The sequence below is a fragment of the Bartonella sp. CL436QHHD genome (genome assembly GCF_042195105.1).
Lineage (GTDB): Bacteria > Pseudomonadota > Alphaproteobacteria > Rhizobiales > Rhizobiaceae > Bartonella.
In genome coordinates this window covers 1-57,671 of the sequence record NZ_JBHINR010000032.1, presented here as the reverse complement: position 1 = coordinate 57,671, position 57,671 = coordinate 1, and the positions used below count along the sequence as shown (strand labels likewise).

Annotated in this window: 32 protein-coding genes, 3 tRNA genes and 2 pseudogenes (1 of these 37 running past the window's edge); 20 read left to right on the top strand and 17 right to left on the bottom strand. The window is 36.6% G+C overall.

Features of this window, described 5'->3' with window-relative positions:
• Both cyoD and gpsA read left to right on the top strand, forming a co-directional pair.
• A protein-coding gene (cyoD, locus tag ACFIKN_RS04150; protein ID WP_375657959.1) for a cytochrome o ubiquinol oxidase subunit IV crosses the window boundary here: on the top strand, positions 1 to 159 show its final stretch. 1,230 nt of this gene lie to the left of the window's left edge; only the last 159 of its 1,389 coding nucleotides appear in the window; the start codon falls outside the window, past its left edge; the stop codon is at positions 157 to 159.
• A gap of 398 nt (positions 160 to 557) precedes the next feature.
• Positions 558 to 1,565, top strand: coding sequence for an NAD(P)H-dependent glycerol-3-phosphate dehydrogenase (gpsA, locus tag ACFIKN_RS04145; protein WP_375657958.1), 1,008 nt, complete (start codon positions 558 to 560; stop codon positions 1,563 to 1,565).
• A 1,938-nt stretch (positions 1,566 to 3,503) separates the two neighbouring features.
• Here the strand turns inward: gpsA and fabI are convergent.
• The 3 genes from fabI to fabA are packed head-to-tail and all read right to left on the bottom strand — an operon-like array spanning position 3,504 to position 6,158.
• Positions 3,504 to 4,322, bottom strand: a complete 819-nt coding sequence (gene fabI, locus ACFIKN_RS04140) for an enoyl-ACP reductase FabI (protein WP_273790282.1) — start codon at positions 4,320 to 4,322, stop codon at positions 3,504 to 3,506.
• 48 nt (positions 4,323 to 4,370) lie between these two features.
• The gene (gene fabB, locus ACFIKN_RS04135) at positions 4,371 to 5,591 is read right to left on the bottom strand and encodes a beta-ketoacyl-ACP synthase I (protein ID WP_273790283.1); all 1,221 of its coding nucleotides are present in this window, start codon (positions 5,589 to 5,591) and stop codon (positions 4,371 to 4,373) included.
• Between the two features lie 57 nt (positions 5,592 to 5,648).
• Positions 5,649 to 6,158, bottom strand: coding sequence for a 3-hydroxyacyl-[acyl-carrier-protein] dehydratase FabA (fabA, locus tag ACFIKN_RS04130; protein ID WP_273722474.1), 510 nt, complete (start codon positions 6,156 to 6,158; stop codon positions 5,649 to 5,651).
• 232 nt (positions 6,159 to 6,390) lie between these two features.
• Here fabA and irrA point away from each other — a divergent pair, with 232 nt between their 5' ends.
• A complete protein-coding gene (gene irrA / locus ACFIKN_RS04125) occupies positions 6,391 to 6,903 on the top strand; it encodes an iron response transcriptional regulator IrrA (RefSeq protein ID WP_375621953.1) in 513 nt (170 codons plus the stop codon).
• Between the two features lie 45 nt (positions 6,904 to 6,948).
• On the opposite strand, the gene ACFIKN_RS04120 is transcribed toward irrA, so the two are convergent.
• The 4 genes from ACFIKN_RS04120 to ACFIKN_RS04105 all read right to left on the bottom strand — a co-directional run bounded on the left by ACFIKN_RS04120 (position 6,949) and on the right by ACFIKN_RS04105 (position 12,045).
• The gene (locus ACFIKN_RS04120) at positions 6,949 to 7,509 is read right to left on the bottom strand and encodes an SH3 domain-containing protein (RefSeq protein ID WP_375657957.1); all 561 of its coding nucleotides are present in this window, start codon (positions 7,507 to 7,509) and stop codon (positions 6,949 to 6,951) included.
• A 1,619-nt stretch (positions 7,510 to 9,128) separates the two neighbouring features.
• On the bottom strand, positions 9,129 to 9,362 hold the full coding sequence (rpsU, locus tag ACFIKN_RS04115) for a 30S ribosomal protein S21 (protein WP_012754552.1): 234 nt from the start codon (positions 9,360 to 9,362) through the stop codon (positions 9,129 to 9,131).
• A gap of 186 nt (positions 9,363 to 9,548) precedes the next feature.
• The gene (locus tag ACFIKN_RS04110) at positions 9,549 to 11,222 is read right to left on the bottom strand and encodes a formate--tetrahydrofolate ligase (protein ID WP_375657956.1); all 1,674 of its coding nucleotides are present in this window, start codon (positions 11,220 to 11,222) and stop codon (positions 9,549 to 9,551) included.
• Positions 11,223 to 11,968: 746 nt separating this feature from the next.
• Positions 11,969 to 12,045: transfer RNA gene (locus ACFIKN_RS04105), tRNA-Arg, on the bottom strand.
• A gap of 356 nt (positions 12,046 to 12,401) precedes the next feature.
• On the opposite strand from ACFIKN_RS04105, the gene ACFIKN_RS04100 reads away from it, so the two are divergent.
• The 3 genes from ACFIKN_RS04100 (at position 12,402) to pgi (ending at position 18,527) form a co-directional block, all read left to right on the top strand.
• Positions 12,402 to 13,541, top strand: coding sequence for an efflux RND transporter periplasmic adaptor subunit (locus ACFIKN_RS04100; protein ID WP_375630490.1), 1,140 nt, complete (start codon positions 12,402 to 12,404; stop codon positions 13,539 to 13,541).
• Entirely contained in the window at positions 13,538 to 16,672 is a 3,135-nt protein-coding gene (locus ACFIKN_RS04095; RefSeq protein ID WP_273790287.1) for an efflux RND transporter permease subunit, read from the top strand. The genes ACFIKN_RS04100 and ACFIKN_RS04095 overlap by 4 nt, the downstream gene beginning before the upstream one ends.
• Before the next feature lie 190 nt (positions 16,673 to 16,862).
• Positions 16,863 to 18,527: a glucose-6-phosphate isomerase gene (gene pgi / locus ACFIKN_RS04090; RefSeq protein WP_273790288.1), complete on the top strand. Its 1,665-nt coding sequence runs from the start codon at positions 16,863 to 16,865 to the stop codon at positions 18,525 to 18,527.
• A 340-nt stretch (positions 18,528 to 18,867) separates the two neighbouring features.
• Here the strand turns inward: pgi and ACFIKN_RS04085 are convergent.
• A tRNA-Ser gene (locus tag ACFIKN_RS04085) sits at positions 18,868 to 18,957 on the bottom strand.
• 285 nt (positions 18,958 to 19,242) lie between these two features.
• Between ACFIKN_RS04085 and rplU the strand changes: the two genes are divergently transcribed.
• From rplU to ACFIKN_RS04060, 5 genes and pseudogenes are all read left to right on the top strand, one after another.
• Positions 19,243 to 19,722 (top strand): 50S ribosomal protein L21, encoded by a 480-nt coding sequence (rplU, locus tag ACFIKN_RS04080; RefSeq protein ID WP_375657955.1) that lies wholly within the window; start codon positions 19,243 to 19,245, stop codon positions 19,720 to 19,722.
• A 12-nt stretch (positions 19,723 to 19,734) separates the two neighbouring features.
• The gene (gene rpmA, locus ACFIKN_RS04075; RefSeq protein WP_100130483.1) at positions 19,735 to 20,004 is read left to right on the top strand and encodes a 50S ribosomal protein L27; all 270 of its coding nucleotides are present in this window, start codon (positions 19,735 to 19,737) and stop codon (positions 20,002 to 20,004) included.
• Positions 20,005 to 21,410: 1,406 nt separating this feature from the next.
• Positions 21,411 to 23,942: a phosphoenolpyruvate--protein phosphotransferase gene (ptsP, locus tag ACFIKN_RS04070; protein WP_375657954.1), complete on the top strand. Its 2,532-nt coding sequence runs from the start codon at positions 21,411 to 21,413 to the stop codon at positions 23,940 to 23,942.
• 1,619 nt (positions 23,943 to 25,561) lie between these two features.
• Positions 25,562 to 25,717 (top strand): annotated as a pseudogene (locus ACFIKN_RS04065) (integrase); the annotation flags it as partial.
• Positions 25,718 to 25,848: 131 nt separating this feature from the next.
• Positions 25,849 to 25,938, top strand: a tRNA-Ser gene (locus ACFIKN_RS04060).
• 750 nt (positions 25,939 to 26,688) lie between these two features.
• Here the strand turns inward: ACFIKN_RS04060 and ACFIKN_RS04055 are convergent.
• From ACFIKN_RS04055 to ACFIKN_RS04030, 6 genes are all read right to left on the bottom strand, one after another.
• Complete coding sequence (locus ACFIKN_RS04055; RefSeq protein ID WP_375637179.1) at positions 26,689 to 27,909, bottom strand: MFS transporter; 1,221 nt, start codon at positions 27,907 to 27,909, stop codon at positions 26,689 to 26,691.
• Positions 27,902 to 28,171 carry a hypothetical protein gene (locus ACFIKN_RS04050; RefSeq protein ID WP_375657953.1) on the bottom strand — a complete coding sequence of 90 codons (270 nt, stop codon included), beginning with the start codon at positions 28,169 to 28,171 and terminating at the stop codon, positions 27,902 to 27,904. The genes ACFIKN_RS04055 and ACFIKN_RS04050 overlap by 8 nt, the downstream gene beginning before the upstream one ends.
• Positions 28,172 to 28,274: 103 nt before the next feature.
• Positions 28,275 to 28,445: a hypothetical protein gene (locus ACFIKN_RS04045; protein ID WP_375632536.1), complete on the bottom strand. Its 171-nt coding sequence runs from the start codon at positions 28,443 to 28,445 to the stop codon at positions 28,275 to 28,277.
• A 1,333-nt stretch (positions 28,446 to 29,778) separates the two neighbouring features.
• Positions 29,779 to 30,555 carry an ATP-grasp domain-containing protein gene (locus ACFIKN_RS04040; RefSeq protein ID WP_375657952.1) on the bottom strand — a complete coding sequence of 259 codons (777 nt, stop codon included), beginning with the start codon at positions 30,553 to 30,555 and terminating at the stop codon, positions 29,779 to 29,781.
• Positions 30,549 to 30,983, bottom strand: a complete 435-nt coding sequence (locus ACFIKN_RS04035; RefSeq protein WP_375657951.1) for a hypothetical protein — start codon at positions 30,981 to 30,983, stop codon at positions 30,549 to 30,551. The genes ACFIKN_RS04040 and ACFIKN_RS04035 overlap by 7 nt, the downstream gene beginning before the upstream one ends.
• Positions 30,980 to 32,200 carry a hypothetical protein gene (locus ACFIKN_RS04030; RefSeq protein ID WP_375657950.1) on the bottom strand — a complete coding sequence of 407 codons (1,221 nt, stop codon included), beginning with the start codon at positions 32,198 to 32,200 and terminating at the stop codon, positions 30,980 to 30,982. Before ACFIKN_RS04030 ends, ACFIKN_RS04035 begins: the two co-directional genes overlap by 4 nt.
• A 1,065-nt stretch (positions 32,201 to 33,265) precedes the next feature.
• Here ACFIKN_RS04030 and ACFIKN_RS04025 point away from each other — a divergent pair.
• From ACFIKN_RS04025 to ACFIKN_RS04015, 3 genes are all read left to right on the top strand, one after another.
• Positions 33,266 to 33,655, top strand: coding sequence for a dTMP kinase (locus ACFIKN_RS04025; RefSeq protein WP_375657949.1), 390 nt, complete (start codon positions 33,266 to 33,268; stop codon positions 33,653 to 33,655).
• Between the two features lie 17 nt (positions 33,656 to 33,672).
• Positions 33,673 to 33,921, top strand: a complete 249-nt coding sequence (locus ACFIKN_RS04020) for a hypothetical protein (RefSeq protein WP_375658046.1) — start codon at positions 33,673 to 33,675, stop codon at positions 33,919 to 33,921.
• Positions 33,922 to 34,515: 594 nt separating this feature from the next.
• Positions 34,516 to 35,727: an MFS transporter gene (locus ACFIKN_RS04015; protein WP_273790295.1), complete on the top strand. Its 1,212-nt coding sequence runs from the start codon at positions 34,516 to 34,518 to the stop codon at positions 35,725 to 35,727.
• A gap of 319 nt (positions 35,728 to 36,046) precedes the next feature.
• On the opposite strand, the gene ACFIKN_RS04010 is transcribed toward ACFIKN_RS04015, so the two are convergent.
• The 3 genes from ACFIKN_RS04010 to ACFIKN_RS04000 form a co-directional block, all read right to left on the bottom strand.
• Positions 36,047 to 36,316 carry a hypothetical protein gene (locus ACFIKN_RS04010; RefSeq protein WP_012754562.1) on the bottom strand — a complete coding sequence of 90 codons (270 nt, stop codon included), beginning with the start codon at positions 36,314 to 36,316 and terminating at the stop codon, positions 36,047 to 36,049.
• 2 nt (positions 36,317 to 36,318) lie between these two features.
• Entirely contained in the window at positions 36,319 to 36,765 is a 447-nt protein-coding gene (locus ACFIKN_RS04005) for a hypothetical protein (protein ID WP_375642970.1), read from the bottom strand.
• Between the two features lie 104 nt (positions 36,766 to 36,869).
• The gene (locus ACFIKN_RS04000; protein WP_375654266.1) at positions 36,870 to 37,112 is read right to left on the bottom strand and encodes a hypothetical protein; all 243 of its coding nucleotides are present in this window, start codon (positions 37,110 to 37,112) and stop codon (positions 36,870 to 36,872) included.
• A 147-nt stretch (positions 37,113 to 37,259) separates the two neighbouring features.
• Here ACFIKN_RS04000 and ACFIKN_RS03995 point away from each other — a divergent pair, with 147 nt between their 5' ends.
• From ACFIKN_RS03995 to ACFIKN_RS03970, 6 genes and pseudogenes are all read left to right on the top strand, one after another.
• A complete protein-coding gene (locus tag ACFIKN_RS03995) occupies positions 37,260 to 37,766 on the top strand; it encodes a helix-turn-helix domain-containing protein (protein WP_273790298.1) in 507 nt (168 codons plus the stop codon).
• Positions 37,767 to 38,744: 978 nt separating this feature from the next.
• Positions 38,745 to 44,492 carry a Vomp family autotransporter gene (locus ACFIKN_RS03990; protein ID WP_375657948.1) on the top strand — a complete coding sequence of 1,916 codons (5,748 nt, stop codon included), beginning with the start codon at positions 38,745 to 38,747 and terminating at the stop codon, positions 44,490 to 44,492.
• Between the two features lie 636 nt (positions 44,493 to 45,128).
• Positions 45,129 to 50,846, top strand: coding sequence for a YadA-like family protein (locus ACFIKN_RS03985; protein WP_375657946.1), 5,718 nt, complete (start codon positions 45,129 to 45,131; stop codon positions 50,844 to 50,846).
• Between the two features lie 401 nt (positions 50,847 to 51,247).
• Positions 51,248 to 51,505 (top strand): annotated as a pseudogene (locus tag ACFIKN_RS03980) (hypothetical protein); the annotation flags it as partial.
• Positions 51,506 to 51,661: 156 nt separating this feature from the next.
• Complete coding sequence (locus ACFIKN_RS03975; protein WP_375654307.1) at positions 51,662 to 51,967, top strand: hypothetical protein; 306 nt, start codon at positions 51,662 to 51,664, stop codon at positions 51,965 to 51,967.
• Positions 51,968 to 52,352: 385 nt separating this feature from the next.
• A partial coding sequence (locus ACFIKN_RS03970) for a Vomp family autotransporter (protein WP_375657945.1) occupies positions 52,353 to 57,671 on the top strand: 5,319 nt, incomplete at its 3' end.

Here is a 57,671-nt window from a genome sequence, read left to right as displayed (position 1 = left end):
ATGGGGCAAGGTCTAAGTACGCAAACTCCTGTAGATCAAGCGCCTGGTTCAGAAATACCCATGGGGCAAGGTCTAAGTACGCAAACTCCTGTAGATCAAGCGCCTGGTTCAGAAATACCCATGGATCAAGATCCAAATACACAGTTTCCTGTGGAGTAGTTGTTAGAAATATCTATGGAGCTGATGCGGCATGTATCAGCTCGTAGAAGAAATTCGTAGGATATAAAGAAGGGAAGAAATACAAGATATCAGTGGATATGAGTATCATTATTTTGAATATACTTTTAATTTAAAAGAGAAAGTCCGTGGGGTATTTAGTCAAGCTTTAATTTTTGAGACAAATAGCTATTTGTAGAATATACAAAAAGTGATGTTTGTAAAATTTACTACAAAGAAAGAGAATGTGAGAAACAAGTTTTTATGTTGTGTGAGATAAAAAAACACGAAGCAGTAATGTTTTTAGATTTACAGAATTTATATTAAAGATAGCATTAAAGTTATTTGTAATAATAATATGCAATTGAAATCAAAAATTTAGAGAATAATCAGAAAACTTAATGAAAACCGTTGCAATGACAGTTATTGGTGCTGGTTCTTTTGGTACTGCATTAGCGATAGCTCTTGCCCGTAATGGTCATAATGTTTTACTTTGGGGATATAGTCCTCAACATATCAAAGAATTACAGGAACAACGTTGTAATCAAGTATATTTACCCGATATTCGATTTCCTGACAATTTATTACTTGAAGCTTCGCTTGAAACTGCAATAACGGCGAGTCACAATATATTAATCGCAGTTCCAAGCCATGTATTTCATCAAGTTTTGTGTAATATTCAGCCTTATTTAGGTCAGCATTCACGTGTTATTTGGGCTACAAAAGGTTTAGAACATGGTACTGGACGTTTTTTACAAGAGGTTGCTCGTGAGATTTTAGGTGAAAAAATTCCTTTAGCTGTTTTTTCTGGACCAACTTTTGCTCAAGAACTAGCTATTGGTTGGCCTACTGCAATGACGATAGCAGCTTCTGATGTTGAGTTTGGTAAAGAATTGCAGCAACTTTTTTATTGTGACAAAAGTTTTAGAGTTTATAAAAGTTCAGATATGATTGGTGTTCAATTAGGGGGAGCAGTCAAAAATGTTATTGCTATTGGTGCAGGAATATCAGATGGCATAGGTTTTGGGGCAAATGCACGAATAGCTCTTATCACACGAGGATTAGCTGAAATCAGTCGTTTAGGGGGGGCTATGGGTGCTGAGCTTTCCACATTTATGGGAATGACAGGCTTAGGTGATCTGGTTTTGACATGTACTGATAATCAGTCACGTAATCGTCGTTTTGGAATACTTCTTGGTAAAGGAATAGATATAAAAGAAGCGGAAAAACAAATTGGTCAGGTTGTGGAAGGATACTTAAATACCAAGGAAGTACATACGTTGGCGCAGCGTATTGGGGTAGAAATGCCCATTGTAGAACAAATTTATCAAATTCTCTATTGTGGTAAAAACATAACTGAAGCGGCAAATACATTACTAAGCCGCGCCCTCAAGGACGAAATACAATGATATCCTATTTTTTAATAATTCAAATCGTAAAAAATAGAAACATGCTATGATAGACATATAAAATAGATTTTATTGATGGTTGTATAAGGTAGTCATATTCCAGCAAATTATAGATTCATATCATTCGATTCTTTATGAAACATGGCTGAAATATAAAAGTTTTTGCTTTTATCTAAGAGCTATCTCTTTGAAGATAAATTATCGTTTCCACTTACACATGTTTATGTAATGTAATGAACAAGATATTTTTATTGTCTCTTAAATTCATCTCACAATGATGTTTGCAAACAGAATAATACAAGACTCATTAGGTAGAAGCATCTTATTTATGTAACGTATAAGTTAAGAATATCGGGGCAGGGATATTATGTATCTCTGTTTTTGTAATTCTTTAAAACAAGAAGACAATCTGTTTTGGGAAGAAGATGAAATTTTAAAGATGAAAACCAGTTCCCATTTCTACAATCATTTTTAAATTCAGTTTTACGCTATCTAAAGCAATATCTTTTAAATAATGGAGATTATCTCACACCTTTATTTTTTCATTTTTTAATGAAAGCATTTCTCTGATGTGTCAGGTAAAATAGAACGCCCAAAAAAACACGATAGCTGTTGTATATTCACGCGCTTGTTTTAAAGAGACCTCTCTTAAAACTTCCAAGTCCACTTCGCGACGGTAACCGTGAATAGTGTAACGATAAAGCCATTGTGCACATCCCCATCTTTACGTTTATGAAGGAGGAAGCCGAGCATCATTACACCCCCCAATGTTGAGACAGCTCTAAGCACTTGAAGCTGTTCAGTAGAAATATTTAAGTCTTTTATTTTCTCACATGTCAATTCTGTTTTTTATATGCAAGAAATGATTTTTGGAATTATAACTTTGAAAGTCTAAGATTGAAAAAAATGTTATTGTACTTGTTTGTGGCTGTCATTTACACTGAAAAATAATGTGATTATAAAGATAAAAAATTGATTTATATAAATAATTCATTTTATTTTTGTATTGAGTTAATTAAAAATATGTGTTTGCTTGTCACAAGCGGGTTAGTATGTGGATAAAAATTATTAAAGATACTTCTAATGAATCATCTCAAGTGTCAAGGGTTGTTTCAATATTAGAACATGGCAAGTAAAATGACGGTGTCGGTTTGTCATCTGTATAAACATTAAAATGGTGGTAAAAAAAGGATTTTATGTACTTCACAGGGATTTTTTATACGTTCTACAGGTACCATTGTGAAATGGAATGGCGTGCATTGAGAGATATCTTTAAAAAATGCATGAAGGAGAAACAGCTATAGTGTTTTTGGGTGTTCTATTTTACCTGACACATCAGAGAAATGCTTTCATTAAAGAACAAGAAAAATAAAGGTGTGAGGTAAAGCGTAACCTCCATTATTAAAAAAACATTGATGTACATGCTTTTAAAATCGTAAAGCCTCATTAAAGAATAATAGTAAGATTAATGATTGATTTCTTTACGCCTTCATATTCGTCCTAAATTAGATTGTATTTGCGTTTCAAGAATAAATCAAACGGTAGGAATATTTTTTTCAATTTGCTACACAAAAGCTGAAACTAAGGATTTTAATAATTCTCTAATCTCTGTTTCAAACTACGGTAGCATGAGGGCTGGATATTGCTTTATAAGCAACGACAAAAGCGTATGCTTTAGTAAGGTAAATAACGTCATAAAATACACACTTTATCAACCATGGATTGAAGAAATACTCCGGCTTTTTATAAAATATTTTGCGAAACAAGGCATCGTACATCTGGTTTTGTATTGACTTATTCTTACAAACATTTGCACATATGCCTTACGTCATATTATTATAAGTCAATACACTATTATATAGCTGAGAAAGTACTCAATACCCGATTAAAGCACTATGTACATGATTTATTTTCTTTTTTAGTGCAATGAAATAAATTTTATTCTTCTTGGGAATCGTCACTTTTTTTCAGTTCTTCAAGTATTGGCATAGACATGATGTTATAGCCTGAATCAACATAATGGATTTCACCTGTAACACCTGATGATAAGTCAGAGAGTAGATAAAGAGCAGATTTTCCAATTTCATGAATATTTACGGTACGCCGTAATGGGGCATTACGACGTTGATGCGAAAATATTGCCCGTGCAGCTGCAATACCATTACCTGCTAAAGTTCTAACAGGACCAGCGGAAATCGCATTGACACGGATATTTTGAGGACCAAAGTCCGCTGCTAAATAACGTACCATAGCTTCTAAAGCTGCTTTAGCAACACCCATGATGTTATAATTAGGCACAACTTGCTGTGAAGCACCGTAGGTAAGAGTTAAAAGTGTTCCTCCATTGGGCATAAGCTTACCCGCGCGCTGGGCAATTTCAGTAAAGGAATAAGCTGAAATAACCATCGTGCGTTGAAAGTTTTCACGTGTTGTAACATCAACGTAACGCCCTTTTAGCTGAGTTTTATCTGAAAAACCAATGGCATGGACAATAAAATCAATTGTTTTCCATTCTTTTTCAAGTTGCTCAAAGACGTAATCAATATTTTCACTTTTTTCAACGTCACACTCTAGCACTAATTTGCACCCAAGTTTATCTGCTAGGGGATGAACACGTTTTCCAAAAGCATTTCCTTGATAAGTCAACGCTAATTCCGCTCCTGCTTGTGCGAGCTGACAGGCAATGCCCCAAGCAATTGAATGGTCATTCGCAATTCCCATAATAAGGCCGCGTTTGCCCTCCATCAAACCTTTCATATTATTCTCCGTAAGACCGTACTTTTTTCAATTACTAAGAGCTTTTGTTTATACATAACGTTGGAAAACAAGCGTTGCATTGGTACCGCCAAAGCCAAAAGTATTCGACAATACGGTATTCAGTTGTTGATGATCACGTCGTTCACGAACGATTGGCATATCAGCAAAAGCTGGATCAAGTTCTTCAATATGGGCACTTTCACAAATAAAATTATGATTCATCATTAACAATGTATAGATTGCTTCGTGAACACCTGCTGCTCCCAAGGAATGTCCTGTTAGAGACTTGGTAGCAGAAATGGGGGGACATTGATCACCTGCTCCAAAGACACGACGGATAGCTTCTATCTCAGGAGGATCACCAACAGGAGTTGCTGTCGCATGGGGATTGATATAATCAATTTTATTATTGACTGTTGCAAGAGCCATGCGCATGCACCGCTCCGCTCCCTCTCCTGATGGGGCAACCATATCATGTCCATCGGATGTCGCACCGTATCCAACGATTTCTCCGTAGATTTTTGCACCACGTGCTTTAGCAAGTTCTAAATCTTCAAGGACTAAAACGCCAGCCCCTCCAGCAATGACAAAACCATCACGATTAACATCATAAGCACGTGAAGCTTTGTGAGGAATGTCATTATATCTGCTGGACATAGCGCCCATGGCATCGAATAAAACAGATAGTGTCCAATCCAAATCTTCGCAGCCACCGGCAAAGATGCGCTTTTGTTTACCATATTGAATCATTTCGTAAGCATTACCAATACAATGATTGGAGGTAGCACAAGCTGAAGAGATTGAATAATTGATTCCCTTTATTTTAAAGAAAGTTGCTAATGTTGCAGATGCTGTAGAACTCATCGCTTTAGGGACAACAAAAGGTCCAACACGTTTTGGACCTTTTTGGCGTGTAATGTCAGCAGCTTCTACGATTGAATGTGTTGAAGCACCTCCAGAACCCATAATAATACCCGTGTGTTCGTTCGATACTTCATGCGGTTCTAGACCCGCATCAGCAATCGCCTGATCCATGGCGATGTGATTCCATGCTGTTCCACGCCCATGAAAACGTAGAGCACGTCGATCTACGAGTTCTTCTATATTAATATCGGGTTTGCCATAAACTCTACTACGAAAGCCTAATTCGGCATATTGAGGTGCGTAAGAAATTCCGGATTTTGCTTCACGTAAACTGGTTAAAACAGCTCTAGGGTTATTTCCAATCGCGGAGACAATTCCCATTCCGGTTACAACAACTCGACGCATTCATACCTCCTCGTTCCATACAGAATAGTGAAAAGTTCTTTCTGACGGAAATAACGTTCAATCTTCTTTGAATAAAGCAACGCGTAAATCATTCGCCTTATAAATAGTCTCTCCATCTGCTTTTAGCCACCCATCAGCTATTCCTAAGACTAAATTTCCACGTCGAATACGCTTAAAATCTATTTCATATTCAAGAATTTTGGTTTGTGGAGTTACCATCCCTGATAACTTTACTTCACCTGTTGATATTGCTCTTCCTTTTCCTGGTTCGCCTAGCCAACCAAGAAAAAAACCTGTTAATTGCCACATACCATCCAGTCCGAGACATCCTGGCATGACGGGATCGCCTATAAAGTGACAATTAAAGAACCACATGTCTGGTGTAATGTCAAATTCGGCGCGAACCATTCCTTTATCGTATTTACCATCAGTTTCACTAATTTGAGTGATTCGATGAATCATCAACATTGGCGGTGCTGGCAATTGCGCATTACCTCTACCAAACATTTCGCCGCGAGCGCAGCTTAGAAGCTCTTCATATGTGTAGCGAGACTTTTGTTCAGCCATTGTTACTCCATTTATTTGCATATATCTTTAATTTCTGCGCTTTTCCCAACCTACTTTTAGAGCAAATTTTAAAGAGAGGGAAATGATTTTATATCATTTTTAATGACAAAAGCCTTTTTTTATGTATTCTACATAGGTAATTATTTAAAAATGGAATACAAGATTACACCATACTATTCCCATTTTTTTGTATTTTGATCTTATTTAGCAGGAATGTATTTGGGTTTGTAATATGTCAGTGAGTGCAGACAATTTAGATATGAATGAAGAGCAACAGTGCACAAAAGAGTGTGGAAAAATTGTGCAATATTATTCCATTTCTATGTTAGAAAAACGTTTGCGTCAAAATGGTCTGCGTCCAACACGTCAGCGGTTGGAACTTGCACATATGATTTTTTCTCAAGGAAATCGCCATATTACTGCTGAAGAGCTCTATGAGGAAGCGGTGAGGGCAGGTGTACCTGTATCTTTAGCAACGGTTTATAATACGCTTCATCAATTTACGGAAGCGGGATTATTACGGATTATTGCCGTAGAAGGCTCAAAAACTTGGTTTGATACCAATACCTCTGATCACTACCATTTTTATATAGAAGGTGAAAATCGTATTCTTGATATTCCTTACAATTTGGAAGAATCTCCCATTATTAGAAATTTGCCTAAGCCACCAGAAGGTATGGAAATTTCACATGTTGATTTAATCGTGCGATTGAAACCAAAAAATCGATCTTGTGATAGGCAGTGAGGATATTCAATAAGGAATAAAATTAAACTTATTGAGTTTGAGTATTCACCAGCCTTTTACTTTTTCATCAGGATAGATTCCCCATAACTGTGGTTGATGAAGCCATCCGCGCGTATTATTAATATTTAGTTCGCACCATTGTCCATCACATTGGCGGATATTACCAATGACATTAGGTTCTACTTCTGCCACAAGTTCTGCGTTGTCGGTGGGGTTTTTTCGTAGCATCAGTCTTTTAGTTTTATCTTTTTGCCATGGAATAGTTATAGCAGTTCGCTTTCCCGATAAAAGCGATTGATACACCCACCCCTCATCGCCTTCGGCATCACGAATTTTGCGCCATTGATCATATTCTTGAATGATTTCAATAGGTAATCCCTTCTTTTTGTAAGTAAAAATGATAGAATAGTTGCTTCCTGGTCCGACGCGTACATTAACGCTGGTGGGTTTAATCGAAGCAAATCGCGGAAGTGGTAAACCACTGGGCCCTAAATTTTGATTAAATGTTTGTGCATGCAACAAATGAGGTGAACCTAATACAATGACTGTTGCTATTAAGATACATGATGCGAGTATTGAAACGCGAAACCAACGAGAATTTTGCACACCGAACTCCTTTATTTCATCATATATTGGAAATTTAAAATCTGAAAGATAAGACTGGAAACTGATAAAAAGTATGACACACTGCTCGTTAAAGAGATCTAAACGATGAGAAAATTGCTACAAAAATATCAAAATAAGGAAAACAAAAGCTTATATTTCTTAGTGCGTATCTTGTTTATGAGGGGATAGATATAAATAAACATTGGATTTTTATGTAGCTGTACGCGTGATAAAACAGTAAAGTATTACTGGAGCCTTAGCAGTTTTTGTACAGGAAATTAGGGCTAAAGTATTGCATCTCTTTTCTGAGTTTGTTTCTCGAAGTAAAAGTGCATGTATGCATACTATGAACAAAGAGCTGTTCAGAAAGGGATTATTGTGTGGCTTGAAAAGAAGTTTTGAATGAACAAAATAATACGATAAATAAAACATTTAAGCGTAAAAATATGAGCGACATTATAGGGTAGATTGATATATGAAGGGCTAATTTTAACAGGACACTTTTTCGTGATAATTCATTTATAAAATTTGCTACACTCTAATCTTATGCCATGATAATGCTTATCCGTATGGTAGATAAGCTGGCTCCATCGTTCTATTTACCAGCTTTCAATGTTATGCAGTTCCTATTATTTATGGTGTTCATAAGAAGCATTTTTGTTTTTTCTTAAATAGCTTTTATTCTATTTGCATACGGATCCCGCTTATGATGTACAAGAAGATAATCTTGATTGATTCAATATGAGAAGGCATTGAGAAACTTTACGTTATTCAGAATTATTAATTAATATGAAAAACAATTACTTATAATAACAAATCACTGCGTTAAAAACTTTAACTCGTTATTTAAATTGTAAAAATATTTCCATCAACAATGGTAATAAAAGGCACATTCATCCATATTAAAATACAGTGTTTTCTCTGTTTATTGTCAAATTTCTTTTTCTCTAACTCAGTATAGAAGAAAGTTGAAAGAAATAGAAGGGCTTATTCGATACAATTATGAGGGTAATTACATAAGTGATGAATAGAAGAAATTTATCAAGAAAAAAGAATCTGTAGTGCAGTGGTTGAAATTCGTCATCCTTTAGAGAGACAGAATCAAGAGATATAAAAAGTTATGGAATTATATCGTTTCGTTACATAACTGAAGGGAAAGAGGATTATGAATTTGATATTATATTTTACACACAATCGCATATTGCGATAGTTATTTTTGTTTTGTAATCAGACCTAGGATGATCGAAAGATGTAGAATATTTAATGACAAAAAAGAAGTTCATCATGAAATTTGTACATAAGAAGCAGTGATGTAAGAGATATCCAGAAGGAGAAAATTATAGTGAAAAGTGATAATAAAACACCTCACACTCAATTCACATAGGAAAAAGTCGCTTAAATATCTAAAGTGTAGTTTGTTATCTATTTTTAAAATATAAGAGTGAAATAAAAACCACCTTTATGATAGAAATCTTATTATTTTCAAATAACTAACATATTAGATAACATTGTACACAAAAACCTACACACAAGCAATTTATTGCAATCGCCTATGAAGAAAAATTTTCTAGTAGCTTATTACCTATTGGTTATGCAGCTATATAATATCATAAAGTATATTACTTTACCGCAACAGTTCGTCCGTTACTAACAAAACCTTCTCTTTGTGCACGCTTACGAGCAAGCTTACGTGTACGACGAATAGCTTCAGCTTTTTCACGAGCACGCTTCTCAGATGGCTTCTCATAATAACTACGCATTTTCATTTCACGGAAGATACCTTCACGCTGCATCTTTTTTTTCAACGCACGGAGCGCTTGGTCAACATTATTATCACGAACGAGTACTTGCACTATCTATCCTGCTTTTTTCAGTGTCATAAATGATAGGAAAAAACCTACGTCCTTTTAAAGGCATATCCAAAAGGACAAGCACTTATATCATATAAATAAGACATTTGTCTATATCGCTTTTTAAAATTCTATTTTTTTACAATAAAACGCTTTTTATAATGAATGATAGAATTTACGGTTATAAATTTATGAAAGTCCTTGTATTTGATCATTTTCGTCAAGATGAATTTTTTCAGCCGCGGGATAATGGGGTAGTCCCGGCATGGTCATAACATCTCCACAAATGACAACAATAAAACCGGCTCCCGCACAGAGACGAACTTCTCGTATGGGAATCTCAAAATCAACAGGAGCGCCGTATTGCTTGGGATCAGAAGAAAAAGAATAAGGTGTTTTTGCCATACAAATAGGGTAGACGCCAAACCCCTCTTTTTCCCAAGATTCAAGTTGTTTGAGAATAGGGGCTGAGATGATGGCGCCACGTCCACCGTATAGCTTTGTTATAATACAATTAATTTTTTGAACGAGTGGAATATCATCTTGATAGAGAACTTTAAAATCAGAATCGTGCTTTTCAATCAAGGTAACGAGTTCTTGTGCAAGTTCTATAGCGCCTTTTCCACCTTGTTCCCAATGCTTACAGATAATAGCTTTGTGTCCAGTTGTTGCAACTATTTTTTGTAATGTTTTTATTTCAGCATCGCTATCGCTGTCAAAATGATTGATAGCCACAACACAAGGAATACCGTAGTGCTTCATATTTTTTATGTGTCGTAAAAGATTGGCAGCTCCTTTTTCTAAAGCGGTAATATTTTCTTCTGTCAGGTTATTTTTATCCAGACCACCGTTCATTTTTAATGCACGAATAGTTGCGACGATCACTGTAGCATTTGGTACAATACCTGCTTGCCTACATTTGATATTGAAGAACTTTTCTGCTCCAAGATCTGCTCCAAACCCTGCTTCTGTGACAACATAATCCGCAAGTTTTAAAGCAGTTTTTGTTGCTATAACTGAATTGCAACCATGAGCAATGTTGGCAAAAGGTCCTCCATGAACGAGAACAGGATTATTTTCAATTGTCTGTACGAGATTGGGTTGTATAGCATCTTTGAGAAGAACTGCCATTGCACCTTCCGCATTGAGATCAGCAACGGTGATGGGCGTTTTATCATAACGATAAGCAACAATAATTTTTTTGAGTCTTTGTGTAAGGTTTTCTAAATTTTCAGAGAGACAAAGAAGCGCCATAATTTCTGATGCAACAGTAATATCAAAACCTGTTTGACGTGGAAAACCATTTGTTATGCCCCCCAATGAAGTGACAATATCGCGCAATGCACGGTCATTCATATCAAGAACGCGTTTCCAAACAATGCGACGTGGATCAATGTTTAGAGTATTTCCCCAATAAAGATGATTATCTATCATTGCGGCAAGAAGATTATGAGCAGCTGTAATAGCATGAAAATCACCGGTAAAATGTAAATTAAGGTCATCCATTGGAATGACTTGCGCATAACCACCACCAGCAGCACCACCTTTTACACCAAAACAGGGACCTAAAGACGGTTCTCTCAAGGTAGCTATTGTTTTTTTACCAATAAGATTAAGAGCATCACTTAGTCCAACTGTTGTTGTTGTTTTGCCTTCTCCGGCAGGTGTGGGATTGATAGCTGTGACAAGGATAAGTTTACCGTCTGGATTTTTATTAAGCGATTTTATGTATTCAGAAGAAATTTTAGCTTTATCATGGCCATAGGGAATGAGATTTTCATGTGAGATACCAATTTTTTGTGCAATTTCAACAATATGTTGCTTTTTAGCAGTGCGAGCAATTTCAATATCAGTTTTAGGCATGGAAAAATTCTTTAAACTTATCTTTTATTAATATTCGAGATCTGTACCCCATAGGTTAATTAGAAAAATTCATAGAGAACAGAAAATATTAAGATATCATAGAAGTCGATGATATGCCATGCAAGAGATAATGCTAAAGAAGCACAAGAAGAGTTTTATTGTTTTTTAGGAAAAAGAATCACTTTGCTTTTAAGCAGTAAAAATACGTTTAATTCAATTAAAAATATTGCAGAAAGAAGCTGTGGTTTGCAACAAAATGCTGATGATATTAATGGATACCATAAGTGTTTTATAGTGGTACGTTTGAGAAGTAGTTTATTTATTCTTTCCAATAACACACTGAAAAAGTTTTACATGGTGGTAACTCGGAATTTATGGCGGCACATTTGAAGTCCCTCTTAAGATGGGACTGCTAGGAATAAAATATCCAGCAACATCCAGTTATGGAACAGTTAGAAATAAGAACGTAAAAAATTACCTAACTGATTAGAGAGTATAATCCGGAAGAGACCAAAAACAAGCGCATAGATTGAAAAAAGAAAACAACAATACACGCTACTCATGCAATCGCTACGATTATTAGCTAATAAAAGCCCTTAGGGCTGAATTGAAGGACTCATAACATCTTATTCTAGCAAAATGGCTAAAGAAACGACTCACAACAGAATGAAATAACAAAATACAAAGATAGATAAAAACAAATCACAAAATAAAGAATTTAAAAAGTCTGCTTTATAAATTGATGATGGCGCACCCGAAGAGATTCGAACTCCTGACCCCCAGATTCGTAGTCTGGTGCTCTATCCAGCTGAGCTACGGGTGCATATATTCCAATTTTTTACATTGTCTAAGACAAAGGGTTCCTAATCGTTTCATTAAAGAAATGCAAGTGAAACTTGGATAGTAATAAAAAAAATCTCTCTTTTTTATGAGATATTTTAAAAATATTATGGCTTCAGTTGGTTTTGATATGAACATTTTTTTGTTGTGACCATACAAAGCAATATGAACGATAGTTAACTTGACGTTTTTATAGATGAAAGATAATCAAGCAGAGATGAGATCTGTTTTTTGCGGTGGGGGTAAGACACACACACCCGCTGTTGGGTTTTTGTGTAAAACGCCGATATTACTGTTGAAAACTATTTCAGATAAACATGACACAGCAAGGGCGGATGTATGGCGTTATTAAAAAAGAGCTTTCCATTAGTGTTTTTAATCGTTGTTTTAACGGTTACTTATTGGGCTGGAAAAAAGAGTGCAGAACAACCCATTTCTATGGTGGATAAAACAAAAGTATCAGATAAAACTTCAAATGGAAAAATGGGAAGGCCACCGGTAAATGTTGTCGTTGATCTTGTAAAAATTCAAGATTTTTATGAACAACTTAACGTTTTAGGGAGTGGAAAAGCTCTTGCAGAAGTTGAGCTTACCCCTTTATCTTCAGGTGTTATTGATAAGCTTTTTGTATCAGCAGGTACAAAAGTACAAGCCGATGATGTGATTGCAAAGCTTGATTCTAAAAAAGAAGAAATAGCGGCTGCAAAAGCAAAAGTGCAACGTGATAACAATGCGTTAACGCTTTCGCGCATTCTTAAATTACGCGCCAGCAATACAGCAACGGAAGTTCAAGAAATTATGGCACGCTTAGAGTTGGATAACGCAAATTTAGTTTTGCGTAATGCTGAATTAGATCTCGATCGGCGAACAATTCGAGCACCGATTCCTGGAGTTGTTGGTATTTTGCCCGTTGATGCGGGGAATAACGTGACCCTTAATACTGTAATAGGCCGTATTGAGAATAGAGAACGTATTTTGGTCGATATATGGGCCCCTGAACGATATGTGTCGCGCATCCATAAAGGAGATGAGGTAACGGCAACGTTAGTCGCGCAGCCAGATATGTCTTTTGTTGGTCATATTTATGCGATTGATAATATTGTTGATCCAGAAAGTCGCACACTTCATGTTCAGGTTGAAATCAATAATGAAAAAGATACGCTCATGTCTGGTATGTCCTTTTCTGTTGCCTTGCAATTTCATGGTGGTTCTTTTCCTGTCGTTAATCCTCTTGCAGTTCAATGGAATAGTAAAGGGTCATTCGTTTGGCGTGTGAGAGAAGGGAAAGTAGAGGCTATACCCGTATCAATTATTCAGCATAAAGCAGATCAAGTTTTCGTAAAAGCACCCCTAGAAAATGGTGATCAAGTTGTCATTCAAGGGGTGCAAATGCTTTATCCAGGAAGTAAAGTAACGATTGATGATCCAAAGTCTCATCAACAGCAATTACCAGCAGTTTACGGAACGGATATACAATGAGCCAAGAATTGAGCACAAAACAGCCTACGTCAAAGGTGGAGCAAGGTGGTCTCATTACCTTATTTATTCGCAGACCGGTTTTTACTTTTGTTTTAAATGCTATGATCATCATTGCAGGATTTGCAGCATGGTTAAATGTTGATGTAAGAGAATTACCCGATGTTGATACTCCCGTAACGACGGTTGTGACGGTGTTTTCTGGTGCGTCGGCAGAAACAATTGATCGTGAAGTTACAAAAGTTATAGAAGATGCCGTTTCTCGTGTTTCAGGTGTTAAGACGATTTCTTCAACGTCTTCTTTTGGGCGCTCCCGTGTACAGATTAATTTTAATGTTGGTGTTGATTTGAATGTTGCGGCATCTGATATTCGTGATGCTCTCTCCCGTATTACCTATTCTTTACCGAAAGATGCGGATTCGCCTTTGATTATTAAAGCAGATTCGAATGCAGCTGCCATGATGTATTTGGTTGTGACGTCACCAACAATGAGTGTTGATGATTTAACCACGATTGTAAACGATCAGATTGTTGATGCAATTTCTGCTGTTGATGGTGTTGGTGATGTACAGGTCGATAGTGCTCGCACAAAGATTTTTCAGATTGATATAGATCAAGCAAAACTTGCAAGTTATGGATTAACTGTAGCAGATATTTCACGTGTTCTTGCTGATATGACAACAGATGTGCCAGTAGGGTCATTACGCAATTCTAAGCAAACTTTAGTTGTACGTGCTACTGCACGTTTAACAACACCAGAATCTTTTGAACAAGTTGTTTTAAAGCCTCATGTGCATCTTGGTGATGTTGCGCATGTTACTTTATCGCCGGATATAGAAACAGTTATTCTTCGTATCAATGGAAAGACAGGTATTGGATTAGGTATCGTGCGTAAAGCACAATCCAACACTCTTAATATTTCTGAAGGTGTGAGAGCCGTTGTTGATAATCTCAAAAGTATTGTTCCTTCTTCTGTACATATAGACGTTATTAATGACGATGCAATTTTTATTAAAAGCGCTCTTCATGAGGTTGAAGTTGCGTTGGTCATTGCTATTTTGAGCGTTATCTTGGTCATTTTTCTTTTTCTCAGAGACATTCGTGTAACGCTGATACCTGCTGTATCTCTTCCTGTCGCTTTGATTGGTACCATTGCGGCTATTTATCTTGTAGGGTTTTCATTGAATATTCTCACATTTTTAGGACTTGTTTTAGCAACAGGGCTTGTTGTGGATGATGCCATTGTTGTTCTTGAGAATATTGTTCGGTGGCGCAACATGGGATTAGGTTCCAGAGCAGCAGCGGTGATAGGAACACGTGAAGTATTTTTTGCTGTTTTAGCAACAACACTGACATTAGTGGCTGTGTTTGTTCCTATTTCCTTTCTTCCTGGGCAAGTTGGAGGGCTTTTTAGAGAATTCGGTTTTGTTTTGGCAATTTCTATTTTGCTTTCTTCAGTTGTTGCCTTAACGCTTTGTCCCATGTTGGCTTCACGTTTTCTCAAAGAACATATTGAGGATAAAGAGGAAGAGTCCCATCATTTTGCTTTTTTATATAAATTAGGTACTTTTTTTCATAAGGCATATACTTACAGTTTGCATAAGTGTTTAGAAAAGCCTTGGGCTGTTGTTTTTGCTTCACTTATTTTTGGGGGTCTTTGTGTTGGAGGCTATACGAAGCTACAACAGGAATTAACGCCAGCAGAAGACAGAGCTGTGATCTTTTTGGTTATTAATGGACCACAAGGTATTTCAACACAATATTTGAACGAGCAAATAGAGCAAATTGAAGCAAGTCTACAGCCATTACGTGATGCAGGGGAGATTGCTAACAGTTACTCTATCGCGGGTGCTGGCGGTTCACCCAATACTGCTTTTTTGATTTTATTGCTTTCATCTTGGGATAAACGTTTACGTAGTCAGCAAGAAATCGTGAAAGATATTAATGCAAAGGTTAAACAGTTTCCCGCAGTTTTTGTATTTGCTGCGCAGGGAAATTCTTTGGGTGTGAGAGGAACTGGGCAAGGGTTGCAATTTGCAATTCTTGGCAATGATTATGCAACATTACAACCCATTGCTGATAAGCTGGTGAGTGCTTTACAAGATGATCCGCGTTTTATTCGCCCACGCCTTACTGTTGATGCAACACAACCGCAATTTTTTATTGAAATCAATCGAAAAAAAGCCTCCGATTTAGGGATTGATATCGCCAATTTGGGCGATACATTACAAACAATGTTGGATGGTAAAAAGATTGGTTCCATTAACGTGGATGATCATTCTTACGATGTTAAATTGATATCGCGTACAAATTCTATGAAGAGTCCTAGCGATTTAGAAAATATTTTTTTAAAAACCAAAGACAATCGATATGTTCCTTTATCGGTTATTGCGCGTTTACATGAAAAAGCTATTGCTCCTCAATTAAAACGGGAAAAACGCATGAATGCTGTTGTTTTAAGCGCAAATCTTGCTCCAGATATCGCTTTAGGGGAAGCTTACCAAACTGTACAGAAAATTGCTTCTCCTTTGTTATCAAAAGGAACCTACTTGGTTCCCTTAGGGGAAGCCGAAACGCTTAATGAAACATCTTCCAATTTTATGATTGTTTTTGGCATTGCCTTTTTGATTATTTTATTGATTTTGGCTGCTCAGTTTGAAAGTTTTATTTCAGGATTCATTATCATGGCCACTGTCCCATTAGGGATTGGTTGTGCTGTAATTGCTATGCTATTAAGTGGTGTGAGTCTTAATATTTACAGCCAAATTGGATTAATTTTGTTAATTGGTGTTATGGCAAAAAATGGTATTCTCATTGTTGAATTTGCAGATCAATTACGTGATCAGGGAAGAAGCGTGCGTGAAGCCGTAGAAGAAGCAGCAAACATTCGCCTTCGTCCAGTTTGTATGACAATGATTTGTGCCATTTTAGGAGGTATTCCTTTGGTTTTAGCCAAAGGTGCTGGCGCAGAAGCTCGTATAGCTTTAGGTTGGGTTATCGTTGGTGGCTTAGGTTTAGCAACTATTTTTACGCTTTATGTTACACCGGTTGTTTATCTTTTTTTAGGGCGTTTTATAAGACCAAAAGCAGAAGAAGATTTACGTTTAACAAAAGAACTCAATCAAGTTAAATGATGTATATGATAGAAAAGATTTGAAAGTTTATTCTTGTAAAAATATCATTTTCGGATCTTATCCTTTATATTTTGTATATTCCTTCATTTTTATGTGAGCAGTGAAAATAGCGAGTAATAAAAGAGATGCTTTCTGCTTTGTTATTGTTTGGGCATAGATTTCATTATCAATAACCATATAGGATAAGCTTATGGGAGATAGCTTTTCGATTCGAAATGAAATGGCTTTTGAAGCCACATTAAAAGCTTTAAGAAACCATGCCGCAAAGGATGGGGTCTATGATATTCGTCGGCATTTTGTAGAAGATGAACAGCGTTTTTCCCATTTTTCCCTCAGACTTGATGATCTTCTTTTCGATTTTTCAAAATGTGGTGTGACATTTAAAACATTGCAACTTCTAGATGATTTAGCGGTTGCAGCAGATGTGTTAGGCCGGCGTGATGCAATGTTTTCTGGTAAGGCGATTAATACAACTGAAAAACGCTCAGTTCTTCATATTGCATTACGTTTACCTGCTGATGAAATTTTCATGTTGGATGGTCATAATCTTATTCGCGATATTCAAGACGTCCTTGAAGATATGGAAAGATTTTCTGAAAAGGTGCGTGATGGAAGCTATAAGGGAAGCAGTGGCGAGAGAATAAGTGATATTGTCAATATTGGTATTGGTGGTTCTGATCTTGGTCCTGCAATGGTCACATACGCTTTAAAACCTTATCATGATGGTCCACAGTGTCATTTTGTTTCGAATGCTGACAGTGCCCATATTTCTGATACTCTCTCTATTTTGAATCCAGCAACAACGCTGTTTGTCATTGCTTCTAAAACTTTTACAACGGCTGAAACAATGGTAAATGCTCAAGTTGCACGTCAGTGGATTTGTTCACATTTAGGAGAAAAAGCCGTTTGTACGCATTTTGTTGCTGTTTCAAGTGCGCTTGATAAAGTGGCAGAATTTGGCATAGATTCCACAAGCGTTTTTAAATTTTGGAATTGGGTTGGAGGACGTTATTCAATTTGGTCAGCCATTGGACTTGTTGTTATGTTTGCAATAGGTGGTGGAAATTTTCGCAAATTTCTCAACGGTGCTTTGCAAATGGACCAACATTTTAAAACTATGCCTTTGCATAAAAATATTCCTATTCGTTTTGCTCTTTTAGGATTTTGGCATCGTGTTATTTGTGGTTATTCATCACGTTCGATCATTCCTTATGCACAGCGTTTAATACATTTTCCAGCTTATTTACAACAGCTTGATATGGAATCAAATGGTAAGCAAGTTTCGCTGGATGGAAAACCATTAAGTTTTTCAAGTGGTCCAATTGTTTGGGGGGATTCAGGAACAAATAGTCAACATGCTTTTTTTCAGCTTCTGCATCAAGGAACAGATATTATTCCTGTAGAATTTATTTTATTTATAAAAGGGCATGAGAAAAATTTACATTCTATGTATGAGATGTTGCTAGCAAACGGTTTAGCACAATCAAAAGCATTGATGAAGGGGCGTAGTATTGAAGATGCTCGGCATATCTTGATAAAAAATGGAGTTGGTGAGGGTGAGGCAGATCATCTAGCACTTCATAGAAGTTTTAAAGGAAACCGTCCTAGCATTACGTTGGTTCAAGATTTATTAACACCTTTTGCACTCGGTCGTCTTATTGCACTTTATGAACATCGTACTTTTGTTGAAGGGATTTTAATGAATATTAATTCATTTGATCAATGGGGGGTTGAACTTGGTAAAGAATTAGCAAACGAGTTACTACCAATTCTTCGTGGAGAAAGTAAAGCGGATAATCGCGATAGTTCAACATTAGGGTTGCTAGCACATATTCAAGCAAGACGTGCAAAATAAATATAATTTGACAGTAGGTTTTGCACTAACTAAGCAAAAGTAGAATGAGAGAGAAATATGAGATAATTCTTTAATTTTACTATGCGTTCTCTTATTATCTGAACTAGATTTATGTAACAGAAAATAAAAAAAGTGCAAAAATTGTAAAAAGGAGAATTTATTCGCAAAAACGATAAAGACCTTCGAGAGGTCTTTGAAGACCCTTTGAGCCCCCCTTAAAATCCTTCGAAAAAAATAAATTGGTACAAAATCTAGTGTCAAATTATACAAAACCCGCTGGCAAGCTACAACCGGCAAACTACGATTAAAGACATTTTAATAATATCGTTTTATAAATTAATGGCGGAGAGAGAGGGATTTGAACCCCCGATAGAGTTGCCCCTATGCCGCATTTCGAGTGCGGTGCTTTCAACCACTCAGCCATCTCTCCATAATAAAGTGAAACAAAAATCGGCACTATTTGAGTGTATAAGGGGTAGATAACCTTCAATTGTTTTTGGTACAACCTTTTTTTCTTTTTTATGGGACTTTATTGACAGAGAATAGAAATTCCTTCATATATACAAAATATAAGCGTGGGGAAATCTGCGCATATTTGTGTTGAAGAAGGTTTTATCCTTCTTTGAGATTTATTACGACTGATAAAAAGCAGCCTATTTTCCCTTATTTCAAGGCAGAAATTAAATAAGAGCTGGAGTGAACGGAAGGATAAAAAATGTTCGCAGTCATTAAAACTGGTGGTAAGCAATACCGCATTGTTGCTAATCAAGTGGTAAAAGTTGAAAAAGTTAGTGGAAATGCGGGTGATGTTGTTGAATTCAATGACATATTAATGGTTGGGCAAGAAGGTAATGCGGTTATTGGTACCCCTGTCGTTGCTGATGCATTGGTGACAGCTGAGATTTTAGAACAGGCACGTGGGCGCAAGGTTATCGCATTTAAGAAGCGCCGTCGTCAAAATTCTAAACGCACGCGTGGCCATCGTCAAGAATTTACGAGGCTTCGTGTTTTAGAAATTTTAATGGGTGGTTCAAAACCTAAAAAAGTTGCTGCAAAACCGATAAAAGAAGAAGCAACTACACCACAAGAAACAAAAGCTGCTGCTTCTATTGAGAAGACGGCTAAAAAAACGGTTGAAAAAAAGACTGCGCCGCAGAAGAAAGCGTCTGTAGCAACAAAGAGTAAGAAAGATTAAAGGAGAGCGTCTATGGCACATAAAAAAGCTGGTGGTTCCTCGCGTAATGGTCGTGATTCAGAATCGAAACGTCTAGGCGTTAAAAAATTTGGTGGTGAAACCGTTATTGCCGGAAATATTATTATTCGCCAGCGTGGTACACGTTGGCATCCTGGTAACAATGTTGGTATTGGAAAAGATCATACGCTTTTTGCATTATCAAATGGAAAGGTTTCTTTTCAACGCAAAGCGGGTAATCGTTCCTATGTTTCAGTCATTCCTATGCTGGAGGCAGCAGAGTAATCTGTAACACTCTCTAGCAATCAACAGGATTTCATTGAATTATAGTTGTGGTTTTATAAGTATTAAAAGGGAAAGATAGAGTCTTATCTTTCCCTTTTTGCGTTGGTACTATAATAAATGTAGAAGATATACGAAAAAGGTAGAATTGAGGAAATGGCTTTTCTCAATGAGGGAAAAAGTTTGTGCGATGTTATGTTAGTATTTAGTACTGAACATATTGATATTATGATAGAATTTGTTGATAAATTTCTGTATAATAATAGTGAGAGAGACTTTCTTTTTATGCATGAAGAAGTGTCTAGTGATTTCTTATAAGAGAAGCAGTTTGTTTTCAGAAAATTATGAGAAATTTAATGAGAGCATTCTTTATGTAATCATTTTGATAAAGATGGGTCTTTTTATCGGCATTGTGGTATTGATGAGTTGTCATACTGTTTTTAGGTGGTAGTGTGGATAGGTGTGGCTATTCATTTAAAAAGACATAGGGATAAAAAATCCATAAGAAGGCAGCCAAAACTACTTTGAAAGTGACATGCATTAAGGAATTTTCGGTAAATCAAGAGTGAAATTATATTTTTAAGGAGGACGGTGTTTAAAGATATAAAAATAACCAACGCGCAATCAGCGCCCTTCAAGAATATTTTTTCTGATTTCACTATTATTGTGTATTGTTGAAAATAAATAAGCATAAGAGCTAGGGTTAAGGCAATCATTGCGTTTCATTTTTTACTTTATTTATCTTATTTGTAGAGTTTTTCTTTATTTTAGTAATTGATGATGGTGCTTGGGGGGATGTTCGTACTTTGCAAATGTGCGACAGAGAGTATTGTGTATTTGCGATATTGATTGAAGTAAAGGTGTAGCTTAAAATATATAAATATTATATATCGAGGGTTTGATATCATAAGATGGGCAGCACGGAATTTTAAAGATGATAAGTTGCATGGAGCAATTTGTAATTATGTAATGAATTTATAAAGAGGGATAATAGGTTAAATAAACTTTGAGGAATCAATCAAAATATTAGCTGAAGTTACGGATGATTGGGAAGGATGCTTTCTTGTAGGAAAAATAATGAAAAGTTATGTTGAATAACTTAGGATAATGAGAGCGTTTCAAAAACATAGTTTTTCAGGTGATTGGTTCTGTAGAAAATGGGGTTTTGTCTTTGTAAAGTAAAAGAGTAAGAGGCAGATTTGCTTATAATGGTTTTAAGCACTTCGCTAGATAATAATATCCAATTGTTTTATCGGTTATATTGAGGTATTTAAGCACCTCACTTAGCTATATTCCGTAAAATATAAATAAAGCTGTGGTGGTATTTATAGCTTGTATTTTGGGAAATGCAGCTTTGAAAAGGAATGTGTCAGAGATATTGGTGTTCAAATGTGAGGCAGTTTGAATTCATGATGAGATATGAGAAAGCAGAAGCAATGAATGTAGATTTTGCTGATGGTGAAATCTTGTCTATAAGATCTGTACAACTTGCAGCTGCTTTTGATCATAAAAATGATGCAATTTATGCTGCTGCTGAATTGCTTGTGCAGGTTGGTGCAGTTGATAAGTGTTATCTGGCAAGCATGCTTGCACGTGAAGAAACAACCAATACTTGGCTTGGAAATGGTATAGCCATTCCTCATGGTATGGCTGAAAATCGTGATTTAATTATCAAGGATGCTGTTGCTGTTATACAGGTTCCTGCTGGTGTTGAGTGGCAGGATGGCAAGAAAGCATATTTGGTTATTGCCATTGCAGCGTGTCCAGATCGCTATAGAGAAATTTGTAAAAAATTGACGTCTCTTTTATTTGATAAAAAACAGCTTGAAGTACTTGCAACAACTATGGACAAACAACAAATTGTTACAACTTTGTTTGACCAAAATATGAAGATAGAAAAAACTTTTATTGGTGACCTTTCTGTGTGTCAGGAATGGACTTTAGATTATCCAAGTGGTCTTCATGCACGACCAGCTTCTCTTTGGGTTGATTTTGCGAAAAAGGCTCAAAGTTCCATCAGAGTTCGCCATGGTCAATATACCGTTGAAATGAAAAATTTGGTTGGTTTATTGCAATTAGGAGCAAAAAACGGTGATGTTCTGATTTTTTCTACAGATGCTTCAGAAGGAACACAACTTCTCAATGATGCCATTGCTATTGCAAAAAAAGTGAGTATTAGTGAAAAATGCCTGATGAGAGCAATGGAATCTCAAACAAAGGCTTTTCATGGTTGGTATCCACGCTCTATGCAAAAAGGCATTTCTGGTGTTGGAGCGAGTTCAGGATTAGCATTTGGTAAGATTTTTGTTTTAAGGCAAAATGATATTTCCATAATAGACCAGCCAATTGATTTTGCAGCTGGTGCAGCATGTCTTGAAAATGCTCTTACAAAAACAAAACATAAAATGGCATCTGTAATTTCTGATATTACAGTGCGTATGGGAGCAGATTCTGCTGCAATTTTTTCTGCGCAAATGGTTTTGCTTGACGATGAAAATTTAATAGCTCAAGCTTGTCGTTTTATAGCGGAAGGTCATGGTGTCGCTTGGTCTTGGGATAGAGCGGTTCGTCAATTTTCAGATATGTTTTTTAAGGTAGATAATCCTTTGTTAGCAGCACGTGCTGTTAATTTAGTTGATGTTGGTCGACGTGTTTTAGGTGAAATCAATCCATCCTATAGATCGTTCTTTTTAAATGATATTCCACATGGTGTAATTCTGGTTACAAATGACCTTTCTCCTTCTGATGTAGCACAACTTGATTGTACAAGGGTAAAAGGATTAGCAACAGCATGGGGAGGTCCATTATCTCATACAGCTATTTTGGCGCGTACTCTTGGTATTCCAATGGTTGTTGCTACAGGTGATGATATTTTAGCGATTCAGTCTGATATTCAGGCTATTATTGATGGCGATAACGGGTTTATTTACCTTGATCCTACGCTTGAAGACGTTAAAGATGCTCAAAGGCATATTGATACTGTTGCGCAAAAACGTGTCAGTGAAATAAGTGCGTGTAGATTACCAGCGCAAACGATAGATGGTCAAAGAATTCGTATCATGGCCAATGTCAACTACGCAAATCAGGTTCCTGTTGCGCTTGATTTGGGGGCTGAAGGTGTTGGACTCATGCGCACGGAATTTTTGTTTTTAGAGAATCCACATATTCCGGATGAAGAGCTACAATTTAATATATATCGGACGATGATTACAGCTGTAGGAGATAAGCCATTAATTATTCGTGCACTTGATATTGGTGGGGATAAACAGGTTACGCATTTACATTTATCTAAAGAGGACAATCCTTTTTTAGGTGTTCGAGGAACGCGGCTTTTGTTACGTCGACGTGATCTTTTGGTGCCTCAATTACGTGCTTTATATCGAGCAGCAAAAGAGGGCGGAGATCTATGGATTGTGTTTCCGATGGTCATGTCTGTTTCAGAGATTGTCGCTATAAAAAAGATTGCAGAGGAAATCCGCAACGATATTGATGCACCAAAATTAAAACTTGGTATTATGATCGAAGTTCCAGCAGCGGCCATTATGGCAGATGTATTGAGCGCCCATGTTGATTTTTTTTCAATTGGAACCAATGACCTAACACAGTATACAATGGCTGTTGATCGGCAAAATCCGTACCTTGTGTCTGAAGCTGATAGCCTTGATCCAGCAGTTTTGCGTATGATTTATCAGACTATTCAGGGAGCTGCACAAAATAAGTGTTGGGTTAGTGTATGTGGTGGTATGGCTGGAGATCCTTTTGGTGCAATGATTTTGACTGGATTGGGAATTAATGAGCTTTCTATGATATCTTGCGATATTTCTCCAGTAAAGGCGTGTTTACAGACTCATAGTTTTGAAGATATGAAAATTTTAGCACAAAAAGCATTACAATGTGAAACTGCACGAGCTGTACGTGCTCTAAGCAAGGATATAAGGTGATAGAGAACATTAAGGGGAAAAAACGAGCTCATTTTTCAGACTAATCAGATCTTTAGTGTTGTAAAACATTATCCTTTAGGACAATTATAAGCAGCATATTAATTTGTAATGGTAATTTATCGTGTTACATAATGAGAGCCTTAAATATTGTAGGGTTTTCTCGTTTTAAATTTCTCTATATTAAATTAATAAAAATTATTCTTTTATACATTACAAAGAGGAGTAATGTATGGATAAAAACACTCTAAGAAAGAATAAATGCCTTTTATGCATTCTCTCAAATCGCAATGGATGTTGTAATATTAGGTGATAAATAGCGTGATGGTACTTGGCTTTTACTTTTTATTTAAGGAAAGATGATGCTATCCAATAGATTTTATACCATTCATAGACACCGTATGAGGTAGATGTGACAAGCTTTAAGAGATGTTTTTTAACAAACGTGTGGATGAGAAAGAAAATAGTATTTTTAGAGTATTCTGTTTTGTTATGAGACCATATCCCACTTAAAGAATGCGATAATCAAAAGTATGAAGTAATACGTAATCTCTTTTAAATAATAGAGATTACTTTAGATATTTTGAAAACTGTAAAGCTGAATTTAAAAGTATATGGTAAAAATGAAAACAGGTTTGCATTTTTATGATTTTGTATTTGACCAAAATGACTATTTTTTCATTTCAGAAAATAAGATATATTCATACATATTAAATTAAAAATGCAAAGGTTTTTTTTGTCTGAATTTTATTTTCTTTAGTATCAACTAAATATAGAAGTGTGAAATTGAATAGAGGATTTAGAGTAGGGCTTATTCTGTAATCCTATGAAAGAGGAAACTGACACCATCACACTATTTTACAGCCCTCAATGTTGCAAGAATTCGTGCTATTTGAAAAAATACATAAGAGGCACTTATCCTCTCTTAAAATGTTCTTCCTCCACATACCATCCCCGCTTATGACGTATAAACGATAATTTATTATTATAAATCAATATTTATATATTATCTGAAACATAAAAGTGATTAGCAGGTAGATCTCATTTCAAGAGAGAGTTGTTTGTAATCAAAGTTACAGTGATTAAGTATTTTCATCCTTGGAGGCAAGAAGAAGGTTGAAAACGATTTTTATTGAAATGAAATTTATTATCTGAATAAACAATTTTAATATTATATACATATAAGAAGTTCATATCGTTATTATTCTATTTATTATTAGGGTAATCAATGGTGTTAAGTGAGAGATATTAATTATTTGGTTATGCAAAACCATGGACTGTATGCCAATTTTAAGAGAAGTATTTTTTTGTGAAGCAGAAAGTGCGTAAATGAGCATGAAAGTTTATAACTGGTGACAATCTTTTTATTCTCATTATTGTATTCTACAAACCTATCCACGAAAAAAGTTTTTTCTTAAAAAGAAGGGATGTGCTTGTTATTCAACAGATATAAGCTCTTACTTTAATAAATGAATTTATTTTTTGGGTTTTGAATGTATAGTTTAGACTTGCACGTTATTTCTTTCTGGGTATAGTGCAAACTTCTGGAGAGGTGGCCGAGTGGTTGAAGGCGCACGCCTGGAACGCGTGTATATGGGAAACCATATCGAGGGTTCGAANCAGCAACACGTGCAGCCAATGCTGGTGCGACAGTTTCGCAAATGAAAGCGCTTTTTGGCTGGACAGAAGATAAAATGGCATCCCTTTATACCAAAACAGCTGATAGAAAACGACTTGCAATAGAAGCAATCAAAAAGCTACAAAAAGGTTCGGGATAGACATAAAATAAGTTAAAAGNGTTATTCAACAGATATAAGCTCTTACTTTAATAAATGAATTTATTTTTTGGGTTTTGAATGTATAGTTTAGACTTGCACGTTATTTCTTTCTGGGTATAGTGCAAACTTCTGGAGAGGTGGCCGAGTGGTTGAAGGCGCACGCCTGGAACGCGTGTATATGGGAAACCATATCGAGGGTTCGAATCCCTCTCTCTCCGCCATACAATTTTCTCCTATGTATAACATATTGATTCTTTGTAATCTTTTTAAAGGTTCGGGAGCGTTAACAAAAGTTCGGGAATAGGATTTTCCAACATACCGTTACAAAGCTCATCTTTTTCCTCCAACATTCTCTAATAATTTTTTGAATTTTTTGAAATCCACTGTTTTAAATGTGCAAAGACATTCTCTATCGGNGAATCAAAGGAATCAAAACTCCCGAACTTTTATATAACTTATTGATTTTATATAAATATAACGCTCCCTCTCTCTCCGCCATTAATTTAAAACGAACTTTCATATGCTTGATATGACATAGTTTAAAAAGCTCAGCATTTGCAGGATTTTTTGCTGTTGCAATTGACCAGTTCGCGCCAATCTATGCCTGTCATTATGTACACCTGGAAATTGCTGTTGAATTTCCATGAATTTTACACTTTTTAAGCTCCTCTCCTCTCGATCTTGAGATAACCTGATCTAGCATAAACGATCTCTTCAAATATCATTAAAGGATTTTTGCCATTATCACTAACTTCTGGTAGAGCTTTTAGAATTAATGGTGATCATAGTGCTATTTGCAATTTCGTTGCTTAACGGGCTAAATGCGTTTTATCCACATGAGAGGTAACGAACACCTCAGCTTTTCTCACGCAATGTGCTTATTTAAAATTAATGTCATGAATATTTGTACAACATTTTTATCTATACGATAATCAAAAAAAGGCTAACATAATATAATAATTGAATATCATTCATGCGGCGCTTTCTTTTATCTTTAAGCTTTGTATGTAAATAGATAGTCCGTGCAAAATAAATAAAGGGGCGCAAAAGCCTATAAATACACATAGGACGTATAATATAGAAAATGAAAAAAATTTTCCTGCATATAAAAGCACAATAGAGAATAAAGCTGTTATGATGCGTACACTGGCATCGCCTGCCAAAATCACCTCGGCTAAATTTTCACTAGGTGTGATAGCTTGTCCAATTGTTATTCCCGATATCCTAAAATAAAATTGCCCAATACCTAATAAAAACCCCATAATATAAAGGGAATATTGAGTAAAATTTAAATATAAAACAAAAGAGATTGCGATCACGGCAAAAGCCGGTGCCCCCCATACAAAAAAACGAATTAAAGATGGAAATTTCTGTAAATAATAAGATGAGATAAGACCATTGATCACAAAACCCAGTGCTGACAAAGCAAAAATAGAATTTTGAATAGCTGTAAATTTTATATTATCTGATGTTATAGAAGCAAGCACAAGTGGCAATAAAACAATAGGCCCCGTATAGAGAGAATTATTCAAAATACGATTAATCGTTAAAAAACGCAACGCAGAAATCCGCCAAAGGCACCTGAACCCAACTCCATAAGCTTTTTGAGATGGCTTTTTTAATAGCTCTTTTGCTCTGTTTAGTTGTTGTATAGACTTTATACGAAACCATAAGCAGGCATTCAAAAGATAGATAAATACAATAAAGGCTATGGCTATTTTGTGCCCCAAATGCGCAATTATAAAATATATAAGCAATGGGGATATAATAACAAAAAACTGACAGCAACTAGTGTAAAATGCAAAAATTCCAGCTTTTTGTTTGGGAGCTGGAACCAGCTGATTCAAGGCACTATTGTTATTTGGGTTATCAGCCCCCATCAAGAGAGCAAGTAAAAAAAATACAAATAAAATAAGTACTGGATTGTTCATAAATAATAAGAAAGACAATAAACAAGCGCAAATAATTTGACTATAAAACCCAATTATAAAGCCTTGATAGTGCGCCAACACGTTTCCCAAACATAAGCCAGCAATTCCAATTGCGATTAAATTAACGACATTTAAAGTAGCAGACGCTTCTCCTGTTGTATCTTGGAATTGTAACAAAGAAAGGCCAATAGATAATACACCACTAGCACAAAAACTCGTCAAACAACCAATCACAATCATAAGAAAAACAGAATTACGCAATAGCCTCTTTCCTTTTAAACAGAGACTCAAGCCATTTTATGATTTTCTCCATTGTCGAATATGGTTCGGTACTAAATTCCAGTTTTTCATAAAAGTTTAGTTCAAATGCGTTATAGGCACTTATTTTTTGAAAGTCATCTGTCAGCATGAATTCTATACTTGGCAACGTTGTACCCATAGATTGAGATAAATAATAGGAAATTACTTTCCAATACATATAGGTATGCTCTCTTGCCAAATAATTTTCCAAGGCATATTTCAAGTGACAACCACTTAAAATATATTTCGGACAATGGTGCAACGGATAATAAATACAAATAGCACCGGCTTCATGTCTGGGACAAGAAGAAATATTAATATTTTTATCATTTCATAATATTATAAAAACGCTCAGTGAGCAGATCTTCCAAATTTAGTCTAGTCACAACAAGATTGGTTGCTAATTTTTGAGAGACATGAGACCAAGCCAATCTTACTACTAAAGTTCCAATAACCTTTAAGTCAGATTCTGGATAAGCTTTTTTAAAATTTTCCACCCATATGTCTCTGTGACATATAATAATTGGCTCATCTCGTCTGAATGAACAAGATGTAATTCTAAACCAATATATTATCACAAAGTTTTGAGCTCTTGAATTCTCCGTATCCTAATCTGGTATTCTTAAATCATCATAGGAACTAAGAATTTTTAAGTATTCCAACTTTTATTAAACTTTGTAACAATCTATTGGAATCTCACCTTCACTGACTTCGACAATTATTTTCTCACCACTACAAGAACAAAAAATTATCTTTGAATTTGCTTACTTTTAGAAAAAAAATGAGCAACACTCTTTCTTAACTAAAAGAAACACGCTCTCTACCTTTTTCTTTATGATTATCAAAAAACTATCCCGTTATAATTTAACCATCCATTATTAGGAGAATATTCTGCGTTTAGCCTAATAAACTGTTATAATCAATGTTTCTCTCTGTTCTAAAAATCAGCGTTTTTTCTCCTAGAGATACTCGTAATTGCTGTACAATCTTTCCCCAAAAGGCACTCCTTCAACATTGCTATTAACACGATCATCCTGAGAAGTTTTATACATACACACTGCATTATACGGAATTCTATGTATTTTTTTAACTTACTCAACGAACCAACATTTTCTAATGGGCAACATAAATCACGAAATTTGTGGGCTGTCACAATTCGAAAAACAATCACATATCTCCCTCTAATGATAGACAATGTCATTAGAAGAAAGCCTTAATGATATCGGTAGAATAAATTAACCAGAAAAAATTGCAGCGCAGATAGAACAAATTTTATTTTATACCTTGTAACTCTCTATAAATTTTAATCCTTTTTGTTAAAGGTTCTTATGCAATTTTTTCTATATTCAGTATTTTTTTCCACTTGTTTGCAACAAAAGATTAATAGCTAAATTCGCCTATGTTATAATAGTTTTTCTTTTGGTAAAAGAGGGCTGCTTCAATCTCGACATGTAAATATTTTAATTCTTTAATATATTCTCTTCAGATGCTTTAGATTAACAACACACCAAAACCAAAATATTTATTTTACTTAAGTTATTGAATATTATTTAAGAAGTAGGAAAATAAAGTGATGCAAGAGTTAAAAAAATTATTTAAAAGTTCAAATCCATCTACATTTTAGAGCCATCACGCATGGTAATAACAGTTGTCATTAGGTATACTAAATATGCTTGATAGCTTTTCTGCTTCATGCTTGTAGGGAGTTCCAGATAGAGATAATACCGGAATCCATCCGTGAATGCTCGATAATAAAGCCGTAAACAAAATTATTTTCTTGTTGTTTAACCGGTTAAGCTTGATCCATTTTTTCTTCCCAATTGCTATATTTTATAAGAAATTGCTACGAATGATCCTCTCCAAAGCTGATAATTCATCATCACTGTGTCCACAAATTGCTATAATAGCTGGGCAGGTATTTAAATCGATGGTTAGGGGGAGGGGCTCGTTTTCTTTAAAAAAGAGCGTAAAATGAACCACATTTTCCCAAGAATGAAGCTTTTGCCGCCATACGTTAACATCTTTTATAATATGACCGTCGATCTCGTTGATAAGGAAGATAATACGCCCTTTTTTCTTAAAGCGACTTGGGGTTTGCGAAAACACGCCTGCAATAAGGTTAACGGAGCTTTCAAGTAAACCATCTTCATAGCAATGCGCGAACAAGGTGGGTGCAATTCCTCCGTGGAGGCGGGCTCCTACTTCGATCATCACTGGACCACGAGCTGTTTGCATGATTTCCATATGCGCAGGTCCATATTCAATCCCCAGTGCGCGAATGCATTGTTTTGCATAAGAGATAAGAGGGGCATAAGAGGGATCTTGAGCATCAAGCACATCAAGTGATTCATAAACAAAAGCACTTCCATTATGAATACCTTTTTTATACCGCGATAAAGCACATATCTTTATAGCCTCTCCATTTACAACGGCGTCGACGATGTATTCCTCTCCCTCCAATCTTTCTTGGAGCAAATAGGCCTCGTTAGGTGCGCCAAAAATATTTTTTTTCTTCCAGTCGATTTCAGAGGTCCACGTTACTACTTCCTCAAGATTAGAGAAAAACAAAACACCATCACTCCCTGCAGAATCATTTGGCTTTACCACATAGCCGCTGTGGCTTTCAAAACCATCGAGAGTACAATCGTTTTTTGTAAGAATCTTTGATCGGATGTAAGATAAACCATTTTCACAAAGGCGTTTTTGCATCGCTGCTTTTTTCGTCGCCAATCGGTAGTCAAGGGGTTATTCCCAAGACAACCATAATAAGCCGCCAATTGCTCTGCACAATAGATACCTCTTTCGGCACCCGCTATTACAGCCTCTATCGTGCCAATAGGAAAGCATTTCTTTATCTCATCTACACTATGAAGCTTCGCTTCTGCCATGCCCTTTCCCTGATAAGAAAGCATAAAGTGTGAAAAAGGAGCTGCTTGAGAGACAACACCATAACAAGCATAGCCTAATTTTTGCAAAGCAGGGCCATAGAGGGCACCCGTGGAGAAAGGGTCGACAATAAGAATAGGTTTTCTCATACTTTGTTCCGCTGTGATAAAAGGAAAAGAACATAAATAAAGATTATTAGCCCTATAAGGGGCAGAAGATAAACAGCTGCTTGAGGACCCATAAGGGCAGAGCTTGTAAGAAGACCAAGAATGACATAACCTGCCGATTGGGAGAGGGTATAAAGCATACCGCTATAGCTTCCCACCAGCTCTGCTTGAGCCTCTGTTTTGGTTGCTTCAATCGTATGTTTGCGGGCATTAATTCGCATGGTATTCATTGAAAAGCCAATAAAAAAGCAAAAGACCACAGCCAAATAGGGCGATTGTGTTGTGCTAAAAATAAGATCAGCCATGCTCAACATAAGGGCTGGGAGAATAAATTCAAAACGAGGGATTTTGATAAAAGCAGCCAAAAAAGCGCCCACGCCCGCAACCGCACTGCAAAGCCCATAATATTCAGAACCAAAATTTTTCACACTCTGAAAAAGAATAGTTGCCAGCGTATTATAAGCGCAAATATGAAAGCCAATAAGTCCTATGCAGACGCATAAAAGTTTAAGTTCACGGGAGAGCTCATCCGCTTGCGGTGTAGGCGCTGGCTTCTTACCAGTTTCAAGTGTTGTGGTATCTGTGGCGTTATATTCATCGCAAAAGATAATATATCCGGCTATAAGGCTTATAATGATGTCAAACACACAAAGTGTCACAATCAAACCATTATAACCGATTTCAGCTGCTGCCCCTCGAGGGCTGGTCGCTTCTAAGAGATAACCACTCAGTGCTGCTCCCAAAAATGCGCCAATTTGCACCACTGTTTGCATAATGCGGGAAGCCTTTTGGGCGCTAATATAACCACTAAGTGCTAGTTTAGTATTATAAGTCTCGAGAGTGCTTAAGGTAATCAAAGAGAGATAGCCGATAGAGATAGAGACAGCGATAAAACCAAAGGGGGAATCAGCGTAATGGAAAAGTGCAATCAATAAAAGAAGGCTATAGATAATGATTCGCCTTTTGTATAAATCGACCAACCGCAGTGAGGCTTTAATGTGCACAAGACCGCTTTTTTTCAAAAGATAGGGCATAAGGGTGCCCAAAGCCATGGTTACGCCTAGGAAAACCGATGAGGATGTTATGCGATAAGCATTCCAAAGATTACTTAAAAATAAGACCATATCAGAAAGATACAGCAGGACAACAAGCCCATAAAACCGAAACATCAGTTGTTTGTGCACATTATCCCCCCCCATTTCAGAATCTCTTAAAAACACACAGTATTATAAATCAGCACACATGTTTACAAATAATAAATACACACACACATATTACTGGGCATGTCAAGTTTTTTGGTAGGGAACATTTGAACGCTGATGTTTATGGTAGTGATAGCTTATTATTCAGGAGAATGAATAGCGATAGAGGCTGGTATTTTTACTGCGTCTGTTGCGGGAGGCTTGCCAATAAGGGGAAAGCCAGATAACGAATATAACTATGTCCTAGAGATATATTTTGCGCTTTCAAGTTGATTTTATTTATACTCAAGGTTGAGGTTTTTCTATTGACCGTTGTTAGATGTTGTTGTGACAATAAACTTCGTTATCTATCAGAAACATTTATGGCATTAGCGCTAAGGTATTGTATTAAAGCCTTTACATAGTAGTCTGTCTGATAGAGAGGTATTATTGGTTCAGTTTTAGGAGGCTTTATTACGGCTGATTTGGGCGTCGTCGTTGTTTGAGGTCTTATTATAATATTCTTAATTTCAGTTTATGAATATACCGAAAAATATAGTGAAACATTTGATTTAAACGCTTTTGCAAGACATATTTCAATATCTCAGCGATGTTTTCCAAGAATTGCTCTGCTGCTTTTTGACGGGATCGGATATCAAATGCTTATAGCGAGGGCAGTGGTTTGAGAAAAGATAGAGTTGATTTCATTAGCTTCCTATGGAGCGCAATCTAGTAGCAGCTCTTAAGGGACAATAATATACTGAGATCGAACTCATTTCTATACACTTACACGACGCTATAGGAGTAATCCTCAGAAACTCTACTAGAATTCGTCAAAAAATGGCAGGTTATGGAGTGTGAACAAAAAAATATATTTTTTACAAATACTTAATCTCATTTTAAGTTGTCTAAAATATAACCTTATCTTAAAACTAAGTCTATATACTACCATTTATCATAAAGTTATACAAAATGCGGGAGTATTGTGTTTTTCTGTTTAGAGACGAGTTAAAAAACACCTTATTAAACATTAAGAGATTTCAGACATAAAACAATTTAACTTATGGAAAGTATATAGACAAAATGTATCTTGATAAAAAAGTTTATAATTCCATGGGGTCTCCAAAGAAATTTTTTGGTTCTTTTATTGTCTTATGTGGATTTGATGGGAGTGGTAAGACAACACAAACAAAAGAAATCGCTCGCCATTACTCAATAGAAAAACATATAATACAAACTTTTCAACCCAGTTATTGGAATAGAAATAATCCAGAAATTAGAGATTACTTAGATAATGGAAAAGCAATTGATCCGTTGCTTTTAGCACTCTTATCAGCGACAGATAGACGCAAACATACGCTTGAAATTATTGAACCTTACTTCACGTCATCGCAAAATTTATTAATTAGCGATCGATATGTTTATTCTAGTCTTGCTTATTTTTATGCTCGAGACTTTCTGTTGAAAGTGTAGTTAAATTAAATCAATCTATTCCAAGACCTCATATTACATTTTATCTTCATTTACCGCCCACTACTATACTAGAGCGGTTGCAGAAAAGGGATGGTTTAAACTTAAAATACGAAGAAAAACTCTCTTTTATTGAAAAAGTTTACAAAGTATACAAAGTTTTATCAGAAATAGATGAGCGGTTTATAACAATTGATGGAACTGCTTCTGTTTCTTTAATTCATCATCAAATACGACATCATATAGATGAAGTTTGTTTTTTATTATGAATAAAATCATTTATTAATCAATTTATCCACGATAGATCCTCCTTTATGTATTCGTACTCTAAATCTGAAACTTTAGAGATATGATTGCAATAATTTAACTGTTCAGGAAAAATATCACGTTATATATTTTAATTAAAAAACTAACTGTAATGAGCTTGTTTTAAAAGATTTAGAGAAGGGGAGTAGAAAAGTTAGCAATATTTATTGTGAGGATAATAGTATGTTTATTCTTTTAGAGACGAAGTGTGGTGATAGAAGAACGACATGGAGGAATATACTCGAGCATATTTTAGTGCACGGAATAATAAGGACAATAATGTGAGTGAAGCTTCCATACCGTAAAATTGTTTCACATATGTATAAAGGTGTAGCTTCTGAATAAAACGCACATAAAATATTAATTTTGTTTTTGTCCATAAATGTTCCGTTTTCATAGAAGAATTAATCATAAAACAGCACAAAGATTGTAAAAGCCTCAAAAAAGAAATTTTGCTTTCTTAAATTTAATGATCTAAAATGAAAATTGTAAGAATGCCTGTTTTTAAACAGGATGTATCATGCATATCGACTGGTATTCATTTTAGAGGATAATTTATGTTCACTTCAAATTTGAAGGAACGCATTGCTTTATTTGAAAATAGAACTTTTCTCTATTTTACTTTGAGCGGCTTATTTGCTACATTTGGAAGTGGACTAAATTATATTACATTGTCATGGCTCGCTTACAATCAGACGGGCTCAATCCGTGGTGTAGCGTTGATGATGCTTTTTCTTTGGACGCCTGGCATTATTTTTGCGCCTATTTTTGGCATATTGGCAGATAAATATAATCGTAAAACGCAGATTATTATTTCAAATCTTGTGAGAGGTTTGGTAATTGTAAGCTGGGTAATGCTTTGGCATTTTGGTATAGAAATTGAATTGATGGTCTTATCTGCTCTTTTGGGTATTTTTATCCCTTTTTATATGCCATCAGCTATTTCTTTAATTCAAAGTATTGTGCTGAAGGAACAGCTCATCAATGCAAATGCGACCATCGATATGGTTTATGAACTTGGCACTATCGTAGGTATGGGCTTAAGTGGATTTATACTGTCCTATGCAGGAACAAAAGGAACTCTTCTAATAGGTGGTATATTCTTTATCATTGCTGGTTTATTTAATTTTGCAATGAAGGTACCTAAAAACCGAAGATCTAAAAATCAAAACCAGCAAAATTGGTGGGAAAATTATACAGCATCCCTTCATTATTTTAAACAGAATCCGGCTCTTTTTGTACCTTATATAAGCCAGATGATTATTATGACTCTTTTGATGACCATTCCTGTTATTCTCGTTCCTTATATACAAGAGGTTTTACATGCAGATAGCAGTATCTTTGCAATATTTGAGGTGCTTTATTCTATGGGCGTATTGACAGGTGCGTTTTTTTCACCACTTCTTTGTAAAGTTTTATCTATCAGGAAAACATTAGCCATTTTATTAGCTTTTATGGCTATTGGCCTCGCTATTCTATCTGTTAATACACACAATTTTGTTGTTTTTCCTGTTTACTTTATGATTGGATTTGGACTTTCGAGTTGGGCTCTTTCGATTTCTTTATCACAACTCTCTTGTGATCCTGAATACCAAGGAAGATTGCAGGCAAGTTTTAATGGTATCTCTGGATGCTTGATCCTCGGAGTCTACCTCATTATGGCAAGCGATAACAGTAGCATATCACCTCAATCGATATATTTTTTTCAAAGCATTGTTGCGTTTGTTGGAATACTCATAGTGCTGTTTTATAGACATGAAAAACAATAAATTACGTTTAAGAGTGGTCAATATACGCTATTTTATAAACATTTACGCTGCAGCACATTTCATATTTTGCTTTTAAAGGAGAGTTGAGAAAATGTAAAAGTTGGTGCTTAATGAACAAAGCATAAATTGATGTATACTAGAGAATACTCTCTATTTTTTGATAATGATCTAAAAGAATTGATGCGTTTCTTTAATTCATCTCACTGTTGTTAAGAAGACGAAAACGTAACACTTTAAATCTTCTTGAGAGTTTTTTGTTTAAGCGTAGTAGAAAGTAAAGCAATGAGGTAATATCGTATCATATGGGGAGAGTATTGTATTATTTTTGTTTTTCAAAATCCATATGAAAAATTGTATCAATTTCATCTTCATTGGAATGGGTATTTCTACGACGATGCAAGGTTTGCACAATCTCTTTTTTTAAAACAGCATCTGTTTCACTTAAACGATGAATACTGAGTTCCAATTCAAGAGATAACGCCAAATCCACGCACAATTTAAGCTCTTCTCCAATGTCGAAACCGCGTTGATAGTCGTCATAAAGACCAACCAGTGTATCAGATAATTCTTTATCGCATAAAGAGGTCATGCTTAATTCCTCAACGTTGCAGGTTTCCATGCAGCTTTTTTAAGTATCACTCCACTATCATCACTTAAAATTGCCATGTATACGAACCTCATGGTTTTGTCAATTTTCTGCAAAATACGCGCTTTTAAATCAATGCCTATTAAAGATTTTATTACTCCAAGTTTTTGAAGCGCCCAATTGTAAATATGGATGGCAATGTGTTTACTATAGAACTTATAGCATTTAAAATACATTGCCAAAAGGCTTTTAATGTGCGTAGAGGAAGAGTATTCTGACGATAAACCAAACACCCTGAAATCTCTATTGCCAATTACAGCTAACTCAGTGTCATTAATATATAAAATAAGCAAACAGGGTTTGTAAACGTCTAACTTTTTAATAACGAGTGATAATCTCATTTTTTGTAGAATACCAATTATTTTGCCTATTTTATATTGATTTTTAGACATTGATAAACTTTTTACCTTATAAAAACCTATGGGAAATGCATTTGCATATTTTTGTAATAAGATTTCAGTGGTATATTGCACAGCATGGAATGAAGAGAATCGTATTAGGCTTTTTGCTTTTGAAAGAATATGACTGCGACTTGTGAGAAAGCCGTTGGCAAGAATTGGCTTGGCATGCAAACTGATAGAGTTGGCAGTGGCGCATTTAGTTTTTTCATTGGCCTGTGTCCAAATGTTTTTGACTCTGGAAAATAGCCTCTGATAGGCTTGAGTTTTTCCAAGGTTATATTACAGGAGCGCAGTTCAGTAAAATACCACGGCAATTGCATTTTTTGTGTAATTGTCATAATTTTCGCTCCTGCTTAAACGGATGCTGCAACATCTGTTTTTGTGGGGTTATGTATGTGATAACTGCTCTTTTTAAGGAGCAGTAATAATAGATATAAATCAATATAATTATTTAGTCAACAATTATATTGATTTTGGAGTGTTTTTTGGCTCGTCCGGAAGCAAAACCTAAAACTGAGTTGGCAAAACGTTTTCGTGAAGTGCGTCACGCTCTTGGTTTTACAGAGCGTAAGCAGTTTGCTGCACATCTTGGTATCACTGCTGGCTCTGTAGGAACTTATGAAACTGGTATAAGTGAGCCTACAGCCTCTGCGCTCTCCAAATATCAAGAAATTTGTGGTATTTCCTTAGATTGGCTTGTGACGGGCAATGGCGAGATGTTTTCAGATATGGCAAAGGCAAAAGCAGCTGGTTTTAAACCGCAAGCGATACCTGCTGGGCTGATGAAAAAGCTGGGACATTTAGTTTATACGACCTATCATGATGCAAAAATAGATCTTTCTCCTGAAGATGTTGCGGAATTAGCAGCAGAGCTTTATGGAAGATTGCAAGAGCTTATTCAAAACCTCAATGATATGGAAGAAGTCGAAGCCACTTTGCCACTTTTAAAATTACATTTAAAGCGTAAAATCGAAACTGAAAAGCATATCTAGAAATTTCATAAGATACGAATGAACAGCCTTTTAAAAAAATAAAACTTTTTTGATTTTCTGCTGTATAACCAAGTTTGGAATGTGAAAATCTCACGATCTTCGAGTCTTTTATTCAACCTGAAAAACGAGAAGCTATCATTATAAATCAATATATTGTTCTGATTAAAAATAAAGCAGTTCATAAAAAGAACGACGGGTAGCAATACAAACAAAATTGATTCAAAAAGAAGCTAATATAGTGTCATTCCTGAAATATTTGTTGGTTGAGGGAAAAGATACTGACAACAGTGAAAATACAATGACGATGTTTTGTTCCTATAGAAGGGTAACAGACATATACGCGAGAAGAACGAAAGATCATTTATAGCACTTTTGTCTTTTTATGAAGAGGACAAGATGAGCACGTTGGAACTTTTTACAGAGCGTGCATCATTATATTAAGAAAGATTTCTTTCAAAGATATGCATTATATATTGAAACAGATTATCTAGCAACAAAGCGTGAGATTATCATGATAATCGTTATCTATTACATTGTGCTATAAGTTAAAAAAATCATAAATTTGTGTTTATAAGAACAGCTATTTTATTGAGAAGTATTTTTACAAATTTATAAAAAATTATTTTTTACACTCTTGCCATTTTGCTGATGCGCTTTATTTGAAAAGTAGAATTGCTCTTTAGTGAAACTATTTTGTTAAGAGATAAACCGCAGTATTTTTAAATGGAGATTACGGTATATTTTCAAAGTCTTGTGTTTTTATTGATTTTTTAGCTTGAATCCCTCTAGCTAAAAGGGTTGGGGACTTTTCTAGATTTGATGTTGTTGCAGAGATTTAGGGCGATGTCGTAAAGATAGCGGTATCGTAGGGGGGAGTTTTGTCTTGATTTATTGGTTTTTGAAGTGCGCAAACAAGGGTTTTGCCGTGTGTGTTTTCGCACATTGTAATGATGTTGAACTCTGTTGGAGGAGGTTCTTATGAAAAAAAAATATTCCACACCAAATTTAATTAAAGTTGTCTCTCTTAGTACGGTAATGGCGACACTCTTATCGAGTGTTTCGCCTGTTTTTGCTGCCAACTTTGCATTCGTAGGAGGAAATAATAATAGCACAAGTCTTGCCGGCGTTTCATATGCACATGGTAGTCATGGGAGTGTTGTGTTGGCTGGTGATGATGATTTCTGTGGTGCAGACAACGTTATTGGTCGTGGCGGTAAGCAACAGCAGGGAATTGCTGATAATCAACGAATAACTGCAGAAGATCAATATAATAGATTTATCAATGGTTACACTGGGACAAACGGGCGTAATGCTTATGGTACGACCACTCAACAGGTTACTTGGCAGAGTGATGGGACTCTGACCAACAATGCTACTTATATGGGAATAGCTACTGGAGGGGTTTCAAGTGCTATGCCTGAGGCTTATGGTGTTTATTCTTTTGCTACTGGCTGTGGTTCTGCTGCAACGGGTAATTATTCAACCGTTTTTGGTGCAGGTGCGACAGCAAAGGCAGGGGGTGCGCAAGCCTTTGGTGTTTCCGCACTTGCAAGTGGTATAGCAAGTGTTGCTATGGGTGTGGGATCAGAAGCATCGGGGGAATCTACGGTTGCTATCGGTGGACTTGCAACCGCATTAGGTGAAAATAGCATTGCTGTGGGGACGAAGGCAAGAGCAGAAAAGAATTTTGCGATTGCTTTAGGAACAGATGCTGAAGCTAAAGGTTCAGGTTCTATTGCAATAGGGGGCAGGCGCTCTGACAGAACTGAAGAATCTGCTCCTAAAAGAAAAGTAATAGCGGAGGGTGAAAATGCGATTGCTATAGGGTCGCATACATACGCTAAAACAGAAGATTCCGTTGCGATTGGAGCAAATGCACAGGTACTTGTTAATGATGGTGTTGCTATCGGTGGTGGTTCTGTCTCTGATAGAAACAAAGGTGTTAAGGGGTATGACCCTTACCTTAATGGTGATACGACAGAAACCGGTATGGCATGGGTAAGTACAACAGGGGCTTTTAGTGTTGGTGAAGTTGGTGGTACTGGTAATGGTAACCTAACACGACAAATTACTGGGGTCGCTGCTGGAAGTAGAGATACCGATGCGGTAAACGTAGCACAGCTAAAAGCTATGAAAGATGTCATAGCAGGGGGGGGAGGCTGGAAACTTTCTGCTAACGATAAAGATCCGACAGATGTGCATACAGGCAATACCGTAGATTTTTCAGTGAAAAGTAAAAACGATGAAGGAAAAGACAATTTAACGGTTGCAAAAAACACTGAAGCGAATAAGCATAAAATTGAGTTTACTTTGAACGATCATCTTAAGTTGATGCAAGTCACTACCGGTCAAAGTTCTATGAGTGATGATGGTTTTTTTGTGGATGGCGGTGAAAACAGTTCACGTATGACTGTTGATGGCTTTTATGTTAATGATGGAAAAGGCCCAAGTATGTCTGTGGATGGTATTGATGCTGGCTATACAAACATTAGAAATCTGTTAGATGCGACTGAAGATGGTGAGGCAGTGAATTTTGGGCAGTTGAAAGAATATGTAAAAAAGAACGGGGGCGGCTGGAAGCTTGCTGTTGAAGAGAACCAGGCTTTAGATATTAATCCAGGCAACACAGTTCATTTTTTTGCTGTTGAGGCTGAAGATACTGGTCACAAAAATATAAAAATTGCAAATACAAATGGGAAAAACGTCTCTTTTGATTTAGCTGATGATATTAATGTAATGACTGTCAAAACAGGAAAAAGCATTATGGATGCTGCTGGCTTTAGATTTGACGGTGATGAGGGGCCGAGCATAACTGTTAATGGTATTGATGCTGGCAATAAAAAGATTACAAAAGTAGCTAAGGCAGAAGACGATACTGATGCTGTAAATTATGAACAGTTGAAAGAAGTAAAAATACTTGCAGAAAATGGCTGGAAACTTTCTGTTGATGGGAACAATGCTACAGATGTTAAAGCTGGGAGTAAAGTAGATCTTGTTGCGGGTGCGAGTGAGGATGGAAGCAAAAATATCAAAATTGCAAAAGACAATAATAATAGAGTTACATTTACTTTGAATGATACTCTTAATCTCACGAGTGTCACGACAGGCAACAGCATTATGAGCGATAATGGCTTTGGGTTTGTTGATGGGGGACCAAGCATAACTACGAATGGTATTGATGCTGGTGATAAAAAGATTACAGGAGTAGCGGCAGGGGAAGATGATGCCGATGCAGTAAGTTATAAGCAGTTAAAAGACTTTACAGCAGGGATGGCAACAGGCTGGAAGCTTTCTGTCAATGGTGAGGGAGCTACAGATGTTAAAGCTGGTAGTACGGTGAATTTTGTTGCAGTTAAGCAGAAAGACGATGATAATAATGAGAGTGAGAACACAAATATAAAAATTGTCAAAAGTGAAGACAATCAAGTATCCTTTGATTTAAGCGAATATATTAAAGTTGGTCGTGTAGAAACAGGGGATAGCAGAATGAGTAATGCCGGTTTCATGATCAAGGATGGTCCAAACATGACCAAGGGTGGCATTAATGCTGCAAAGACACAAATTAAAGGAGTCGCAGATGGTAGCGATGAGCATGATGCTGTTAATCTTTCACAATTATATAAAATGAAGTTTGAGATAGAAGACAATAGTCTTGTTAAATGGAGTAAAAGTAAAAATTTAATTACCATTGGTGCCGAAAAAGAAGGTATTGAAATCAAAGTTGCGAACTCTGAAGGCAAGGATCGAATTATTTCTGGTGTTGCAGTTGGAAAGGTCAGTTCCGATTCAACAGAAGCAATAAATGGCCATCAGCTTTTCAATTATGCTGCGAATATATCAGAATATTTTGGTGGTGAGACAAATGTGATTGATGGTATAAAACCAACTTTTATGGTTCAGAATACAAAACATAGTAATGTAACTGATGCTTTTAAAGATATCGATAGCTCTATCACAGATATTTATAGTCAGATTAACAATGTAACAAGTAATAATCTTGTTAAATGGGATGAGGGCGAAAAGCTTATTACCATTGGTAAAGAAAAAGGCGGTACGAAAATTAATATCACAGGTACTGATGGAGGTCGAACCATTACGGGTGTGAAAAATGGTGAAATTTCCAAAGACTCCATGGAAGCCGTAAATGGTAGTCAGATTAATACAATAGCTGGAGATATTGCAAATTATTTTGGTGGTAATGCAAAATTTATTAACGGTGCTTTTGTTAAACCGAGATATAATTTAACTACTATTGAAGCAGATGGTACAGTAAAACAGAAAGAACATAATGATGTTGGATCGGCTTTGTCAGGGCTTGATACAAATATCAGGATTGTTAATGCAAATTTGATCAGTGGGTTTAATGATGTTGCTAAATATTTTGGTGGTGGCGCTGGATATGATGAAAATGGAGAATGGCATGCTCCTACTTTCCAAGTTTATCATATCGGCGATAATGGTGCCGTCTCTAAGAAGCCTTATCAAAACGTTGCTGATGCTTTTGAAGGTGTGAACAATACTTTCACAAATATTCACAATCAAATCTCTGATATAACAAAAAATAGCCTTGTGAAGCAGGAGGGAGAAGACGGTCTTATTACTGTTGGTAAAGAAACCGGTGGTACAAAAATAAGTATTGCAAATAAAGATAATCAAGAGAGAACACTTTTCGGTATAAAAGATGGAGAAATCTCTCAAGCATCAAAAGAAGCAGTAAATGGTTCACAGCTCTTCAAGGTTGCTGAAAATACATCGAAATATTTTGGTGGCAGTACAGATGTACTTTCCGGTATAGAACCAACTTTCCTTATTGATGGAACGGCATATGATAATGTTACAGATGCGTTTACGGGTGTAAATATTTCTATCCATAAAATTGATGATAAGATTTCTGATGTGATAAAAAATAGTCTTGTTAAGCAAGATGGAGGTGCATCAGGTGTTATTACTATTGGTAAGGATACCGCTGGTACTGAGATCAATATTGCAGGTGTTGGTGGTTCAGGACGTAAAATTTCTGGCGTGCGGGAGGCAGAAAATGGCGATGAAGCTGTTAACAAAGACCAACTTGATAAAAGCATAAAGGATATTACGAAAGATATTGAGACAGCAACTGCAGCTGCGGTTCTCTACGATAAGAATGGCGATGATAGTGTTAATTACGGTAGTGTAACTTTGGGTGGCAATAAGAGTAATGGGCCAGTTGCTCTTCATAACGTAAAAGATGGCAGCCTTTCTCAAGATTCTCATGATGCAATCAATGGTAGTCAGATTAATAAAATATCAGCAGATATTGCAAAGTTTTTTGGTGGTGGTGCAAAGTTTATTGACGGTGCTTTTAAAGGGCTGAAATATACTGTATCCGCTATTGTAGATGGTGTGGTAGGTAAGGCTAATTTTTACAATGTTGGTGATGCTTTAACAGGTCTTGATAAAAATGTTCAAGATGTGAATCAACGCTTAACGAATGTATCCAATGAGTTTAATCAGAAAATTGAAGATTTCTCTAAAGATGCTTTACTGTGGGATGATGATGAAGAAGCATTTGTGGCACGTCATGAAAAAGATGGGCAGAAAACAAAGAGCAAATTGAAGTATCTTTTGGATGGTGAGATTGCTCAAGGTTCAACAGATGCCATTACGGGCAACCAACTTTATTCCATGAATAACCAGCTTGCTAATTATTTCGGTGGCGGTGCTAAATATGAGAATGGCAAATGGACAAATCCTACTTTTAAGATTGTTCAAGTCAATGCTGATGGTACGACTGTTGAGAAAGAGCACCATAATGTCGCTGATGCTTTTGGTGATATTAATAATGGGATGTCAAATATTAACAACCGTATTGATGATGTCATCAACAAGGTCGATACAGATGCTTTAAAGTGGAATGATAAAGAAAAAGCCTATGATGCTAATCGTGATGGTAAGCCGAATAAAATTATCAATGTAGCTGATGGTAAAATTGTAAAAGGTTCGAAAGATGCGGTCAATGGTGGACAACTTTGGGAAACTAATGAACGTGTCACTGGTGTTGAAAAAGATGTGAAGCATCTTACCAACAGAGTTGATAATATTTCAAATACGATTGCTGATATTGGTGATGTAGTTCTCAATATTGATACAAAAGTTGATAACATCAATAATAGAGTTGACGGTATTGAAGAGGACGCTGTTCGTTATGACAGAGATGCAAACGGCAAAAAGACCAATAAAATCACATTAGCGGGTGGTGATGCCAGTGAACCTGTTTTGATTGATAATGTAGCTGATGGTAAAATTGAGAAGGGATCAAAAGAAGCTGTAAATGGTGGTCAACTCCATGACTATACTAAAGAACAGATGAAGATTATTCTTGATGAATCCAAGCACTACACAGATCAACGGGTTAATAATATTGTGATTGATGCGATTGATGATGCTGTTGATCAGTCTAAACAATATACAGATATGAAGTTTAACGTTTTAAACTACAGTATTGAGAGTGTGAAAAAAGAGGCAAGACAAGCAGCGGCTATTGGTCTTGCGGTGTCTAACTTACGCTACAATGATACACCTGGAAAATTAAGCGTTGGATTTGGTACTGGTTTATGGCGTAGTCAATCTGCATTTGCCTTTGGTGCAGGTTACACCTCAGAAAATGGAAAATACCGCTCTAACATATCCGCAACAACTTCTGGAGGTCACTGGGGTGTAGGTGCGGGATTCAATATGACATTGAACTGATAATAAACAAAATACATAAAAATTCCTTTTCACCCCTGTCTCATGAGGCAGGGGTGAATTGTTGTTACGTATGTAAAAATTATATATAAATTGATAAGCGCTATAACGACAAATACAGGTTTAAAAAACAGAAAAAACCTATACACTTTCAACAAAATGAACTTCTTATTTCAAAATAAGATAATAAATTTTTCCATAAATTATAAGTTCATTATTTTTTCTTTAATTTTTAAATCTGAAAAATCTGTAGCGCTTTACAGATAGAAAAAAACTTTCGCTCTACTACAAATCTATTAAAAAGTTTTCTACTAAGATAAAAGTACACATTCAAATGTATTTCAACTTTACTGGAAGAAGTTATAAAACAATCCACTAAATTAACTCTAACCCTTGCAAAAAACAAACAATAAGTTTAAAAGTTAAAAAAACTAATTACCACAAAGAAATTTACTTTCTTAGGAAATGTAAAAGAGCAAAACACATTAACCATAAAAGCTAAAAACACAACTTCTCTATCTTTGCAGTCCGGTACTAAATTTTTGAATACGTTTAGAAAAACCAAATTTAGGAAACTTTATAGCGTTTAAATGTGTCTTTTTTGTGTTTATAGTTATTTCTTTCATTGGGGAGTTCATTATGAAAAAATTATATACAAAATTAGCAGGGAGCAATTTAAAATTTTCCCGTTTTCCTTTTATTAAAGTCCTATCCTTGACTTCAATAGCTGCACTTTTAGCCAGTATTTCCCCTGTTTTTTCGAATGATCTTGATTCAGGAGAAGAGATTTCTTCAAACATAAGGAATACTGCTGAGATATATCCACAAAGTATTGTCTCTGTTTATGATAGCTATAACAGTGATTTGGATTCTTCTAGTGCATCACAGGAAAATTATTTAACAGCGCTGAATGTTTCTTTGACATCCAAGGTAAGTGCTGCTGATGACTATGCAAATTTTTTAACCAAAACTCTTACTGGTGTGAGCGATTATAGTCCTATAGTGAATGTTTTGGTAAAATCCAGCGATTCGATACGTTCAATTGATATGAATGCTGGAAGTGAAAAAATAACAAGAGCAGCTTTAACTCCAAGTGTTGTAAAGGGAGATCAGATAACTAGGAATAAGAGTTTTGGTAATCCTTTGGGTAATCCTCTTGTCTATGGTGAACGAGCTCAGGGAGAATCTCATGATGCTATTGTTTACGGGCAGGTAGCGCAGACGAAGGCTGACCAAGGGATTGCAATCGGCTTAACTGCTTTAGCCGGTAGGAGTAGAGATACTAAAAATAGCATTGCAATCGGTTCTTCTCTAACCGATAGTTATGATGAAAAACAGAGAACAGTTTCATTCGGTGATTTTTCAATAGCCTTCGGTAGTAAAGCACATAGTTATGCAAATGAAGCGATTGCTATGGGGTACAATGCATATGCACAGGAGCAGGCGCTGCAGGGAATTGCTATAGGCGCTAGCTCTAATGTGACGGTTGCGGCAGGTGTTGCTCTAGGAAGCGATTCTGTAGCTGATAGGGCTGCTGGTGAGCTTGGCTACACTTCTTTGTTGCAGGGGTCTGCAACAAACGTTGAGGCGCAATGGAAAAGTACGCGGGGCTCAGTTAGTGTTGGTGATTATAGTAAGGGTATAACCAGACAAATTACAGGCGTAGCTGCTGGTTCTAATATTACCGATGCAGTGAACCTTAAACAGTTGCAGGACTTAGAACAAGTTGTAAGACAAAACGGTTGGAAATTCTCTGTTGGAGATAAAAATGCTACAACTGTTCTTATGGATAGCGCGGTAGATTTTTCCGCTGGAAGTAGCAACCTAAATATTACAAAGGGCGAAGATGACAATAAAGTAAAGTTTGATCTGGCTCAAGACATTGCACTGGAGAGCGTAAAGGCAGGTAAAAATACCTTCGATGCTACGGGCTTAGTAATTACTGATGGTCCGAAAATAATCATTTCTGGGATAGATGCTGGGGGTAAAAAGATTACAGGAGTGTCGGATGGCACTGGAGCGAACGATGCAGTTAATTTTTCACAGTTAAGCAAAACCAATGAGGGTCTTTCGTCCACAGCGAGAAATCTGGAAACGGCTATGGCGAATACATCAAAATATTTTGGTGGAGGTGCAGGAGTTGCTGGTTCTGACATGACGGGACCAACTTATGACTTATCCAAGATTGATACAAAGGGTAATATAACAGAGGGCTCTTTTAAAGATGTTGGGAGTGCATTTACTGGTCTTGATACAAATATCAAGAATGTGAATGCACGGATTAAAGAAGTTTCTGAAGGAGTAGCACAGGATTCTTTGTTATGGAATGATGAAGCCAATGCCTTTGTAGCGCGTCATGAAAAGAGAAAAGAAGAAAAAGGCAGGGCTGTAAGAACACAAGAAAACAGTAGAATTACGTTTCTAGAAAGTGGTGAGATTACCCAAAACTCAACAGATGCAGTAAATGGTGGTCAGCTCTATACAATGGGTAACACGCTTGCATCCTATTTTGGTGGTGGTGCTGGTTATGATGAAGAGGGCAAATGGAAAGCACCGGATTTCAAGATCAAGCAGTTTGGTGAGGATGGTACTTCTTTTGACAAGAATTATCAGAATGTAGCGGATGCACTTTCCGGTGTTGGTACTTCTATCACAAATGTTCAGAATAAATTGACTGAACAGGTTAATAATGTGATTACCAAAGTGGAAAGCGAAAGCTTTATTCAGCAAGATAAGACAACGAGTCGTCTCACTATTGGTGCAAAAGTAGGTGGCGCAGAAATCAATATTGCAAATGAAAGCGGTGCGGATCGGATAATTTCTGGTGTTGGGGAAGCAAAGAACAATAATGACGCTGTTAACAAAAGCCAGCTTGATAGCAATATCAAGAATGTCAATGATAATGTAACAAATAAGTTTAGCGAACTTACTAAAAACATAACGAATATTACTCAGCAAGTTAAAGGTGATGCTTTGTTATGGAACGATAAAGCTAATGCCTTTGTAGCACGTCATGAAAAGAAGCAAGAAGAAAAAGGCAGAGCTGTCAGGACACAAGAAAACAGTAGAATTACGTTTCTTTTAGATGGTGTTGTTTCTAAAGATTCAACGGATGCTGTCACGGGTGGTCAGCTTTATTCGCTGAACGAACAACTTGCAACCTATTTTGGTGGAGGTGCAGGTTATGATGAGCAAGGACAATGGAAAGCTCCAAGTTTTAAGGTTAAGACAGTTAAGGATGATGGTAAATCTGAAGAGATAGACTATGGCAATGTGACGGATGCTTTGGCTGGAGTTGGTAATTCTTTCACAAATATTAGAAATGAGATTAGCAAAGAGATTAATAATGAGATTGCCAATGTGAAAGGTGATAGCCTTGTTAAGAAAGATCAAGCAACCAAATTTATCACTATTGGTAAAGAAGTAGAAGGCAGTGAAATCAATATCGCTAATAGTAGCAAAGCAGATCGAACTCTTTCTGGTGTGAAGGCAGCAACACAAAATAATGAAGCGGTTAATAAAGGTCAGCTTGATGAAAGTTTAAAGAAGCTTTCTAACAGTCTTCAGTCTGATGATTCAGCCGTTGTTCACTACGATAAAAAAGAGGGTGATAATAACACTATAAATTATGCGAGTGTGACTTTAGGAAAAGGTGCAAATTCTGCTGCTGTAGCACTTCACAATGTTGCTGATGGTCAGATTGCCAAGGGTTCACATGATACAGTCACGGGTGGACAGCTTCATATCATCACAGATGATTTCTCAAAAATTTTAGGTGGAGATGTATCCTTTGATGGAAAAAACTTTAAAGTACCAGGGTATAAATTATCGAATATTGATGAAAAAGGTGTTGTAACAGATAAACCGCATACCGATGTTGGTTCTGCCTTTAAAGGACTTGATGATAATATCAAGAATGTGAATGCTCGCATTAAGGAAGTCTCAGAAGGAGTTGCACAAGATTCTTTATCTTGGAGCGATGCTGACAAAGCTTTTGTCGCCCAGCATGGGGAAGGTGATGACAGAAAGGCAAGTAAAATCACATCGCTTGCTGTAGGAGATATTACGAAAGAATCGATGGATGCCGTAAATGGTTCTCAACTTTATTCACTGGGCGATAAGGTTGCAAAATATTTTTCTGATGACGCTGAATATAAGGATGGGGAATTGAAAGTTCCTGATTTTAAGCTCAAAATTATCAATGATGATGGCACTGAAGCTGAATCAAGCTATAAGAATGTATCAGATGCATTTTCAGGTGTGGGTAAACTTTTCACAAAGGTTCAAACTGCGATCAGCGATGTAATCAGTAATTTGCTTGTTACGAAAAATGAAGATGTTATCAACATTGGTAAAGGAGTAGAAGGTAGTGAAATCAATATCGCAAACAAGAGTGGTAAGGATAGAACCCTTTCTGGTGTGAAGGCAGCAGAAAAAGCCAATGAAGCTGTGAACAAAGAACAATTTGATAAAGGTTTGAAGGATCTTTCTGATACCCTTCTGTCTGATAGTTCTTCTGTTGTTCTTTACGATAAAACAACAGATAATCAAACTGATTATACAAATGTAACTTTTGGGAAAGGGAAGGATGCTACACCTGTTGCGCTCCATAATGTAGCCGCCGGATCGATTGCGGAAAACTCAACGGATGTTATCAATGGAGGACAGGTTCACATTCTTTCAATGGATATAGCAAAATTGTTGGGTGGAGATGCTGAATTTAAGGGTGGTGCTTTTAAAGGGCCAACTTATAATTTATCCAGTATTGATAAAGGTGGCGAAGTAACAGATAAACCGCATACCGATGTTGGTTCTGCCTTTAAAGGACTTGATGACAATATCAAGAATGTGAACGCTCGCATTAAGGAGGTCTCAGAGGGAGTTGCACAAGATTCTTTATCTTGGAGCGATGGTGACAAAGCTTTTATCGCTCTGCATGGGAAAGGTGATGACAGAAAAGCAAGCAAGATCACATCACTTGCGGCTGGCTCTATAGTATCAGGCTCGAGTGATGCGGTTAATGGCGGACAGATTTATGATCTGAATCAGTCGCTAGCAAAGTATTTTGGTGGTGATGCTAAGTATGATGGTGATGGCTGGGCGCTTCCAGGTTTCAAGATAATGACTTTCCAAGAAGATGGAAGCTTTGAAGAGGAGAATTATGATAGCATTGCAGCCGCGTTTGCCGGTGTAAATAAGGTTTTCAAGAATCTTCATAATGAGATTTCAGACAACATTGAGCAAAATGCGTTGTTGTGGAGTGATGATGCAGGTGCGTTTGTAGCACAGCATGAGAAAGAAGGTAACAAGGAAAACAGCAAGATCACGTTCCTTGCGAAAGGAAAGATATCAGAAGATTCGACGGATGCGATTAATGGTGGTCAGATTTATACACTTCAACAGACATTTGCCTCATATTTTGGTGGAGGAGCTGGTTATGATAAGGAAGGAAACTGGCAAGGACCAAAATTCACTGTTCAGGTCTTTAATAAGGATGGTACGAAAGGTGATAAAGAGGAACGTAATAATGTCTCTGAAGCATTTGATGTTGTTAATGACAGCATGAGCACTATCAACGATCGTATAAAAGAAGTTGAAAAGGGTACCTCTTTGAATAGTCTGAATTGGAATGAAGAAAAAGGAAGTTATGATGCATCTCATGTGGATTCTCAGGGTGTTAAGAGTCCAAGTAAGATTATCAATGTAGCGAATGGTAAGGTAGACAGAGATTCAAAAGAAGCAGTGAATGGAGGACAGCTTTGGGAAACTCAGCAGATGATTACAGATCAGGTCAAGGATATTGAAAATAGAGTTACGGAGGGATCTGTACAATACGATAAAGATAAAGAAACGGGAAAAAAGACCAATAAAGTTAGCTTAGTTGGTGGAGATGAAAGTTCTCCAGTATTAATAGCCAATGTAGCCGATGGAAAGATTGAAAAGGATTCGAAAGAAGCGGTTAATGGCGGTCAATTAAAAGATAAGATGGATTTTGTGCTTGAAAGTGCCAATAAGTATACGGATGAGCAAATTTCTCATCTTGTAAAAGATGGAGTTAGTGGGGCTAATTCGTATACGGATATGAAGTTTTCGACATTAAGTTATGCTGTTGAGGATGTTCGAAAAGAGGCAAGACAAGCAGCAGCTGTTGGTTTAGCGGTAGCTGGTTTACGCTATAGTGATATTCCTGGAAAATTAACAATCGCATTTGGTAGTGGTTTATGGCGTAGTCAATCTGCTTTTGCTTTTGGTGCAGGTTATACTTCAGAGAACGGTGATATTGGTTCCAACTTGTCAATTACCACTTCTGGAGGTCACTGGGGTATAAGTACAGGGGTTAATGTGATACTCAACTAATAAACGACTAAATCCATAAAATTGATTTGCCTTTTTCTTATTTAAGAAAAGGGCAAATTTTTTACTTTCTTCCAGAACTCTCTAAAGCTATTCTAAATGTATAAAACTCCCGTAATTATATAAAATCCGAATATAAAAAGCTTATTACAACTTTTGTTGAGAATAAAAGAGCTTAGTGGTAAAGATTCAAAAAATTGATTGCTATTATTTTGATTTATTAAAATGCTTCAAGCAATGTAAATACGAATATACCCTTTATTAAAAGAAGACAGTTTTAGCTTTTATTTTCGTATAGTTTTAAACGTATGCTTTATAATGCAACGATCTACAGGATATGCAATGTACTCCAAACACAAGTATTGCTTTAGGGTAGTGGAGCGCAAACGGAAAAAGAATGGAGCGTTGCTGTAGGCAATATGGCTCATGCTTTAGAGAAAAGCAGTGTCGCAGTAGGTGGTGAATATAATAAGAAGAGCGAACACGGGGAAAATGATTATACTCTTTCGAAGAGTGATTATTCAACAGTAGTAGGAGCTGTTTCTAAAGCTTTAGAATATGGTTCGATTGCTCTTGGTCACTCCGTGCATATGCATTTGCTCAAGAAGCTATTTCTATGGGCTTCTATTCAAAAGCAAAAGGGGGTGGAAGTATCGCTTTAGGTTCCCATTCTAAAGAAAGTGATGGTTGATGGGAGAGCTATCGGGAACAACTCTGTGTCTGGTAGAGCTGCTGGCGTTTTTGGAGATACGTCTGTTCTGCAAGGACCGGTTAAAAACATCTAATCTCAATGGAAAAGTACGAAAGTTGCAGTAAGTATTGGTGTTCCTAGTAAGAACATAACGCGACAAATTATAGGCGTAGCAGCTGGCGTAGCAGCTGATAGAAAATCTGCCGATGCAGTGAACCTTAGACAGTTGCAAGATTTAGAAGAAGTCGTAAGAAAAAAGGTTGAAAACTGTCTATTTCTGATGAGGCAGCTAAAGATATGGGTGCTAGATAGTGCAATGAATTTTTCACAACTGAAGGGAATAAAAGAACAAGTAGCAGTGAGTATTTTTGTAAAACAGGATACAGCAACGAGACACATTACCATTAGTAAGGATATAGATGGGGCATTTTAGTAAAAAGCTTTCATAAATCCTCTAATGAAATAAAAAAATCTTATTCACGAAAAATAAACTGATGCCTAGCGGATGATCAATAGGCACAACAAAAATTATACCTCTTTCAAAGAGATCAAAGCTAAAAACGACACACAACCTTTAGTAGAAAAATGAAATCTATTCTAATATTAAGTATTTTTTTACCTTCCTCAAATTGATTTTCACGAACCTTCCCCTAATTACCCTTCTAAAGACGCTGTAGAAACAACAGCTTATGTCTTAATTTTATTTATGACCTAAAACACGCTGTAAAAGCAGGAACACGCAAAGGAAATAAGAAAGCTTTAGAGTTCTAGAGCATACCTTTTTTGTGTTTTTAATCTATTATTATGAAGGGGGTATTATGAAAAAATTATATACTACACAAAATCTGCGTGATTTGAGTTTTTCTCGTTCACATCATCGATCATCATTGTTTAAAGTAGCTTCGTTAGGAACTGCGGTGGCATTGTTTTTATCGAATGTTTCTCCTGTTTTTTCAGCAAATCTCGATTTAACAAAAGCATCTCTTGAAAATGTGAAGAATGCTGCCGTGGTTTATCCGCAAAGTACTCTTTCTGCTTATAATGATTATACAAGTGGTATGGGGGGGGATAATTCTGCCATAAATGTTTTAACAGTCGACGGAAGGTCTGTATGGAAAGATGCGCAAAATATCTTTACAGTGGGTGGCGCTGTTATTTTAGATCCAGAGGAATATACGGAAAAGGGGAAAAGTGTAGCTATAGACTCTACAGCGCACGCTTTAGGACTAGGTAATATCGCGATAGATGCCGGATATAATAACCAAGATGATAATAGAGATGCATTCGTAAATGCTTATTCTTTACGAGTGAGGGCTGATGGTGATGAAACTGTTGCTATAGGGTCTGGGCCTGAAACGCGGGCGTATGGAAAGGTTATTCTTGGGGACGGTTCTGGGACTGTCTCAGGTTTTGGCATGGCCGGTTATGATCCTTTCACTAAAGGTTTATCAGGTGATGATAGTCATGTATGGGTAGGTAATGCAGGTATAGCGACTATTGGTAATGATAAAGAGAAGATGGCGCGCCAGCTTGAGGGGGTGGCAGCTGGTACTTATAATACTGATGCTGTGAATGTTGCGCAGTTAAAATCATTACAAAAATACGTAGATCAAGGTTGGAACCTATCCGTTGGGGGTGAAAATGCTAAAGCCGTTGGTATAAAAGATACTGTAGATTTGTCAGCGGCAAGTGGCAACCTTACGATTATAAAAGGTGAGGAAGACAATAATGTAAAATTTGATCTAGCTAAGAATATTACAGTGGAACGAGTTACCGCTGGAAGAAGCTCTATAAGTGATGATGGCATTCTGTTTGCTAATGGGGCTGGTATAACTGTGGATGGTATTGATGCTGGCAATAAGCAGATTACAGGAGTGGCAGCTGGGGAAGAACCTGAGGATGCAGTGAATTTTGCGCAGTTAGGGAAGATTGAGAATACAGTTGAAGGTGTAACTCATAATATATCACAATATTTTGGTGGTGGAGCGGATGTATTTAACGGTAAGGCGCCCAGTTACACTATTCAGGGCAAACCACATAATGGTTTTGAATCTACTTTTAATGCTGTTGATACTTCTATCACGAATATACAAAATCAGATTGCGAATGTGGCAAAAAACAGCCTCGTTAAGCAGGAGGAAAATGAAAGTGCTATCACCATTGGTGAGTCAACAGGTGGCACTGAAATCAATGTTGCAAACAAATCTGGTGAAAATAGGATAATTTCCGGTGTGAAGGCAGCTGTAAATGCTAATGACGCTGTTAATAAAGAACAACTGGATGGGCGTATAGCAGATATTAGTAACAGTATTAATAACATTGAAGAGGGAAGTGCTTTTGCAGTTCTCTACGATAAAAAAGCAGATGGAGCCGTTAATTATAATAGTGTGTCTTTAGGTGGTGATAAGACTACAGCACCGGTTGCTCTCCGTAATGTTAAAGATGGGAAAATTATTGAAAATTCGCATGATGCAATCAATGGTAGTCAGCTTTGGAAGACGAATGATCGTGTTGCAGGTGCTGAAAAGGATATTGTCCATATTAACGATAAGGTTACTAACATATCAGCTACGGTTACTGATCTTGGTGAAGAGGTGTTCAATATTCAGAAAGTGGGTGCTTTTGCAGTTCTCTACGATAAAAAAGCAGATGGAGCCGTTAATTATAATAGTGTGTCTTTAGGTGGTGATAAGACTACGGCACCGGTTGCTCTCCATAATGTTAAAGATGGCATGATTGCGCAAGGATCGCATGATGCAATTAATGGTAGCCAGATTGAAAAAATATCCCGAGATGTAGCAGTCATTTTTGGTGGTGATGCGGAATTTAGCGAAGGTATTTTGTTTGGTCCGCACTATCATTTATCGCAAATTTCTGAAGATGGTGTAGCAATAACTAAGGACCATAATAATGTTGGTGATGCTTTGACAGGGCTTGATGACAATATCAACAATGTGAATAGCCGCTTAACACATGTAGCCAATGAGTTTACTCAGAAAATTGATGGTGTCTCTAAAGATTCTCTGTTGTGGAGTAATAATGAGCAGGCATTTGTAGCACAGCATGGAGCAGACAAAGAAAATAGCAAAATTAAATTTCTTGCCAATGGAGACATTTCTGCTAATTCAACCGATGCGGTAAATGGTTCACAACTTTTTGTTACTAATCAGAATGTTACCACTGTTACGAATAATCTAGCAAAAATTTCTCAAAATACATCTCAATATTTTGGTGGTGGTGCAGATGTATCTAACGGTAAGGCTCCCACTTACACTATTCAGGGTAAGCCACACAATGGTTTTGAATCTACTTTTAATGCTGTTGATGCTTCTATCACGAATATTCAAAATCAGATTACGAATGCGACAAAAAACAGCCTCGTTAAACAAGAAGAAAATGAAGGTACTATCACCATAGGTAAGGCAACAGGTGGTATAGAAATCAATGTTGCAAATAATGCAGGCAACGATAGGACGATTTCTGGTGTGAAGGCAGCTGTAAATGCTAATGAAGCTGTTAACAAAGCCCAGCTTGATAAAAGTATAGAGATGATTTCTAATGATATTAATCTCACAAGTGCTGCTGCAGTTCTCTACGATAAAGAAAACGGTGCCATTAATTATGGTAGCGTAACTTTAGGTGGGGTAGATAACCAAGACCCTGTTGCTCTCCATAATGTTAAAGATGGCATAATTGCGCAAGGATCGCATGATGCAATCAATGGGAACCAAATTAATAAAATATCTGGAGATATAGCAAATTATTTTGGTGGTGGTGCGTCATTCAAGAATGGTACCTTTAAAGGACCAAAATATAGTTTATCTGTTATTGATACAGATGGTCAGATGGCAAAAGCCAACTATTATGACGTTGGGTCAGCTTTGACAGGTCTTGATGCAAATGTGAAGAGTGTGAATACGCATCTGACGAATGTGGTAAACGATGTTAATGAAAAAATCACGAATATTACTCAAGAAGTTAAAGGGGACGCCTTGTTGTGGAACGGTGATGAGCAGGCATTTGTAGCACAGCATGGAGAGGGAAGAACCAATAGCAAAATTAAGTTTCTTGCCAATGGAGACATTTCTGCTAATTCAACCGATGCGGTAAATGGTTCACAACTTTTTGTTACTAATCAGAATGTTACCACTGTTACGAATAATCTAGAAAAAATTTCTCAAAATACATCTCAATATTTTGGTGGTGGTGCAGATGTATCTAACGGTAAGGCTCCCACTTACACTATTCAGGGTAAGCCACATAATGGTTTTGAATCTACTTTTAATGCTGTTGATGCTTCTATCACGAATATTCAAAATCAGATTACGAATGCGACAAAAAATAGCCTCGTTAAGCAGGAAGAGAATGAAGGTGCTATCACCATTGGTGAGTCAACAGGTGGTATAGAAATCAATGTTGCAAACGAATCTGGTGATGCTCGTACAATTTCCGGTGTAAAAGCTGCAGAGTGGAGTGATGAAGCTGTTAACAAAGCCCAGCTTGATAAAAGTATAGAGATGATTTCTAATGATATTAATCTCACAAGAGCTGCTGCAGTTCTCTACGATAAAGAAAATGGTGCCATTAATTATGGTAGCGTAACTTTAGGTGGGGTAGATAACCAAGACCCTGTTGCTCTCCATAATGTTAAAGATGGCATAATTGCGCAAGGATCGCATGATGCAATCAATGGGAACCAAATTAATAAAATATCTGGAGATATAGCAAATTATTTTGGTGGTGATGCTTCATTCGAAAATGGTGCCTTTAAAGGACCAAAATATAGTTTATCTGTTATTGTTGAAGATGGTCAGGTGGCAAAAGCCAATTATCATGACGTTGGCTCAGCTTTGACAGGTCTTGATGCAAATGTGAAGAGTGTGAATACGCATCTGACGAATGTGGTAAACGATGTCAATGAAAAAATCACGAATATTACTCAAGAAGTTAAAGGGGACGCCTTGTTGTGGAACAGTGATGAGCAGGCATTTGTAGCACAGCATGGAGAGGGAAGAACCAATAGCAAAATTAAGTTTCTTGCCAATGGAGATATTTCTGCTAATTCAACCGATGCTATAAATGGTTCGCAACTTTATCTTATGAGCAACCAATTGGCTGCGTATTTTGGTGGTGGCGCTGACTATAATAATGGAGAATGGACTGCTCCTACTTTCAAGATAGCACAATTCAAGGCTGACGGTAGCTCTGGTGAAAAGAAGAATTATCATAACGTTGCCAGTGCTTTTGACGGCGTGAGTGAGAGTATGTCTAAGATAAACGACCGCATTCAAAATGTTGAAAACAATGTCTCGTCTAATGGTTTAAATTGGAATGAGCAGAAAAAAGCTTATGACGCTAGCCATGATGGTCAACCAAGTAAGATTATCAATGTAGCAGATGGTAAAATTGTAGAAGGGTCAAAAGATGCAGTCAATGGCGGACAGCTTTGGGAGACCAACGAACGTATCACTGGCGTTGAAAAAGATATTAAGCATATTGAAAACAGAGTCGACAATATTTCCACTACGGTTACGAATATTGGTGAAACGGTTTTCAATATTGAAGACAGAGTTGATAATATTGAGAACACGGTTAATAATCTTTCTGATGGCGCAGTTAACTATGATAAAGATGGAGAAGGAAACAAAACCAATAGGATCACTTTAGAGGGTGGAGATTCCAGTGAACCTGTTTTAATTGATAATGTTGCGGATGGCCGTATTGAGAAGGACTCGAAAGAAGCTGTGAATGGTGGTCAACTGCATGATTACACTCAGCAACAGATGAAAATTGTTCTCGATGATGCAAAAAAATATACGGATAGTCGGGTGGATAATATTGTTATTAATGCCATTGATGATGCTGTTGATCGGTCTGACCGATATACAGATATGAAGTTTAATATTTTAAGTTATGATATTAAGAGCGTACGGAAAGAGGCAAGGCAAGCAGCCGCCGTTGGTCTAGCAGTATCCAACCTACGTTACTTCGACGAGCCAGGATCTTTGAGTGTCTCATTTGGTAGCGGCACATGGCGTGGACAATCCGCATTTGCCCTTGGTGCTGGTTATACATCTGAAAACGGAAAAATCCGCTCTAATCTCTCTGCCACGAGTGCTGGTGGTCATTGGGGCATA

What these genes read in the sequence shown, in the direction of transcription:
- ACFIKN_RS03990 (WP_375657948.1), top strand. Translation starts at nt 38,745, where the DNA reads ATGAAAAAAAAATATTCCACACCAAATTTAATTAAAGTTGTCTCTCTT.
- fabB (WP_273790283.1), bottom strand. Translation starts at nt 5,591, where the DNA reads ATGCGTCGAGTTGTTGTAACCGGAATGGGAATTGTCTCCGCGATTGGA.
- ACFIKN_RS04030 (WP_375657950.1), bottom strand. Translation starts at nt 32,200, where the DNA reads ATGGGGGGGGATAATGTGCACAAACAACTGATGTTTCGGTTTTATGGG.
- ACFIKN_RS04035 (WP_375657951.1), bottom strand. Translation starts at nt 30,983, where the DNA reads ATGAGAAAACCTATTCTTATTGTCGACCCTTTCTCCACGGGTGCCCTC.
- fabI (WP_273790282.1), bottom strand. Translation starts at nt 4,322, where the DNA reads ATGAAAGGTTTGATGGAGGGCAAACGCGGCCTTATTATGGGAATTGCG.
- pgi (WP_273790288.1), top strand. Translation starts at nt 16,863, where the DNA reads ATGGGAGATAGCTTTTCGATTCGAAATGAAATGGCTTTTGAAGCCACA.
- ACFIKN_RS04100 (WP_375630490.1), top strand. Translation starts at nt 12,402, where the DNA reads ATGGCGTTATTAAAAAAGAGCTTTCCATTAGTGTTTTTAATCGTTGTT.
- ACFIKN_RS04095 (WP_273790287.1), top strand. Translation starts at nt 13,538, where the DNA reads ATGAGCCAAGAATTGAGCACAAAACAGCCTACGTCAAAGGTGGAGCAA.
- rplU (WP_375657955.1), top strand. Translation starts at nt 19,243, where the DNA reads ATGTTCGCAGTCATTAAAACTGGTGGTAAGCAATACCGCATTGTTGCT.
- ACFIKN_RS04015 (WP_273790295.1), top strand. Translation starts at nt 34,516, where the DNA reads ATGTTCACTTCAAATTTGAAGGAACGCATTGCTTTATTTGAAAATAGA.
- irrA (WP_375621953.1), top strand. Translation starts at nt 6,391, where the DNA reads ATGTCAGTGAGTGCAGACAATTTAGATATGAATGAAGAGCAACAGTGC.
- ACFIKN_RS03985 (WP_375657946.1), top strand. Translation starts at nt 45,129, where the DNA reads ATGAAAAAATTATATACAAAATTAGCAGGGAGCAATTTAAAATTTTCC.
- ACFIKN_RS04005 (WP_375642970.1), bottom strand. Translation starts at nt 36,765, where the DNA reads ATGTCTAAAAATCAATATAAAATAGGCAAAATAATTGGTATTCTACAA.
- ACFIKN_RS04110 (WP_375657956.1), bottom strand. Translation starts at nt 11,222, where the DNA reads ATGCCTAAAACTGATATTGAAATTGCTCGCACTGCTAAAAAGCAACAT.
- ACFIKN_RS04010 (WP_012754562.1), bottom strand. Translation starts at nt 36,316, where the DNA reads ATGACCTCTTTATGCGATAAAGAATTATCTGATACACTGGTTGGTCTT.
- rpmA (WP_100130483.1), top strand. Translation starts at nt 19,735, where the DNA reads ATGGCACATAAAAAAGCTGGTGGTTCCTCGCGTAATGGTCGTGATTCA.
- ACFIKN_RS04025 (WP_375657949.1), top strand. Translation starts at nt 33,266, where the DNA reads ATGTATCTTGATAAAAAAGTTTATAATTCCATGGGGTCTCCAAAGAAA.
- ACFIKN_RS04000 (WP_375654266.1), bottom strand. Translation starts at nt 37,112, where the DNA reads ATGACAATTACACAAAAAATGCAATTGCCGTGGTATTTTACTGAACTG.
- ptsP (WP_375657954.1), top strand. Translation starts at nt 21,411, where the DNA reads ATGATGAGATATGAGAAAGCAGAAGCAATGAATGTAGATTTTGCTGAT.
- gpsA (WP_375657958.1), top strand. Translation starts at nt 558, where the DNA reads ATGAAAACCGTTGCAATGACAGTTATTGGTGCTGGTTCTTTTGGTACT.
- fabA (WP_273722474.1), bottom strand. Translation starts at nt 6,158, where the DNA reads ATGGCTGAACAAAAGTCTCGCTACACATATGAAGAGCTTCTAAGCTGC.